At 63.6% G+C, this 57,533-nt stretch carries 51 protein-coding genes and 1 tRNA gene (1 of these 52 only partly in view); 16 read left to right on the top strand and 36 right to left on the bottom strand.

Annotation, left to right across the window (positions count from 1 at the left end; genetic code table 11):
• Positions 1-1,802, top strand: the 3' portion of a protein-coding gene (locus C7R54_RS14570) for a DotA/TraY family protein (protein ID WP_129151176.1). The gene continues 466 nt to the left of window position 1, outside the view; only the last 1,802 of its 2,268 coding nucleotides appear in the window; its start codon lies beyond the left edge, outside the window; the stop codon is at positions 1,800-1,802.
• Positions 1,803-1,807: 5 nt separating this feature from the next.
• Here the strand turns inward: C7R54_RS14570 and C7R54_RS14565 are convergent, their stop codons facing one another.
• A complete protein-coding gene (locus tag C7R54_RS14565) occupies positions 1,808-2,185 on the bottom strand; it encodes a hypothetical protein (RefSeq protein ID WP_129151175.1) in 378 nt (125 codons plus the stop codon).
• Between the two features lie 392 nt (positions 2,186-2,577).
• Between C7R54_RS14565 and C7R54_RS14560 the strand changes: the two genes are divergently transcribed.
• Positions 2,578-3,603: a site-specific integrase gene (locus C7R54_RS14560; RefSeq protein WP_129151174.1), complete on the top strand. Its 1,026-nt coding sequence runs from the start codon at positions 2,578-2,580 to the stop codon at positions 3,601-3,603.
• A 417-nt stretch (positions 3,604-4,020) separates the two neighbouring features.
• Here the strand turns inward: C7R54_RS14560 and C7R54_RS14555 are convergent, their stop codons facing one another.
• From C7R54_RS14555 to C7R54_RS14505, 11 genes are all read right to left on the bottom strand, one after another.
• Positions 4,021-5,013, bottom strand: coding sequence for a reverse transcriptase family protein (locus C7R54_RS14555; RefSeq protein ID WP_158021207.1), 993 nt, complete (start codon positions 5,011-5,013; stop codon positions 4,021-4,023).
• 62 nt (positions 5,014-5,075) lie between these two features.
• Positions 5,076-5,357: a helix-turn-helix domain-containing protein gene (locus tag C7R54_RS14550; RefSeq protein ID WP_129151172.1), complete on the bottom strand. Its 282-nt coding sequence runs from the start codon at positions 5,355-5,357 to the stop codon at positions 5,076-5,078.
• A gap of 44 nt (positions 5,358-5,401) precedes the next feature.
• The gene (locus C7R54_RS14545; protein WP_129151171.1) at positions 5,402-5,629 is read right to left on the bottom strand and encodes a hypothetical protein; all 228 of its coding nucleotides are present in this window, start codon (positions 5,627-5,629) and stop codon (positions 5,402-5,404) included.
• 507 nt (positions 5,630-6,136) lie between these two features.
• Entirely contained in the window at positions 6,137-6,640 is a 504-nt protein-coding gene (locus C7R54_RS14540) for a hypothetical protein (protein ID WP_129151170.1), read from the bottom strand.
• The gene (locus C7R54_RS14535; protein WP_129151169.1) at positions 6,640-7,689 is read right to left on the bottom strand and encodes an SMODS domain-containing nucleotidyltransferase; all 1,050 of its coding nucleotides are present in this window, start codon (positions 7,687-7,689) and stop codon (positions 6,640-6,642) included. The genes C7R54_RS14540 and C7R54_RS14535 overlap by 1 nt, the downstream gene beginning before the upstream one ends.
• 156 nt (positions 7,690-7,845) lie before the next feature.
• Positions 7,846-8,349, bottom strand: coding sequence for a 3'-5' exonuclease (locus C7R54_RS14530; protein WP_240039530.1), 504 nt, complete (start codon positions 8,347-8,349; stop codon positions 7,846-7,848).
• A 93-nt stretch (positions 8,350-8,442) separates the two neighbouring features.
• Positions 8,443-9,222 carry a metallophosphoesterase gene (locus C7R54_RS14525; RefSeq protein WP_129151168.1) on the bottom strand — a complete coding sequence of 260 codons (780 nt, stop codon included), beginning with the start codon at positions 9,220-9,222 and terminating at the stop codon, positions 8,443-8,445.
• An 11-nt stretch (positions 9,223-9,233) separates the two neighbouring features.
• The gene (locus C7R54_RS14520) at positions 9,234-9,659 is read right to left on the bottom strand and encodes a type II toxin-antitoxin system VapC family toxin (RefSeq protein WP_129151167.1); all 426 of its coding nucleotides are present in this window, start codon (positions 9,657-9,659) and stop codon (positions 9,234-9,236) included.
• A gap of 257 nt (positions 9,660-9,916) precedes the next feature.
• Positions 9,917-10,138, bottom strand: a complete 222-nt coding sequence (locus C7R54_RS14515) for a hypothetical protein (RefSeq protein ID WP_129151166.1) — start codon at positions 10,136-10,138, stop codon at positions 9,917-9,919.
• A 119-nt stretch (positions 10,139-10,257) separates the two neighbouring features.
• On the bottom strand, positions 10,258-11,265 hold the full coding sequence (locus C7R54_RS14510; protein WP_129151165.1) for a tyrosine-type recombinase/integrase: 1,008 nt from the start codon (positions 11,263-11,265) through the stop codon (positions 10,258-10,260).
• A 171-nt stretch (positions 11,266-11,436) separates the two neighbouring features.
• Positions 11,437-11,512, bottom strand: a tRNA-Lys gene (locus C7R54_RS14505).
• A 366-nt stretch (positions 11,513-11,878) separates the two neighbouring features.
• Here C7R54_RS14505 and C7R54_RS14500 point away from each other — a divergent pair.
• Complete coding sequence (locus C7R54_RS14500; RefSeq protein WP_129151164.1) at positions 11,879-13,477, top strand: sensor domain-containing diguanylate cyclase; 1,599 nt, start codon at positions 11,879-11,881, stop codon at positions 13,475-13,477.
• 98 nt (positions 13,478-13,575) lie between these two features.
• Here the strand turns inward: C7R54_RS14500 and C7R54_RS14495 are convergent, their stop codons facing one another.
• Positions 13,576-15,843: an AsmA family protein gene (locus tag C7R54_RS14495; RefSeq protein WP_129151163.1), complete on the bottom strand. Its 2,268-nt coding sequence runs from the start codon at positions 15,841-15,843 to the stop codon at positions 13,576-13,578.
• A gap of 313 nt (positions 15,844-16,156) precedes the next feature.
• Here C7R54_RS14495 and C7R54_RS14490 point away from each other — a divergent pair, with 313 nt between their 5' ends.
• From C7R54_RS14490 to C7R54_RS14475, 4 genes are all read left to right on the top strand, one after another.
• Complete coding sequence (locus C7R54_RS14490) at positions 16,157-18,136, top strand: LTA synthase family protein (RefSeq protein WP_129151162.1); 1,980 nt, start codon at positions 16,157-16,159, stop codon at positions 18,134-18,136.
• Between the two features lie 208 nt (positions 18,137-18,344).
• The gene (locus tag C7R54_RS14485; RefSeq protein ID WP_129151161.1) at positions 18,345-18,719 is read left to right on the top strand and encodes a response regulator; all 375 of its coding nucleotides are present in this window, start codon (positions 18,345-18,347) and stop codon (positions 18,717-18,719) included.
• On the top strand, positions 18,716-19,402 hold the full coding sequence (locus C7R54_RS14480; protein WP_129151160.1) for a hypothetical protein: 687 nt from the start codon (positions 18,716-18,718) through the stop codon (positions 19,400-19,402). Before C7R54_RS14485 ends, C7R54_RS14480 begins: the two co-directional genes overlap by 4 nt.
• Positions 19,403-19,497: 95 nt before the next feature.
• On the top strand, positions 19,498-21,615 hold the full coding sequence (locus C7R54_RS14475; RefSeq protein ID WP_129151159.1) for a putative bifunctional diguanylate cyclase/phosphodiesterase: 2,118 nt from the start codon (positions 19,498-19,500) through the stop codon (positions 21,613-21,615).
• Positions 21,616-21,626: 11 nt separating this feature from the next.
• Here C7R54_RS14475 and C7R54_RS14470 read toward each other — a convergent pair whose 3' ends face one another.
• On the bottom strand, positions 21,627-22,001 hold the full coding sequence (locus tag C7R54_RS14470; protein ID WP_129151158.1) for a hypothetical protein: 375 nt from the start codon (positions 21,999-22,001) through the stop codon (positions 21,627-21,629).
• A gap of 159 nt (positions 22,002-22,160) precedes the next feature.
• Positions 22,161-24,980: a hypothetical protein gene (locus C7R54_RS14465; RefSeq protein ID WP_129151157.1), complete on the bottom strand. Its 2,820-nt coding sequence runs from the start codon at positions 24,978-24,980 to the stop codon at positions 22,161-22,163.
• A 500-nt stretch (positions 24,981-25,480) separates the two neighbouring features.
• Here C7R54_RS14465 and C7R54_RS14460 point away from each other — a divergent pair, with 500 nt between their 5' ends.
• Positions 25,481-26,080, top strand: coding sequence for an RNA polymerase sigma factor (locus tag C7R54_RS14460; RefSeq protein ID WP_129151156.1), 600 nt, complete (start codon positions 25,481-25,483; stop codon positions 26,078-26,080).
• Positions 26,081-26,183: 103 nt separating this feature from the next.
• Here C7R54_RS14460 and sctC read toward each other — a convergent pair whose 3' ends face one another.
• The 17 genes from sctC to C7R54_RS14380 all read right to left on the bottom strand — a co-directional run bounded on the left by sctC (position 26,184) and on the right by C7R54_RS14380 (position 41,787).
• A complete protein-coding gene (gene sctC, locus C7R54_RS14455; protein WP_158021205.1) occupies positions 26,184-28,076 on the bottom strand; it encodes a type III secretion system outer membrane ring subunit SctC in 1,893 nt (630 codons plus the stop codon).
• A gap of 10 nt (positions 28,077-28,086) precedes the next feature.
• Positions 28,087-29,193 carry a type III secretion system export apparatus subunit SctU gene (gene sctU, locus C7R54_RS14450; protein WP_158021204.1) on the bottom strand — a complete coding sequence of 369 codons (1,107 nt, stop codon included), beginning with the start codon at positions 29,191-29,193 and terminating at the stop codon, positions 28,087-28,089.
• Positions 29,190-29,999 carry a type III secretion system export apparatus subunit SctT gene (sctT, locus tag C7R54_RS14445; protein ID WP_158021203.1) on the bottom strand — a complete coding sequence of 270 codons (810 nt, stop codon included), beginning with the start codon at positions 29,997-29,999 and terminating at the stop codon, positions 29,190-29,192. The genes sctU and sctT overlap by 4 nt, the downstream gene beginning before the upstream one ends.
• Positions 30,000-30,012: 13 nt before the next feature.
• A complete protein-coding gene (sctS, locus tag C7R54_RS14440; RefSeq protein WP_129151152.1) occupies positions 30,013-30,279 on the bottom strand; it encodes a type III secretion system export apparatus subunit SctS in 267 nt (88 codons plus the stop codon).
• Between the two features lie 26 nt (positions 30,280-30,305).
• A complete protein-coding gene (gene sctR, locus C7R54_RS14435) occupies positions 30,306-30,974 on the bottom strand; it encodes a type III secretion system export apparatus subunit SctR (RefSeq protein ID WP_129151151.1) in 669 nt (222 codons plus the stop codon).
• A complete protein-coding gene (gene sctQ, locus C7R54_RS14430) occupies positions 30,971-32,296 on the bottom strand; it encodes a type III secretion system cytoplasmic ring protein SctQ (protein ID WP_158021202.1) in 1,326 nt (441 codons plus the stop codon). Before sctQ ends, sctR begins: the two co-directional genes overlap by 4 nt.
• Entirely contained in the window at positions 32,293-32,832 is a 540-nt protein-coding gene (locus C7R54_RS28855; RefSeq protein WP_158021201.1) for a type III secretion HpaP family protein, read from the bottom strand. Before C7R54_RS28855 ends, sctQ begins: the two co-directional genes overlap by 4 nt.
• A 266-nt stretch (positions 32,833-33,098) precedes the next feature.
• The gene (gene sctO, locus C7R54_RS14425) at positions 33,099-33,572 is read right to left on the bottom strand and encodes a type III secretion system stalk subunit SctO (RefSeq protein WP_129151149.1); all 474 of its coding nucleotides are present in this window, start codon (positions 33,570-33,572) and stop codon (positions 33,099-33,101) included.
• A complete protein-coding gene (sctN, locus tag C7R54_RS14420) occupies positions 33,569-34,960 on the bottom strand; it encodes a type III secretion system ATPase SctN (RefSeq protein ID WP_129151148.1) in 1,392 nt (463 codons plus the stop codon). Before sctN ends, sctO begins: the two co-directional genes overlap by 4 nt.
• Positions 34,947-35,633: an HrpE/YscL family type III secretion apparatus protein gene (locus C7R54_RS14415; RefSeq protein ID WP_129151147.1), complete on the bottom strand. Its 687-nt coding sequence runs from the start codon at positions 35,631-35,633 to the stop codon at positions 34,947-34,949. The genes sctN and C7R54_RS14415 overlap by 14 nt, the downstream gene beginning before the upstream one ends.
• Positions 35,630-36,271 carry a hypothetical protein gene (locus C7R54_RS14410; protein ID WP_129151146.1) on the bottom strand — a complete coding sequence of 214 codons (642 nt, stop codon included), beginning with the start codon at positions 36,269-36,271 and terminating at the stop codon, positions 35,630-35,632. The genes C7R54_RS14415 and C7R54_RS14410 overlap by 4 nt, the downstream gene beginning before the upstream one ends.
• The gene (sctJ, locus tag C7R54_RS14405; RefSeq protein WP_158021200.1) at positions 36,268-37,068 is read right to left on the bottom strand and encodes a type III secretion system inner membrane ring lipoprotein SctJ; all 801 of its coding nucleotides are present in this window, start codon (positions 37,066-37,068) and stop codon (positions 36,268-36,270) included. Before sctJ ends, C7R54_RS14410 begins: the two co-directional genes overlap by 4 nt.
• 65 nt (positions 37,069-37,133) lie before the next feature.
• Positions 37,134-37,793 carry a hypothetical protein gene (locus tag C7R54_RS14400; protein WP_129151144.1) on the bottom strand — a complete coding sequence of 220 codons (660 nt, stop codon included), beginning with the start codon at positions 37,791-37,793 and terminating at the stop codon, positions 37,134-37,136.
• A 139-nt stretch (positions 37,794-37,932) separates the two neighbouring features.
• Positions 37,933-39,165, bottom strand: a complete 1,233-nt coding sequence (sctE, locus tag C7R54_RS14395; protein ID WP_129151143.1) for a type III secretion system translocon subunit SseC family protein — start codon at positions 39,163-39,165, stop codon at positions 37,933-37,935.
• Between the two features lie 56 nt (positions 39,166-39,221).
• Positions 39,222-40,223: a hypothetical protein gene (locus C7R54_RS14390; RefSeq protein ID WP_129151142.1), complete on the bottom strand. Its 1,002-nt coding sequence runs from the start codon at positions 40,221-40,223 to the stop codon at positions 39,222-39,224.
• Between the two features lie 32 nt (positions 40,224-40,255).
• Entirely contained in the window at positions 40,256-40,726 is a 471-nt protein-coding gene (locus C7R54_RS14385) for a tetratricopeptide repeat protein (protein ID WP_129151141.1), read from the bottom strand.
• The gene (locus C7R54_RS14380) at positions 40,723-41,787 is read right to left on the bottom strand and encodes a hypothetical protein (protein ID WP_129151140.1); all 1,065 of its coding nucleotides are present in this window, start codon (positions 41,785-41,787) and stop codon (positions 40,723-40,725) included. The genes C7R54_RS14385 and C7R54_RS14380 overlap by 4 nt, the downstream gene beginning before the upstream one ends.
• Before the next feature lie 450 nt (positions 41,788-42,237).
• Here C7R54_RS14380 and C7R54_RS14375 point away from each other — a divergent pair, with 450 nt between their 5' ends.
• The 8 genes from C7R54_RS14375 (at position 42,238) to C7R54_RS14340 (ending at position 49,834) form a co-directional block, all read left to right on the top strand.
• Complete coding sequence (locus tag C7R54_RS14375) at positions 42,238-42,705, top strand: hypothetical protein (protein WP_129151139.1); 468 nt, start codon at positions 42,238-42,240, stop codon at positions 42,703-42,705.
• A 6-nt stretch (positions 42,706-42,711) separates the two neighbouring features.
• Positions 42,712-43,071, top strand: a complete 360-nt coding sequence (sctY, locus tag C7R54_RS14370) for a type III secretion apparatus assembly chaperone SctY (RefSeq protein WP_129151138.1) — start codon at positions 42,712-42,714, stop codon at positions 43,069-43,071.
• Between the two features lie 3 nt (positions 43,072-43,074).
• Positions 43,075-45,177 carry a type III secretion system export apparatus subunit SctV gene (sctV, locus tag C7R54_RS14365; protein ID WP_129151137.1) on the top strand — a complete coding sequence of 701 codons (2,103 nt, stop codon included), beginning with the start codon at positions 43,075-43,077 and terminating at the stop codon, positions 45,175-45,177.
• A 25-nt stretch (positions 45,178-45,202) separates the two neighbouring features.
• The gene (gene sctD / locus C7R54_RS14360; protein WP_129151136.1) at positions 45,203-46,486 is read left to right on the top strand and encodes a type III secretion system inner membrane ring subunit SctD; all 1,284 of its coding nucleotides are present in this window, start codon (positions 45,203-45,205) and stop codon (positions 46,484-46,486) included.
• Between the two features lie 41 nt (positions 46,487-46,527).
• Complete coding sequence (locus tag C7R54_RS14355; protein WP_129151135.1) at positions 46,528-46,794, top strand: hypothetical protein; 267 nt, start codon at positions 46,528-46,530, stop codon at positions 46,792-46,794.
• 162 nt (positions 46,795-46,956) lie between these two features.
• Entirely contained in the window at positions 46,957-47,862 is a 906-nt protein-coding gene (locus C7R54_RS14350; protein ID WP_129151134.1) for a response regulator transcription factor, read from the top strand.
• Positions 47,863-47,969: 107 nt separating this feature from the next.
• On the top strand, positions 47,970-49,013 hold the full coding sequence (locus tag C7R54_RS14345) for a helix-turn-helix transcriptional regulator (protein WP_129151133.1): 1,044 nt from the start codon (positions 47,970-47,972) through the stop codon (positions 49,011-49,013).
• 182 nt (positions 49,014-49,195) lie between these two features.
• Entirely contained in the window at positions 49,196-49,834 is a 639-nt protein-coding gene (locus C7R54_RS14340) for a response regulator (protein WP_129151132.1), read from the top strand.
• A gap of 38 nt (positions 49,835-49,872) precedes the next feature.
• Here C7R54_RS14340 and C7R54_RS14335 read toward each other — a convergent pair whose 3' ends face one another.
• The 4 genes from C7R54_RS14335 to C7R54_RS14320 form a co-directional block, all read right to left on the bottom strand.
• The gene (locus C7R54_RS14335) at positions 49,873-52,224 is read right to left on the bottom strand and encodes a hypothetical protein (RefSeq protein ID WP_129151131.1); all 2,352 of its coding nucleotides are present in this window, start codon (positions 52,222-52,224) and stop codon (positions 49,873-49,875) included.
• A 536-nt stretch (positions 52,225-52,760) separates the two neighbouring features.
• Positions 52,761-53,264 carry a type III secretion system chaperone gene (locus tag C7R54_RS14330; protein ID WP_129151130.1) on the bottom strand — a complete coding sequence of 168 codons (504 nt, stop codon included), beginning with the start codon at positions 53,262-53,264 and terminating at the stop codon, positions 52,761-52,763.
• Between the two features lie 117 nt (positions 53,265-53,381).
• On the bottom strand, positions 53,382-55,556 hold the full coding sequence (locus tag C7R54_RS14325; RefSeq protein ID WP_129151129.1) for an AfsR/SARP family transcriptional regulator: 2,175 nt from the start codon (positions 55,554-55,556) through the stop codon (positions 53,382-53,384).
• A gap of 259 nt (positions 55,557-55,815) precedes the next feature.
• Positions 55,816-57,441 carry a hypothetical protein gene (locus C7R54_RS14320; protein ID WP_129151128.1) on the bottom strand — a complete coding sequence of 542 codons (1,626 nt, stop codon included), beginning with the start codon at positions 57,439-57,441 and terminating at the stop codon, positions 55,816-55,818.
• Positions 57,442-57,533 lie beyond the last annotated feature (92 nt).

Genomic DNA, 57,533 nt, shown 5'->3' with positions numbered 1-57,533 from the left:
CTGGCATCGCCGATGCCGTCTGGGCCGCGGGACTGAACCAGCTGGCCAGCTCGGGCATGATCGCGCAACCAATCATCCCGGACTCCCGCCCGCTAGCGGCCTCGATCTTACAGTCCGAAGTCTGCATGGCCGCGATGAATCAGCAGTATGCGCTTTCCGGCCGGTCTACCCGGATCGTGAGCGACAGCCCTCCCGTCTCGGTCAACACCGTGACGCCTCCGTCCCCGGCCTTAGGTGCCACGCCCGATTCGTCGAGCCCCATGGGGACTTACACGACCAAGGCCACCTACTGGCACGCGAACGACGACAGTTATCTAAACCCGAACGTGTGCGGCGGCCTGGAATGGAAAGACTCGTTCGCGTCGCCAGTCGGCGGCACGCAAAGCATCAAGAACACGCTATTGCAGGCGCATGTAGCGGCCGTGCAAACGATGATCACCACGCTGCGTCCCATCGCCCGGGCCATCGTCGCAGGGTCTAAGCCCGATGTGGGCGCGTTGGACAACGCGGCGAATGCCTACGAGTCATCACTTCGTGCAGCGGCTCAAGGCATCATCGGGCAGACGGGCGACAAATCCAAAGCAGACTTCATCGCGACCGCCAAAGATGCGGGCTGGATCTTCGCAGGGACCTGGTACAACCAGATCGCCAAGCTCAACGACGCGATGCAAACGACGTTGAATGCCTTGCCCACGGTGTCGCCGGTCACCATCATGGACAAGGAGACGACCCAGGTCCTGCAAACGTATGCCGACGCCACGACCACTGCGCGGGAGTACGCAAAAAATCACGTCAACAGCGTGCGCCAGGCGTATTACGCGGCCACGGACGTGAATTTCTCCAATGGCGACTGGACGGCGGCTTCCTGGTGGAAAAAACTCATCTCGGCGCCTTTCATGGGACTGATCAACCAGACCACGCAATGGATCGCAGGCTCGAACCTGAACCACATGAGCCAGATGAAAGGCTACGGCGACGTCATTGTCGGTACCGGCGAAGCCATCATGGCCGCGTCGGCCGTTGCCGCCGGGTTTTCCAACTCCTTAGTGGGGCAGGTGGCGTCCTCGGTCGCTACGATGGGATCCTTCAATATCGGGGCCGTCTTGCAGCTTTTTGGGCCCTTCATCATGGTAATCGTGCTCATGCTCTTAGCCTGCGGCGTGATGCTTTCGACATACATGCCAATGGTGCCCTTCATCACGTGGACCACTTCCGTGGTGAACTGGTTCGTACTGGTTGTCGAGGCCATGATCGCCGGTCCGCTATTCGCGGTCGCACACGTTCATCCCGACGGCGACGACGTATCTGGCAAGGCCGGCCCCGGGTGGATGCTCGTTCTCTCGCTGCTGATCCGTCCCACCCTGATGATCTTCGGCCTGATCACAGCGATGCTGCTCACCGAGCCAGTCGTTGGGTTCATCAACGCAGCCTACATGACCGTTGTCGCCGGCGTGCAAGCCGATTCCATGACGGGATTGGTCAGCGCCATCTGCTACATCGCGATCTACGTGGGCGTCATGACGACGGTGGTCCACCTTGTGTTCTCGCTCATTCACTGGATCCCCGACAACATCCTGCGCTGGCTCGGCGGCATTTCCAGTGGCCTACATTCGGCCCAGCAAGTGGGCGAATCCACGCAGGGCCGGATGGAGGGCAATGTCCAGAATGTTCGGCAGCATGCCGGCTTTGGTGGTGATGGGCCGTCTCCCACGAGTAGTGCAGGAATCAGTGGGGAAGGCAGTGCTGCTTCCACCGCTGCGAAAGACCCATTACCAGACAACAAAGACCTATTGGGGCAGTAATGGTGCTACCCACTCACCCGTGGCCCACTAGGGCTCGACACAAGAGTCCCCGTTTCGGGATCGTAGGTATAGCCCTTTTCCAGCAATAAGGCTCCGAGATGCTGCCGTCTGATAGCCTGCCGTGCAGCTGGATCAGCGAGAGCCGCGGTGGGCGCTACCCGCTCAACGATCGTCGCGAGCTCATTGCACATGAAGCCCGCGGCCTGGGTCGAGGCATAGCTAAGCGTCACCTTTTCACGCAACGCCCGATTCTCGGCTTCAAGCTCATTGATGCGAGCCTGCAATCGGTCGGCGTGCCGAATCCACGAGTTCAAGGTGGTCTTAACTCGTTTCGCGGCGGCGAAACCAGCGCCAAGCCCAGCCTGGTAGTCCAGCGTTGTCATCAAAGCTCCCCCATCACGGCGACGTCACCGCATGATACGCAAGGGGTGCTCGAAATAGAAGACATCCGTGCTCAAAACCACCTGCGTCACTTTGACTTCGCACCACATCATTTACGCAGCGATCAGGGGCACAGTGACGCCAAGCTGCGAATAAGGTGCCAACACCGTGGTCACTGTGACGCGAAGCGGCGTCACAGTGACCCGGAACAGAGTCACCGTGACGCAACTTCCGCACTTGGCTGCGTCACATAGACGCTGTTATGCGAAGTCAAATTGCCGCTTCCTCATTCTCTGTCTGGGTTACTCGGAGAGAAACCCATAGACAGAGAATGAGTAAGGCGCCCAAATGCCCATAAGAACTTGAGCACCCATCCCCCTTTTGAGCAAACGCTATGGAAACCGCAACCCAACAAGAACAACACGACGACCTGCTTTCCATCGTCCGCCAACGTCTTACCTTGAAGGCGCCGAGTGATTCTTCGACGGACACCAGACAAGGATACGTGCGCGAATTCAATCGGCTCGATGGCGAACATGGAAGAAGCGCTCACGACATTTGGAATCTTGCTCGCAAGACCACCTCGGCAGGCACCTATGGCCGCCGTGTCGCCGCGCTCAAATACGGCATTGTGAAAATGCTCGAAGACTACTTGGCGCGGGCGAACCACCAGAAACCTCAGCGTGACGACATGGATGCCATCCAGGAAGTCCTCGAGCTCGACCGACTCGTCTCCTCGGCCGCCAAACCATATCCAGCAAATCCGAAGTCACGCGTACGCCCTGGGTCCCAGGTCATGGGCCGCCGATCTCAACGCCAGAACCTGCGCAGGTTTCCCGACGACTGGCGCAACCAATTGGCCAGGAAATTCATCGGGATGCAGTACGAGAAGGCATATCTCATATCGGCCCTGTCAGGCCTTCGTCCACATGAGCTGCAAAGAGGAATAGAAGTGCAGTGGACCTCAGACGAATTCACTTTGAGCATTTGGGGGGCAAAGGTAAAGGGTGAAATTCAAGGTCAGCCGGTACGCAACATTGTTTATGACGTAAATCACCCCTTCGTCGCTCGGCTACTGCAACTTGTGGAATTGGGTGAAGGCGCCGTCGCATTGGTAAGCGTGCCCAGCAAGGTGGCTTGGACTTCGGCATTGCGGCGGGCGGGACGGACACTCTGGCCGAACGTGAAGAAGGATGTCGTCCCCTATCTGCTACGGCACGCTCTGATCAGCGACATGAAGCGTGCCGGCGGAGACCCGGACGAAATTTCCGCGGCGCTGGGCCATCGCAGCGCCAGAACGAAATCCAGGTACGGCTCCTGGGCTGCCGGCGGGAAAAATCCCCTACTTCCGAAGCGGGCCACAGCCGCAAAACCGATTCGACACCTCGATTCCAAGCCTAGTCCGATCAATGGGAGGTAGTATGAAGTTCCGACTCACGCCCGCCATGCTGGCGTTGGCCTTGGCAATTCCCGGTCTTGCCCACGGCCAGGCTGATACACCCGCCTCTCGGGCGGATCCGTGTGGCTATGAAAAAACCGTGCAAGAAGCTCGCCAATTGCCTAACCCCTGCCCCAACGACGCTGGATGTGCGGCACACACCAAAGAGGTGGTGGATAAGCTAACGGCTGCGGAAGAATGCGAGCTGCAGCGCCTGGCCCCTCCCGTCTATTACCTTCAACCTGAGTCCAAGAAGGGGCTCACCGCGGAATCACGACTAACTCCGTCAATTTCGCAGTAGCGGCAAAAGCACCCCAGGGCCGGGGGGCCTGCCCCCCCTGCCTGGCCCGTTGGGCCAACCCATCGCCCATCCGGTGGGCTTTCAGCCAGTGACCAAGATCACCAGGGTGGGTCAACGACCGCTGACTGCCGGCCGAACGATTCATTCGCGCTATAAGAATCGACCATATCACGCTGAAGCTTGTCGATGTTCGGCTGGGCCTCGCCTGCACGAGCGCGAAGTATTTTGGCCACTCGATCGATTTGCTCGATAAGCTGTTCACCCTTACGGCGATGGAATCGCTTGACCTTGTATGCTTGCCCTCGGATGCGGGGCAACAAGGATTGCAGCTCTTCGACTGAGTCTCCGGATTCCACTCGGCGGCAGAAGTTATTTACGAGGGCGCGGACTCTCGATCTCTCCTTAGGAGGCAGAGATGGTTTGGTATTTCCTATCAGCTTCAGAACTTCGATCTGGCCGCCGGCGTGCATGACCTCATGCTTACCAGCATGTACAAGCAGACCCTTCCGTGCCAAAGCTGCGGCGACTGTTCTGACGACCCAGTCAACGCGTGCCGCGCTAAGATGTTCCTGACTGGACAAGGTGATATCGTCTACGTGCCTCGAGTATCTCGTGACCCCGATTGAAGCGAGCTTCGCAATAAGCGATGACTCAACGTCCCACAACGCCAGATTGGCCAGGTATCCACTCGTGGGCGCACCCTGTTCCAGATGGCCATCTCGGGTCGTAAGGAGTGCCAAAAGGTCCGCGACCTCGTGAGAAAACCCAAAGAATCCAGACCAGATATCGCAGACAACGTCGAAAGTCACACTTGGATAAAATTTTGAGATATCTTCCTTGATGACTGACTTCGCTCCAATGTGAATCTTGACGCTATCGGTGTAGTCCTTCCCCGGCACACCGCCCGTCAGATAATGAGGGTAGATTACCCGCCGAAGGAAATTGTCATTGATACGCTGCAAAACCGGCTTAAGTGGCTTAGCAGTGTCATATAGAACGCGTTGTGTCCCATCATTTTTTGGAATGGTCTTCGCGACAAAATACAGTCGCGACGCTCGTTTCGCCAATGCAGTCAACTCCCTGGCGTCCATACCTAAGGGATGTCGCAGTGAGCCAATCGATTGAATCCTGTCGTGTGGATACCTCGGCGCGGTCATTTCTGACGCATCAAGCCGAGAGCGAGATCGGAAAAACGCTGTGCTGTCTCCTTGTCCATGTACTTCAATTCCTTGTCGTCTGATGCAAGAAAAATCACTACGGGAACCGGTACTTCTAGCGCTTCAGCAACCTTACCCACAAGTGCCAACGTAGGTTCCCGCTTGTCGTTCTCCAAGCGGGAAAGATAGGATGTGGAAATGCCAGCACGCGCAGCCACGACCTCTAAAGAGAGGTCTTTCGCTGAGCGGCAAAGCTTGAGAGTTCTTCCAATGTTCATTGGGATCGATACAAAAGTGTGGGCCTTGTGTGCTCCGCATCCACTCACTTCAAAAGCGTGATGACATTTGTAATCACGCTCAGCAGGGACGCCAGCAGACGCAAGGCCTCTGACGCGATTTTCCCTTGGGTTAGGGCGTCTGCTTGATCGGCCTGCCTCTTGAGCTCGGCGATCTTGAGTTTCATAGCTACTCGCACTTCGGTGTTGAGCTGACCGTGGGTCAGATCCAGGAGCTCATCGAGCTCCTGGATCTGGTTCTTTAAGTTCTGCATGTACTTTCTCCGTTCCAGGCATATGCCTGCCGCCCAAGAGCAATGACCGAAAAGGAGTCGCTCAACACCTCAAGACCCACCACCGACGAAAGAAGCTAAGCCGCCCTTACTGCGCGAGGACAGGCTTCAGGTTGCAATCAACTGCTCGGGGAGAGCGGTCGATCGCGACCAGCTGCCCGCTATAACGCGGGAAGTACGACGCTTCGTCCCGTGACTGCGGCTGCCCGCTCATCACGTGTTAGCCAGATGCTGGTCCATCTAGCGCCGGCTTGCGCCAGCGTGAAACGGTCCTATCTCAGACGAATTGGAGAAAAGATTAAAGAACACACGAGCGAAACGCTCGCCCTGGTTGAATTTAATCACAGCCATATTTCTTTGTCAATTTTTTTGCCTGTGCGGCAAACGGAAGGTCGGGCTGCGCAGGGGCCCACTGCACTGTCGGGGCCTGCGGGAACGACCGAAGCCCGCATATGGCGGCACCGAAGGAAGCCATGGGTAAGCCGCCGCCTAGCTGATCTTCGTGCGGTCGAACCTGTAGTCCCCTTTCTTGATCTTCGCTTGAGCTTTTACGAAATGCCGATCGGGAATCGTTGGACTCGAAGAACGAGTGTCATCCATGCGCTGCATCAGTGCTAGAAATTCCTCCTCCAGCTCTGCCGCGTTCCGCGTGGCTCCGATCAGAGAGGCTTGACGGAAACGATCCTGCAGGGTTTTGAAACGGTTCGCACTGTCCGCGATGGTTTTCAAACTCACGTCGAGGTCAAGCGCCTTAAACACGGCAGGAAACAAACCCGCGACCATCGCCGCGATGGCGATGGGCCAGTCGTAGCAAGGATCGCGCACGAAGATTCGGGCGCTAGCGAACGACCCGCATATGATTGGGATGACGATAAAGGCCACGCGGAATACGCGAACCTCCTTTTGCCAGCTGAACAACGCCGTGGACGTGTAGAGGCAGGACTCCTCCTGACGCTTAGCCTCTTCAACGATCTGGTCAATGCGCGGATCCATCACACCCACTTCGGCACATCGGCGCCAAAAATCTTCTGCCATTCGTCGCCAGCTTCGCCTTCTTTGTTAGTCTTCTCATATTCGCACGCTTTATGAGCCCGCATAGATGCCGTTTCGGCCTGAGACTTCCACGAATCACCGATCCACATGATTTCAAACGTTCCTGGCGCGAGCACATAGGAGTTTGCCTTAGATATCAACCATGCGAAAAAGTCGCGGCACATCCAGTCGTAATAAAAATAGCTCATGCTTTTATAGGCCCACTGATCTATAAATTCGGTCGCGAGTAGTTCCAAATAAAACGACCGGAGCGGCACTGAGCAGTTCGCCTGCCAGCACTTCAGCATCCGAACGAGACGACGAACATTACTGTTGTTACGCTGATCAGCGGCCTCGATTGCATCGACCTCGTGCAGTGGTTTTGTTTTTAAGTAGCTGCCGCCGTTCTTCGTACTTGGCACCCAGTACGCACGGTCTTCGGTCAAAGGAAACGCCGGTACGACTTCAACATTAAAGGTCCAAAAACCCGCGAGCACTACTGGCCCGTCGCCCTTGATGTTGCTAGTCGGGTAAGAGGCCAACAACTTGGCCTTGACCTCTTGCAACAACGCCGACTGCTTATTGCCACTGTACGTTTCAAAGCGATGATATACCTCTACCGGCAGTACAAAATACAAATCCACATCTCGCGGCGGACGAATGCGAGTCTTCTTGGCCCAAGAGCCGATATAGAACGCGTTATCCGTTTCCGAATTCGTGCCGTAGTACGCCGCGTTTAAGCAAGCGACCACGCCTTTGAACTTCGTCATTCCATCCGTGACCTGTGCATCGGTCAACATGATGTTTTCGAGGAATTTCTTGAAGCGTCTAACGACGAATGGCCAAGTTGGGCTCGCCGCCGCCTGAGAGTCAACAAGTCCTCCCAATGCCGTTTCGAGCGTCGGCCGTGTAGTGCCGAGCAGCGTAGATGCGACCGCCTGCGCTTTCGGCTGCGTACCATAAAGCAAATCCGCTAATGAAGTGATGTCGCTACCGGCATTTTTGGACACGATCGCTCCGATTAGAAAACCACGCACTGGGCAAATTTACTGCATTCCGCGCATCTGAGCTTACCCGCTCAAACCCGGATCGCGCGACACTTTGGTAGGGGAGGCATCGCGATCTTCGATAGATTCCAATCCGCCCGGATCACACTTGCCGAGATGTTAGGGTCGGCCCCTCCATGACCACGGTAGCAAACGAGCGATACTGAGCGCATCGTCCAACCCTCGATGGTGCACGCCCTCCAGCGGCAGACCGATAATCCGCAGTGCGGTGACCACACCCACCTGCTTGATTTTTCGACTCTTGGCAAAATTGGCCTTCAGGTTCTGATGGACCAAGCCCGCCAGGGGGTTAGGCACACCGTGCCGCGCACAGTCACGCTGGATCTGCAGCGCATCGTAGCTGCCCCAGCTTCCCCATACTCCGCCCGCCTGTTCGGGACGCGTGGCAAACTCGGCCAGCATGGCGGACACATGGCGCCAGGTTGGCGCTCCGTCAATATCGGATTGCTCGATATTGGTCAGCCCCTTGCAGAACGGGGTGAGGGTCGGTCGCTCGGTCGGCCGTACAAAGGACTGAAATCGGTCCAGCGCCCGACCATCTGGAGTCGCCCAGCACGCCCCGACCTCAATGATTTTCCATCGCTTCGGGCGGGATACTGCCATCGTCGGCGCACGTCGCCTCCAAGTCCAACACCAAAATCATCATTTTCCGAATCGGCACCTAAAGAATGTAACGGCGGTCCCATCCAATCTCGTTCAAAGCTCGATGATCAAATCAGGCCGAAACCCATTTCCTGCCTGCACCTCACCGCGATAGCCCCGTTGATTACTGACAACGCGGCACCCACCTTCGGCAATGAAATCGACGTTGTAATGGGTATGGCCGAAGCACCAGACATCGATCTGGTGCTTAGTCATTATTCCCGTCATATCGGTCACGAAGTATGGCGTGAGAGAATCGCCCTCATATCTCGGGGCAATACAGCGTCGGTGCGGCGCGAAATGGGTCACTACCACAGTCGTGCCTTCGAAAGGTGTGGTCAACTCGTAGTCCAGCCATCGCACAGATTTTTCGTGCAACTCCCAGGTATCGACAGGACTCAGCCGCTGGCCATTACGCGCCTTAATCATCCAGTAGTCACTCAGGTGTTGTCGCGCATCAGCCATTGCGCGATTCATCCCGTCCTTGCCGTAAAGGTCGAATGCACTCCATAGCGTACAACCCAGGATTCGCACGCCAGGCAGGATGAGGGTTTCACGTTCCAGGAAGTGAATGCCTTCTTCCTTCCAACCGGGAGTCTTTAGTTCAGACAAGAGCCCCAGGTGGGCATCATAGTACTCATGGTTGCCCGCGACGTAGACGACCTCCGGAGGGTTGGCCCGCTGCCGGAAGGTGTCTCGTCCCCATGCTAGGCCGTGGGTGTGCGAGGCAATATCACCCGCCAAAATCATCACATCGACGTCGAGCGCCGGCGGCTGCCAAGACCCATGTGGCATGAGCTCAAGATGAAGATCCGAATAGAGTCCGAGTCGCATAGGGCTGGCGATTAGATATTCCGCACCGTTATACCGTGACGCTCCGCCACGTCGGCCAACAGCCGATCGCTTGTGACAAGCCCGTAGCCGTACTTCAACGCGACACCGGCGATAAGCGCATCCTGCCAGTTATTGAGCTTTGATTTCACCTTTTCGAGATCATTCCGCACCGCTTGAATCCGGTCATCGTCCCCCCAATTCGCTTCATCAAACCCTGCTCCAGGGATATCGAAAGCAAGCGCCGTCGCCTCTAGATCAGGAGTCACGGAGTTGAAGATTTGCAATAGCTCGGTCCTACGCGTCTCGTCGGGCGTACTTCTCAGCTCGTACAACTGCACAGGGGAAGCGACAAGACCTGTCGCATCCTGTACGGACGAAAGATCGAATTGTTTATCGAGTACGCGATTGAACACGTTGGTATCCAGGACGTATTTCATGATTGCTTGAAAGGTGAAGGTTTATGGGGCGCAGCGCCCAGACGGCCCACACCGCGTCAAGGGCGGCCCCGGAAGCCGCACGCGGAGCGCAGCCGAAGGCGAGCACCGAACGGGTGAGGAGCCGGCGAAGCGGACCCTTGCCGCAAGATACCTCAAACAAGCCTAGCGGCGCGGGTGCAGGCTCGGCCTGCACCCCTGCCACGTGGCGAACGCGGGGTATGGGGCAGCGCCCCGCCCTACGTCCACCAGCAAGGCATTCAGTCGCCAGCCTGAGCCAAGCGCTCCACAAACCGTCGAAACGCGACTTCTGCACCAGCGTGCCTGCTTACCTGCTGATAGGCCTCGACGACAAGATCCAGAGCGGGCTGTAGGAGCGCAGATAGTGCCATGACATCGCTATCCGCTCCGCTTTCGAGTTCTGGCGTTGATTCAATCAGCAGGTCTTCGACCAGTGCGACCGATACAATATTTTCAGCCATTATTCACCCCCAGATGGTGGGAGTGGTTAGGCGGGTAGCCAGGTGGCCGCCTGGTTATTCGCCGCTTGCAAGCGGGGCGAGCGCCCCATAAATGTTCACCTTTGCGACATGCAGCGCTGCTAATCCAGCTTGGCCAAGATGGCTTCGGGCTTCAAGTGGGTATACCTTGCGAGCATTTGCATGCTCTTGTGGCCGGTGATACTGGCCACTTCCATCGGATTCAAACCCTTCTCGAATAAACGTGATGTGGCCTCATGGCGCAGGTCGTGCCACCGCAGGTTATGGATCTTCAGCGCCCTTGTAGCCCTCTTCCACAGGCAGACCACGGCGTTAGCGGTCGTATCGAGCACCCGGCCCTCGATACGGCCGTCACGGGCCTGCAATTGGGCCAGCACATTGCAAGCTCGCCGCGAGAGCGGCAGGATGGCCGGGACTCCCTTGTTCCCCGCTTGACGGAATATCGAGGGAATACGAACCAAACGTGCATCCAGGTCGATCCATTCCCATCTCAGCGCAAAGAGCTTTCCTTGACGCAACGACGTTTCGATTGCCAGGTCAAAAGCCGCTGCACCGTAGGGATTGCCGGAACCGATCAAGTAGGCTCTGATGGCCTCGTACTCCCCGGATTGCAGGCGCCGCTCTCGGGCCTTGCTGCCGCTGGGCTTGCGAATATTCTTCAAGGGGTTCATCAGCCCCTCCATCCCCCACTCTTTGCGAGCCATCTCGTACAGATGGTTAATCAACTGCAATTCGAGCCGGATCGTGTTCTCCGCTTTGCCGGCGGCGCGGCGCTCGTCCCGATAACGGGCGAAGTCCGCCCCGCGCAGGCTGGCCATCATCCGATACGCCAACGGGTGCTGTTTCCAGCGCAGCACACGGCTTTTTTCTTGATCAGGTGAGGTCTTCGTGGGAACGACCTCTCGAAGGTATCGGTCCAGGCCCTCGCTCAACGTCGTCCGCTCCCCTTCGGTGCGATCGACATAGACACTTGCGTCCATCTCGGATTCGATCCGCCGGGCCCACTGCTGGGCGGTTAGCTTGCTGTCGAAGGTGCGGTAAACCGGCTTGTATCCGCGCCGGCGGACTTCGGCGCGCCAGAAGGCGCCCCGCTGACTGATGTATGCCATTTAAGACTCCAGAACGAAACGTGACAACACGCTTGACCTGGATTTTCGAAATCCGGCAGATTTCCGGCAAAGGCCAGTTTTTGCAGCGCCACCCGATTGCACAGACGAAAAAAAAGCACCGCGATGACTCGCAAGTGCTTGATTTTCCCAACCTTTACTGCAAAGAATTCTTGGTGGGCTGTGAGTGGCTCGAACACTCGACCTACGGATTAAGAGTCCGCTGCTCTACCAACTGAGCTAACAGCCCGGCACGCTACACCGCTGGGTACTTCGTACCGCGCTGCAACTGCTGAGAAAAAAGATTATACATACTTTTTGGTGTTTGTCCAAACACCGGCCACTCGGCGAAGTACAACGACAGAAGAGCTCCGACCGCCCCCCGGGTCACCCCGGGTAGAATCGCGCCACGTGCCGTAACATTGCTGATACAGGCCGAGGATTACAACGTATCTAGCGTTCAAGTCTGGCTCACGGCGCCTGGTCGTTGGCAGACACTACGACCTTCGGATGAAAGCCGCGCCCAGGCGGACACCTCGGGCAGAAGAACAATGCTATTAGATGACAACCCCTCGGCGCCCTGCCTCGAACGGACGCCGGTCCCCTCGCCTCAGCCATGTTCCGCATAGACCTGCGCCGCCTGATCCTCTGGCTCTGTCTGCTCTCCGTGCTTGTCGCGCTCGGCAACAGCTTCTATGCCAGCTATCAGGTCCAGCGCGACATCCTGCTGACCAACACCCTGGAAGGCAACCGCGCCTACGCCGCCAAGCTGGCGGGCTCCGCCGACGGCTATATCGGCTCGATACATCGGGAGCTGGCCTATAGCGCGGGCATCCTGTCCGACATGGTCTTGCGGCCGGCCCTGATGGAACAGGAGGTCGAACGCCTGGCGCACCAGAGCGACCACTACAACTCCGTGGTGATCGTGCATGCCGACGGCACGGTCGCCGCCATGTCGCCCCAGCTTGCCAGCATGGTCGGATCGCAATTGAGCAGCAATGCGGTCCGGGAAGCCCTCACCCAGCGCAAGCCCTTGGTCAGCGAGCCTTTCATCGCCGCCACCGGCCGCTGGGTGATCATTTATTCCCAACCTATCTTCGACAAGGCCGGCAACTACCTCGGATTCGTGGGGGGCACCTTGTACCTGCACGCTTCCAACGGCCTGCACCGGCTGCTGGGCGACCACTACTATCGCGACGGCTCCTACCTCTTCGTCGTCGACCGCCACGGCACGCTGATCTATCACCCGGATGCCGCGCGCATCGGTGAAACAGTCACCAGCAACAAGGTGGTTGCCGCGATCATGCAGGGCGCGAGCGGGCAGGAACAGGTCGTCAACACCCACGGCGTGCCCATGCTGGCCGGTTTTGCCGTGGTCGCATCCACCGGCTGGGGCCTGGTGGCCCAGCGACCACTGGCCGGAACGCTCCAGCGCATGGATGAGTTGCTGTGGATGACCGTCCGCAATTCCCTGCCCCTGCTGATCATTCTCCTGTTCTGCATCGGCTGGCTGTCCAAGCTGATCGCGCGCCCGCTGTGGGAACTGGCCAGCGTCGCCAAGCAGATCGACGAGAACGAGGCCTCCGACCGCATCCGCAAAGTGCGGTCATGGTATTTCGAGTCGACCGAGTTGAAGCGCGCCCTGCTTACCGGCCTGGGCAGCATCAACCACAAGATGCGAAATCTGCGCCGGGAATCGACCACGGACGCATTGACCGCCCTGCTGAACCGGCGCGGCCTGATCAAGGCCATCGACGAATTCGCCTCCACCGGCATGCCAGTCGCCGTGCTTGCTGTCGACATCGACAACTTCAAGTCCGTCAACGACCGCTTCGGCCATGACGTGGGCGACGACGTCATCCGTTCCCTGGCGACGCTGATGCGCAATGGCTCGCGCAGCAACGACATCCTGGCGCGGCCAGGCGGCGAGGAATTCACGGTGCTGCTGCCGGGGACCTCACTGGAAGACGCCATCACCGCGGCCGAGCGCCTGCGGGGCGCCATGCACAAAACACCCAATGCCACCGGCGGCGCCGTGACCGTTTCCATCGGCGTCGCCCGCTACCCGGAACATGGCAAGAACCTGGAAGGGGCGCTCAAGGAAGCCGACAAGGCGCTCTATCATGCGAAGAACGCCGGCCGCAACCTGACCTGCGTGGCGCAGCCCGACGGCCCCGACGGCTACCTGGCGATCACCCGCCGCCAAGCGGCCTGACGCCGCGGCGCGGTGGCGCGGTGGCGCGGTGGCCCGGACCGCACCCTAACCGGTGTAGAGCCGGACCCCGACGGCGACGCCATCACACCGCAGCCAGCTCAACGTCCCGCGTTCGACGGCTTGGCCTTGGGCGCCGCTTGCGGCGCCGGCGCCTTCGGCGGCTGCCGGATCTCCCGCAGCATCGTGCCGCATTCGTTTTCCTTGTCGCTGCCCGCGCTGGGCACGATCAGGGCCAACAGGCCTGCCGCCGGCGTCAGCAACGCCCCCAGCGCCACGGCCCCCGCGCCGCGCGCCGCCAACGGCAGCGTCTTCACCCCCGGCTTGGGATTCTTCAACGTCCCGGCCACGTACAGGGGGGAGCGCAGGGAAATGATTCGCAGGCCCTTGCTATGCGGCGTGATGTCCAGGTCGATCGCCTCGGTCTTGAAGTTCACGTTGCCCTCGATCTCGACCAGCGTATTCTCGGTGTCGAACAGGAAGACGTTGGGTGTGGCGACGCCGTCCTTGATGCCGACATCGGCCGCCCCGCAATTGATCCTGACCTCCTCGTCGCCAAACAGCTTGCCGACCACGTAGTTACCGACATTCAGGCCCGCCAGCTCCATCAGGTTGCGGCTGATCACGCCGTCGTTCATCAGAAGCTTGGTCTCGCCGTTGGCCGTCCCCAACAAGGCGGCCACCGAGTTGCCGTTGCCGCTCAGGGCCGCGTCTCCATTGAGCTCGCCCAGGCTCTTCTGCATCGACTTCACCGCCGGGAACAACTGCTTGAGCTGAAGCTTGCGAGCGGTCAGCTTGACCTTCCCGGGCATGGGCCGCTTGCCGCCGTCCAGCTGGATGTCCGCGCTCAGGGAACCGCCGGCGAATCCGAAGCGCAGCGGCTGCAGGGTCAACACGCCGTCATCCAGCACCACATGCGTCTGCAGGTTCGTGATCGGCAGGTCCTCGGTCTGGATGATGCGCTTGGCCTCCAGCGTCACGTCGGCATCCATGTCGCGCCACCGCTCGGTGCGGAATTCCTGTACCGGCAAGGCCTTGTCGGCAGGCTGTTGCGCCGGGCTGGATCCCTGCGCCCGCCCTGTCGTCTGCTCCGCCGCCTTGTTGTGCGACGCGGCCTCGTCCGTCTTGGCCGCCGCCCGCGTCGCGTCGCCCGCGGCGGCCGCTTCCTTGGCCGCCTTGGCCGCGGCCGCCGCGCTGGCCCGTTCGGCCGCAGCCACCTTGGCGGCGTCGGTCGCGCCCTTCTTGCCGGTGTCCGCGCCAACCAAGGGGCCCAGGTCGGCGAAGCGCAGCAATTGCGACGTGAACTTGCCCGTCAACTTCGGCCGCGGCTTGCCGGCGACGTAGGTCACGTCGCCATGGATATCGCTATTGCCCACCTTGCCGTTGAACCCCTGGTATTCGAAAACGGAGCCTTGCGCATCGTTCAAGCGCGCCTTCAGGTGGCCATCGGTGCCATAGGGCGGCGTGTCCGGCAAGGTCACGCCGATCAAGGGATAGAGATCGGACATGCTGTTCCCCGCCAGCTTCAGCCGCAGGTCCAGCGCCCCCAGGTGCATGGGATTGGTCAGCGTACCGACCACCGAAGCCTTCGTATGCCCCAGGGCGACGTCGGCCTGCAAGGGGAAAGGATGGGCGGCGTCCTGCAAGGCCAGCATCCCGCCCGCCTTGCCTTGGCCGGCGAGATCGAGGCCCTTGTAGCGCCCCTTCACGCTCCAGCCGAAGACATAGTCGCCCGGCGCCGTCCCATCTGCCCCGGCCAGCGCGGGCCCCGCCAGCTGGGCGAAGGGTACGGGCTTGCCGAGGGGATCCACTGTAGCCTCGATATCGGCCTGCAAGGTCACGTCGTGATAGCCGAACCGGCCCTGGTCGAACCCGATCTCGTTGACATCCAGCGACCACGGCGACGAGGGCTCGTCCTGGGTGTCGTCCTTCTTCGCCGGCGTGAACACCCAATTGGCCCGCCCATCGGCCAGGCGCTCCAGGTCGGCCGACGGCTGCGTCAATTGAATGCGACGGATCACCACGCGATGCGTCAGCAGGCCCAGCGGCGAAATACTGAACTGCGCCTGCTTGAGCGACGCGAATTGCGGCGCCTTGCCCCAGTCCGTATTGCCGATGACGATGTCGTTGGCGGTGACGTGCGGCCATGGAACCCACGCCCGCCATCCCCCTTCGCCAGCCTCGCGCTGCCAGGCCACCGCCAGGTCGCCGTTGATGGCGAACGGCCGTCCCAGCGCGTCGGACGCCTTGCTATCGATATAGGGTTTGAGGCGATTCCAGTCGAACGTGGCGATTACGACGACCACCGCGACCAGGAATAAAATGAACACCGCAACGATGCCGGTCAGGATTTTGTACTTGCGTGCCATGCGTCCGTTCCCTGTTCTTGTCGCGCCGCCGGGTGCCGGGCGGCGCCGGGACCGTGTCTTTTTGTCGCGTCTTTTCAGTGACTTTGGTGACCGCGCCGCGCATTTTTCGTGCCTGATGCCTCCTCAGCCGTCCCGTGGACGGCGGCTGCGCCGTCAAACCGGCGTCCGACCGTGTAAGCTTTACCCCCCGCGCCCCGCCCCGCAAGGGCAGGCGCGAAATGGAATCGCCGGCCCGGCGTCCCGCGCCGGGCCGACTCGTGGATAGACAAGCAAGGGGACGTTCCGGCTGTGCGCCGGTCGTCCGGGAGAGCCCATGCGGCACCTGACTCTGATTTTCATCATCGCGGCCTTCGCAATGCTCAGCCTCAGCCGGCTGGCGCTGGCGACATGGCAGCGCCAACGCGTGCGCAACGCGGGCGGCCTGCGGCCCATCATGCTGGGTGGCCTGCGCATCGACGCGCATGAGGTCGCCGTACTGGCGGTAGCGCCGGCCGTCCTGTCGCCCTGGCTGGGCCATTATCCGCTGGCCACTAGCATCGCCTCGGTCTGGTTCCAGTTCGCATGGCTGTTGCTGGTCTTCATGGAAGTGGCGACGCCGCCTTTCATCCTGGAATACGATTCGCGCCCCAACCGGCTGTTCGTGGAATACCTCAAGCACCCGCGCGAAGTTACGGGCATGCTGTGGCGCGGCTTCAAGGTGCCGGTATTGGGTGGCACGGTCATCGTCATCCTGGCGGCCTGGCTGGGCCACGCGCTGTTCGCGCAGCCCGTGCCGGACGCCCCGCTCGCCTGGTGGCTGGCTCCCATCGTCAGCCTGCTGGCGCTGGCCATCGGCATCCTGGCCATCCGCGGCACGCTGCAGCACCGCCCCATCAATCCTTCCACGGTGGCCTATTGCGCGGACGGCATGCTCAACATGCTGCCCCTGAACTCCCTCTATAGCGTGCTGTACGCGATCTACAGCATGAAGAACGAAAAATCGGCATCGGCCGTCTACGGCAACATGCCTGAACAGGCCATGCATGCCCAGGTCCTGGCCAGCGCCGGCCTGCCCTACCCGCCGGCGGACCCCGAGTTCCCAAGCATGCACACCCAGGAGCCCGCGCGCCCCCGGCAGCGGCCGCTGAACCTGGTCATCATCCTGGAGGAAAGCCTGGGCGCGCAGTACGTCGCCAACCTGGGCGGCGCCGCACTGACGCCCAACCTCGACAAGCTGGCCGAACTGGGCTGGAACTTCACCCGCGCCTATGCCACGGGCACCCGTTCGGTGCGCGGCCTGGAGGCGGTGGTCACCGGCTTCATGCCGACGCCGGCGCAGGCGGTGGTGAAGCTGCCCGATGCCCAACGCGGCTTCTTCACGCTGGCCGACCTGCTGGGACGCCACGGCTACCGCTCCCGCTTCATTTATGGCGGCGAAGCCCACTTCGACAACATGAAGGGATTTTTCCTCGGCAACGGCTTCGACCACATCGTCGATCGCGGCGAGTTCGTCGACCCGCAATTCGTCGGCACCTGGGGCGCCTCCGACGAAGACATGTTCAACCAGTTGCACCGGCTGCTCAGCGCCGATGGCGACCAGCCCACCTTCACCCTGGCCTTCACCGTCTCCAACCATACGCCCTGGGAATACCCCAGCGGCCGCATCGAACCGGACGGCAACCCGGCCACCGTGGAAAACACGGTGCGTTACGCGGATTGGGCGCTGGGCCGTTTCTTCGATCAGGCGCGCCAGTCGCCCTATTGGGAAAACACCGTTTTCCTCATCGCCGCCGACCACGATTCGCGCGTGTCCGGCGCAAGCCTGGTGCCGGTGCGCCACTTCCAGATCCCGGCCCTGATGCTGGGCGCCGACATCGCGCCGCGCCGCGACGACCGCCTGATCAGCCAGATCGATTTCGGCCCCACCCTGCTTTCCCTGATGGGCGTGCAGACCCAGCACCCCATGCTGGGCCGCGACCTGACCCGCGCGCAGGCGAGCGCCGGCGACGACGGCCGCGCCATCATGCAGTACGGCGACAACTACGGCTACCTGAAGGGCGACCAGTTGCTGGTGCTGGGACCGCAAAAAGCGCCTGCCCAGTTCCACTACACGGCGCCGGAAAAATACGAACCCGTGCCCGTCGACGAAGCGCTGGCGCACGAAGCACTGGCCCATGCGCTGTGGCCCAGCTGGGCGTACCGCGAAGGTCGGTATGCGCTGCCGGCGCGGCACGGATCGGCCCAGCGCGCGGCCGCCGCCCGACCCGGCGCGGCCTCGGCCTCCGAGGGCGCGGCAAGCGGGAAACCGGCCTGAAGTTCCGGCCCTGTCTCCGTAGATAGCAATTATTTATTTGTTTTGTAACAGAAAATCGCGGCGCTCTCTGCGCCTTTCGGTAATCGTGTCACACTACGGCGCAGCAAGGCGGTAATTCAGCATCTGCCAGGATCAGGCGCCACCGACCATCGCGAACGCAGATATATAGACAGCGTCCTGCCTGGAGGCGCGAGGAGCGGATTTCCGTATGAGTGCCGAAGGCCTCCAGATTTTGATCGTCGATGACAACGACATGGCGTCGGAATTGCTCTCGGAGTTCGTCGGCCTGCTCGGCCACGATGCGAAGACGGCGGCGACGGGCGCCGAGGCGCTGACGCTATGCGAGAACGGCCGGCTGGACGTCATCCTTACCGACATCATGCTGCCCGATTGCGACGGCTATGAACTGGCCGCCCGCATGCGCAAGCAGCTCGGCAACGGCGTCCACATCATCGCCCTGAGCGGCCTGCCGAAGAACAGCCAGCGGCCGGAAGCCGTGGCCTTCGACCACTGGCTGGAAAAACCCGTCGACCTGTCCACGCTGGAAGAGCTGCTGGCCCGGGTCGAAAGGAAGTCGGCATGACTGCGCTGGAACCGCAACGCGCCCAGGCCTTGGCCGGCATTCAGTTCAAGGTCCTCGCGCAGGTCTTTCCCGTGTTGCGGCACGATGCGCTAAAGCCCCTGTCCAATGCCAAGCTGACCATCGTCCTGCTCGAAAAATCCATCGCCAAGGGCACCATCCTGGACCCGGCCGCGCCGCCCTTCGTCAGCGACCTCGACGGCATGCTGGACGAAAGCGTGGAAACGATCAGGCTGCTCAACACCTGGTTCCAGGACGAGGGCCTGCGCAGCGATGTGCACGACGTCATGCTCGAATGCCGCAAGCTGGCGTTCTCGCACTTGCTGTTGTCCGGAAAGAAAGTGCAGCTTGAAAAGTTTGGCCATGCCGCGTCGGTCGCCCAGCGCCCCGCCCGTTATGTCCTGATGGCCTGGATGCTGCACGCCATACAGACCCTGCCTCAACGCGGTATCCTGGACATCAGGCTGGCGGAGCCTGGCCGGATCGAAGCCGCCATCCTGTCGGCCCCCGCGGACGCCAGCGGACGCGAACCGCGCCCTGACACCTCCCCGCCCCTGCACATGGAGGAAGTCGACTTGGTGGCGCAGTGCTACGGCTGGCAGGTAAGGCGCAACAATGAAGGCTGGACCATCAGCCTGCCGGCGGAGGACTTGCCCAGTCCGGCGCCATCAGGAAATCATTCGTAAGAACGGTGCGCGTCGACGGCAAGCTGGCGCGGCTGATGGTTAAATTGGCGGACGCGGCCCATCGGCCGCGGCGATCCTATCGATAGCGGTCCAGCATGAGCGTTTTGCGCTTTCCTCCCTCGAAAAGCGAACCGAGAACCGCACGCCCGCGCGTGGCGGAGGGTCCGGCCGACACGATGCCGCCAGGCCTCGATCCCTTGTGCGCGTTGATCGCGGTTTTCTTCGGCGTTCCCACCGTGGTCATCACCGACCACGGCGATCCCGTCATGCCGCTGTGCGTCCATGGCGGCGCCGCGGAGCACGCTATGCTGTGCCAGCAACTGAGCCAGCCGACGCAGGAAGCGCAGGACGTCGTCCATCTGGACGCCGAAGCGCTGGCGACAGCGGGCGCCCCCGCGGATATGCGCTTCTTCGTCGCGGTGCCCCTGCTGCTGCACGCGGGCGAGCGCGCTGGCGCCCTATGCATCGCCGACAGCCAGACCCGTCCCTTCACGCCCGACGACCTGCGCCACCTGCGCGGCTACTCAGCCGTGGCTGCCGCCGTCGTGCAGGCCCGCCGCGCGCTCGACGATGCCCATGTGCGCGAACAACTGCTGGCGCGCGCATCCCGCCTGGCCCGCGTGGGCGGTTGGGAATACAACGTCGAGACTGGCGGCCTGACGCTCAGCGAACAGGCCATGGATATCTATGGACTGGAGCCGTCCACCAAGCCGACGCTGGACATGATGTTGCGCCGCTTCTATCCCGGCGATGCCCTGATCGATACCCGCGAGGATCTAGCCCGCATCCTGCGCGATGGCAAGGGCTACGACTCGCGCCGGCGCATCCAGCGCCTCGACGGCACCTCGCGCTGGATCCATGCCCTGGCCGAGCCGGAATTGCGCGACGGTCGGGTGGTGCGCGTGCACGGCTTGATCGAGGACATTACGGAAGAGGTCGAAGCCCAGCGCCGCTTCCACGAATTGGCCTACATCGACAAGCTGACCGGCCTGCCCAATCGGGGCGCCTTCCTGCTGGAATTGGGCCGTCGCTTCGTCCGCGCGGAACCGATCAGCCTGGTGGCCATCGATATCGACGGCTTCAAGGAAGTCAATGACACCCTGGGCCACCATGCCGGCGACCAATTGCTGACCGACGTCAGCCAGCGTATCGCCGGATTCTTCCCCGTCGGCACGTTTGCCGCGCGTATCGGCAGCAATGAATTCGCGGTCATCGCCAATGCGCAGGGCGACAGCGCCGATAGCGACATCCTCTCCGAGGTCGATCAGCTGCGCCTGGCGCTGAAAGCGCCCATGACGTATCCGGAATACACGCTGATGGTTTCGGTCAGCATCGGCGTTTCCGAGGCGCCGCGCCAGGCCGCCGACGCGGACCAGCTGATACGCAGTGCGGACATCGCGTTATACCAGGCGAAGAAGGCCGGTGGCGATTGCTCCGTAATGTTCGAACCCAAGATGCGCGACCACCTGGAAGAGCGGGTGCAACTGCTGCGCGACGTGCGCATTGGAATAGCGCGCGGCGAATTCATCCTGTACTACCAGCCTATCTACGATATGCGCAGCCAGACCCTGTCGGGTTTCGAGGCATTGATGCGCTGGTCGCGCCCGGAACGGGGCATACTGTCGCCGGCGGTCTTCTCTGCCGCCTTCGACGACCAGACGCTGGCGCCCGCGCTGGGTAACGTGGCGCTGCACGCGGCCTTCTCGCAAATGCAGCGCTGGAACGAAACCGGCTTCGACTTCGGCCGCGTGTCCGTGAACGTGGCCGCGGCGCAGTTCTATACCGGCGACCTGGCCGAGCAAATCCTGTCCCTGCTCAAGAAGTACGGGCTGAATCCGCGGCAACTGACGCTGGAAATCACCGAAAGCGTCTACCTCGGCCAGGGCAGCAACGCGGTCGAGAGCACCTTGCGCACGTTGCACGACGCCGGCATACACATCGCGCTGGACGATTTCGGCACCGGCTACGCCTCGCTATCGCAGCTGCAACGCTTTCCAATCGACTCGCTGAAAATCGACAAATCGTTCGTCCAGGAACCGGACGCCCAGTCCATCGTCGACGCCATCATTGCCCTAGGCACCAGCATGAACCTCGACATCGTCGCCGAAGGGGTCGAAACCCGGGCCCACCAGGAGCAGCTGCTGCAGAGCGGTTGCCGTTATGGCCAAGGTCATTTCTACGGCAAGCCCATGCCCGCCGAATTCTACGGTTGACGGGAGGCCCCTCAAGCCGCCGGCGCGGACAGATAGGCATCCGGCCTGGCGGCATGAAGGACGGAATCAACCGGTGCCGCCGCCTCGCGCACCTCGTCGAGCCCCGCTTCCGGCATTGCATCCGTGGCCGATGCGACGCCGTCATCAAGCAAGGTCTGCTCCATGATGCGCGCGGCCGCCTCGGTGGCCCGGCGCAATATCGATTGCTCGACGCTGCGCTTCGCGACGTCCAGGCTATAGGACATCCCATTGTCGTACGCCGTCTGCCACCAGTAGCCTATGTCGGCAATATCGTCGAACCAGTCGATACGGCCATGCTGCTTGTAGGCAGCGTCGATATAGGTCCATGTCCCGCCTATGCCCGACACCCAATAGAACGTTCTCATTTTTCATTCCACGCCCGCCACGGCGAGCTTCAGGGAGAGCAGCAACCGCGTCGCCGCCCCAAGGGCTCGCGAGCGGGACTTGCCTCGCTCCGGCGGCAAGCAGCGGCATTCTAGGGACCAGGGCGAAGGCAAAGAATAAGAAGAATCTGAAATAGACCCTCACAATGACGCCGCGCATGTGTCCGTGTCGGTATCCGCGTCCGTCTCCGCCCCGCCGGCAATCAATTGATAACGGAAGCCCGCCGACCCGATCAGGTATGAAAAGTTGGTGAAACCCGGATCCGCCTGCACGGCATACGTCGCGCAGACACGGCTGACATGGGGGTCGAGCGCCACGCGGCGCCGGCCGCGGTGCGGATCGTCCACGTCAATGCCGCGCAGCTGTTCGAAGCACACGGCGACGTCAAGGCGGTAGGCGCCGTCCGGCAGGCGCGCGGCATCGACGTGGATCTGGCTGCTGCTGTCCTGGGGCAGATAGGCACGGTCATCGCCCAGGCAGAGGGGTGCGTCCCGTCCCACCATGGCAAGCACCCGCCAGACCGGCTGCGCCAGCACGCGGTTGAGCAGGACCGTCAATCGCCGTGCATCGCGCGGCCCCGCCAGCAGCACCAGGGCCTGCAAGGCCTGCGTCACCGCGCTATCGCGGCCGCCCTCCACCCCGTCCCACGGCGACAACCCGAAGCGCAGGGCAGCACCCTGCGCATTGACGCCGCTGATACTGAAAGACAGGCAGATCCGCTCCAGCGCGTCCGCCATGAAATCACGGCATACCCGCAATGTCGTCTGCGCGCCATCGTCATCCTTGACGGCATGGCGGACAAATCGCGGCGCCCGTGGTCCCGTCTGGAAGAGACGCGCGGACAGCACCGAACACGCATACAGGAAGGCACGCTCGACGCCTTGGCCCAGTACGACCGGCGGCAGCGCCGGACGCACCGGCAACAGCACGCCGAACTCGCCCGCCAGGGCAGACCGCGCAAGCGCCGGCCAGTGATCCGGTGAGCTGCCGCTCCAACCCGGCGGCGCGGCCAACCGCGGCGCCGCCCATTCGGAAATACCCGCCAACCGCATCCATCGCTGCCAAAGCGCGGCATGCACGGCCTCCAGCCAGACGATGGCGGTGCGCAATCGCCAAACCCGCCCTCGCCCCGCGGACGGCCACTCGAATGCCGTCTCCCGGCCGCGCACCAGGCCCGCGTGCGCCGCGGCCAGCGCGCGCAGGGCCAGCCGTGCCGCGGGCCCCGTCATCGCGGCGACGGCATGATCCCAGGTCGTCCGTGCGGCGATCTGCGCCAGGATCGCATCGGCTTGGGAGCGCGTGGTTTCGTCACGCCATACCTCCGTGGCCAGCAGGCCCAGAGACTCGCTGCGCGTATTGCGCGCGTGTACGATTTCGGCCAGGTCCCGCAAGGCGCGCAGCAGCGCGTCCACGCCAACCTGGGGCAAGCGCAGCAGTTGCAACAGGCGCCGTGCGCCAGCGCGCAAGGCCTCGTCTGACATGGCGATGCGGCGCGCATAGCCTTCGTTCCAGGCTCGCGCCCGCGTCCTGTAGCCGAACAGCTCCAGGCCTATCGCGGCGGAATGAAAGCAGCCCAGTTCGTGGTCGCTCATCGCCAGCACCGCATCGAGGCTATCCAGTGGTACCGCACTGCGCGCCCGCCGCAAGGCGGCGCGCATCCGCGGCGACGCATGCATCCCGTCCGCCTCGTCCGACATATCGCGCAAGAATGCCAACTCCCGCAGCTGCGACCACGCCCGCGCCCGATCGCCATTGCGCGGATTAGGCAAGGGTGCCCCGCAGGCGACCTCCCGGGCCCGCTGCAAGGCCAGCAGCAACAGGCGCCGAGGCGCGACGTCATCGCGCGCGGCCAAGGCCTGCGGCAGCCCTTCGTAAATGCGGTACAGCAGGCCGGGTTCCAGGCTGTTCCCTCCCAGCCGCAGAAGGTCCGCCATCAACATGCCGATATCGGGCAAGACCACGCCCGCCGCGCCGATCACGCGCGCCTGCATCTGGTCCAGCGCATGGCGGCAGCGCCCCCATGCCAGGCGCAAGGCGGCCGCCGCGTCGCCGCCCGCATCGATCTCCGCGCGCATCGCGCCGGCAACGGTGATGACGCGCGCCTTCAAGCGGTCCCGCACCGTATCGGCGGCCGCCAGAAACAGCAGCTTGGGCAGATGCCGCGCCAAGCCGCCATCATCCCGTGCCGCGTACAGGAACGGTTGTAGCGTCGTCACCGCCTGCATATCGCACGCCTGCGCCGCCGCGCCCGCCAGCGCCCCCAATGCCGTGTCCGGCAGGCACTGCACCGCGCGGCCGATGAATTGCGCGATCGATTCGCGCGGCGCCTTGAGCACCTGCACATGCTCGGCCTGGACGCGAAGCACGGCCTGCAGGCGCGCATGCGACATCGGCAAGGGATCCATGCCCGGGTAGCCCGCCTCGGCCGCGAACAATTCCGCCATCTCGCAAACGGCGCGCGACATGGCGCGCGCCGCGCACTGCTCCAGACCGGCATCGAGCGCGCGCAGGAAAAGCGACAGCAACATCCCACCGTGAGCGGCGCCGTCCGCCCCCCAGCGCGCGGACAGCCCGCGACCCGCATCCTCCAGCAGCTTGCGATGCCTGGTGTACCCCAGCCGCAGCAGCGCCAGCCCATCCACTTCCTGCGCGGCCAGGCATGCCGTCACGCAGCGCTGGATGCGCGCCGCGATATCGCCTGCCTCCCGCGGATTGAGCGTGACGCGCAGCAAGGCGGTCATCAAGGGTCGCACATCGACGACGACGCCAGCCGCATCATGCGCCCGCGCGATCGACGGCAGCAGGCTCGCGACCACTTCCAGCAAACGGACTTCATGAACATAGGCGCGCAAGGGGACCCGCGTCGGCGGCCCCGCCTGGGCTGCCACCAAGCCCAATGCGTCCACCGCGCCATCGCCCATGCCGGACTTCCTGCGCGATCCGGACGCGCGGCGCGACATGCCCGTTCCGGCACGCAACCCCGCTCGAAACACCGCCCCTCCCAGAAGGCCAGACTCGCCCGCACCGAAGTCGTATGGCAGGGACCGCGGAACCGTATCCTGGCCAGCATCCACCGTTCTCTCCTAGTCATCGATCCAGCGGAGCACGTGCATTCGTATTCACCGATATGCGCAGCGACCGCCCGAGTCGTGCCGTGTTCCAGCCAGCTTTGTAACGCCGATGAATTTTCGTTCCTAAGTTTCGGAAAAATGAACGTGAAAAACGCTACGTCGACCAGTAATCATCAACTACTTCAAGCCCCATCAACGGGCATCAATAAATGCCATGGGAAAAGTCTCAAAACATATGAGGTTTCTGAGTTCTTTAACCGTTTTTATGTCTTTCGTTCGGCTTCGTAAAACCAGCGTCAAATGAGAATCTCGTGGAACAGGCGGTGAACGCGCCATGCCAGATTCGATGGGGCCATACTCGATCGCATCAAAACCTCGGTCGAGACATCATGACACATCTAGCCCCCCTCGTTGAGCGCGCCAAGAAACGTCTTCCTCACACCAGATCGATCACGGCGTTGAAGAATTGTCATGACGACATCTTCATCGACCTCGTCAAGAATCACTCCACCCGTCTTCATCGCTTCATCATCAGACAGATCGGCAACTGCCCGGACGCGGAGGATCTCGCGCAGCAGGCGTTTCTGGAGGCCGCGCGCTCCTACGACACCTTTCGCGGGGAGTCGCAGTTATCGACCTGGCTCTATGGCATCGCGCTGAATCTCGTTCGAAATTATCTTTCCCGCGCGCCGGAGTGCCGGTACTACTTCGTCAACGAAGAGGTGCTGGTCGACCGCGCATCGCACGACCCGGCGCCCGACTTCGTCGCCGAGCAGAACCAGACCATGACGCTGCTGCAGAAGACGCTGGAGGAACTACCGTCCCACATGCGCGAAATCCTGTTGATGATGGGGCTCAACGGCTACACGTATGAAGAAGCGGCGGACCGGGTCGGCGTACCCGTTGGCACCATACGCAGTCGGCTGTCCCGCGCCCGCGCGGAACTGCGGCGACGCCTCACCGACAAAGGATTCCATTTCGACGACTGAAGGCGTAAGCGCGGTGCCCCACTCCGCGCTTACGCCGTTCCGGCATGCAGTCTCCTGGACGCCGCAGGCCTTTGAATATTGGCAAGTGAGCATTGCGTATCGATTATTGGCGCAGCCGCGTCGACGCGCCACGATCCATCAATATCAACCCCAGCGCATCGCCCAGCGTCGACCCCGTCGTCCAGGTAGCATCCAGCGCACGGCCTCGCGGGATCAGATCCTCATCCTCCACGACCGCGCGCCCATTGATGGCGACGATGCGGGGCCGGATCATGAACAGCCGCTCGGTACGCGACCGGCTCTTCGACCGATTGGAAAACAGCGCGCCCAATATGGGGATGTCGCCCAACAGCGGAATCTTGGAAACCTCGTCGCGCAATTGGTTGCTGTTGTAGCCGCCGATCACCAGCGTCTGTCCGTCGCCCACCAAGGCCAGCGTGCTGATCGAGTTCGCCTTGGTAGTCGGATACTTGCCGGCCACCCTGCCCTCGATCACATTGCCATCCTCGATGTCGATGGTGAGTTCGACCTGGCGTCCCTGGGGCGCTTCGATGAAGCGCGGCACCACCCGCAGCGACGTTCCCACCGATACGGGCGTGACGTTGGTCACCCTTTCCCCGGTCTGCTCGATATAGAAGGTCTGCTTCAAGTCGAGGACCGCGCTGGTATTGTCTGTGGTGACTACCGACGGGCGGGCCAGGACGTCCGCCTGGCTGTTGGTCTCCAGCACATTCAACTGCGCATTCAGCACCTCCGACGAGTATCCGAGCCCAAGCGCTCCCGGCTTCAGTACCCCGGCCAGCGCGCCCTTCAATGTGTTTCCTCCCGGCGAGGTGCCATTGTCGAACTTGTAGTTGAACCGGCCTGCCTTGCCCTGCCAGTCGACACCCAGCTCATTGACCGCGCTGGCGTTGACGTCGACGATGATCGCCTCGATTTCGATGAGCGTGCTGGGAACGTCCAGCTGCGCGATCAGCGCGCGGTAGATGGGCATGCGCTCGGGCGTATCCTGGATGATCACCGCGTTCAGGCGCGGATCGGCCTGGATGGAACGCGCGGGCCGGCGTCTCGCCCCTGCCCCGCTCCAGGGCGCGCCCGGCGCTGCGCCGGCAGCCGCGCCCTGGCCCGGCCCCGGCCGGCCACCCATATAGGCCGCGGGACCGCTGCCCTCATCGGCCACGCCGGCCGTGGCGTCATTGGCTAGCGTGGGCGCTGGACGCAGGGGCTGCGCGATGACGCGCAAGGCGGCATCCGTACCGGCATCGGAAGTCCCCTCGATCAGGTTGCGCAACACGGTCGCCACCCCCGGCGTCGTGCTTGCCTGGTCTCGATACATGACCGTACGGTCGCTCACCGACGCGTATTTCAGGCGAAATACCTCGATCTCCTGCCGCGCGGAGGCGGTCGGCAAGGACTGCGACGTGCGCGCGACCAGGTCCACGTACGCCTTGGGTCCGGACACCAGCGCCATATCCTGGCCAGGCAGCTCGCCCCAGCCGAAGCGGGGATCCAGCACGCCCAGCTGCAGCAGGGCCTGGCGCATTCCGCCGATACCGTTCGGCCCCGCGTTGATGGTGCGTGTCTGCACCTCCGACGCGTCGCTGACGTATAGCGTGCCCGCGTAGACGAACCAGTTGAATCCATAGACGCCGCCCAGGCGGTCGAGAAAGTCGGTGGGCGTGTTCGTATTGAATTTGCCGCTTACGATGCCGCCCACCCCTGTACCCAGGCGCAGCGAAAGACTGAAGCCGGACGCGAAATGCTGCAGTACCTCCTGCAAGGTCTGTTGGTCGGCGAAATAGGTGTAAGGCACTTGCGGCCAGCGCGGGCCGGCGGCAGCCTGCCATGACACGCCGGCCAACAAGGCGGCCAGTATCAGCCTTGCGCCCAGCCCCGCGGCCCGGCGCCACGACGGCGAACCCGCGGCGGAGCAACCGCCAGCCGCGGCGTGGCGTTTGACCAGGCCTTGGGGGGCTCCCGGTATGAATCTGCTCATGATCGCTTCTTTATCCTTCCCTATCCATATAGGTGTCATAGGTCGTATGCTTGCCGCCCGCCCCGGAGTCGTCTTCCTGCTTGTCTTCCAGGCCGCGCGCCCAGCGCAATACCGCCGCGACGGGCTCGATGAACTCGGTCGGTATGTAGGCCTCCACCGGCGCGTCGGCGAACAACAGCCGCGCAAGCGGCACGTCACGCAGGATGGGCACGCCTTCCTCCCTGGCCGCCGCGATCATCTCCAGCGCCTCGTCGTCGCAACCCTTGGCCAGCAGCACCGGCAAGGGCGTGCGAGCCGCCTCGTAGTACAGGGCGATAGCGATATGGGTCGGATTCACCACGATCGCGGTGGCCTTCTTCGCCAACTGCGAGGACTCGTTGGCGCTCTCGTTGCGTAGCTGCTTGCGTTGTTGCTTGATTTCCGGCGAGCCTTCCTGCTCCTTGTGCTCGCGCTTGACCTCCTGCTTGGTCATGCGTAGGCGCCGCGTTCTTTCCCGGCGTTGCCAGTACATGTCGAAAGCCGCGATGACGACGCACAGCATCGCCACGCACAACAGCAGTTGCCTCGCCAATCGCGTCACCAGCGCGAAGAAGGGCTCGATGCCCGCATAACCCGCATAGGCCAAGGGCCGCACGGCATCGCGCACCAGGATGTAGATGAAATACGAGAATCCCGCTATCTTGACGATGGCCTTCAAGGTTTCCACGAGATTGCGTTTCGAAACGATATTCTTCGCGTTCTCCGCCACGTTCAAGCGCTTCCCCGATGGCTTTATTTTTTCGAAGGCCATCAGGAACCCGACCTGCAATACGTCGGCCATGAAGCCCACTCCCAGCAGGATGCCGATGAACGGAAGCAGGATGTACACCATCAACGTGAGGCAGCGCCCCCCCGCCAGGCTCAGCGCCTCGGGAAACGGTAGTCCATGAACACCCGCCGGCACCTGGATCAGCTGTATCAGCAGGGGCATGAAGGTGGAGCCGGAAAACAAGGCATAACTCAGCAGCGCGACCAGCAACAGGGCCTGGCTGGAGTCCTTGCTATACGAGACATCGCCCTTGTTGCGCGAATCGCGCAACTTCTTTTGCGACGGCGGCTCGGTCTTCGCCTGGGTCACGGCGCCCCCCAATAAGGCCGCAGCAGAGGCAGGACTTCCCCCACGCGGCTGGACAGCCCGATGGCATGGTCGGCCAGCACGTGCAGGTACAACGCCAGCATCAGGATGCCCAATGCGCTCTTGATCGGCATCGCCAGGAAGAACACCTGCAACTGCGGCGTGAACCGGCTGGCCAGCCCCAGGCCGGCCTCGGCCAGCAACATCACGATGATGGCCGGTCCCGAATACAGCACCATCAGGCGCAGCAGGGTGTCGACCTGCCCCAGCCATAACGGCAAGGCATCCAGGCGCAACGCCGGATACCAGTGCCAGGGATTCCACAGCAGATAGCTGTCGTACAGCACGGCGAGAAATAGCGTCCAGCCACCGGTGGTGAAGAACAGCACCGCGTAGGCACGCCCCAGGAAAGTCCCCAGGGGCGTGGTTTCACTGCCCAGTTCCGGGTTGAAGATGGAAGCGATGCCGGCGCCGCGCTGGTTGTCGATGAAGGTGCCGATGGATTCGAAAATCCAGAACGGCACGGCCAGCGCATAGCCCAGGCACAGGCCGATGAACACCTCCTTGAGCAGGATCACCATCAACAGCGCCATATTGAATTTTTCGGGCGCCTGCACCATCATCAGTGGCACCACGAAGGCCCCCAGGACAGCCGTCAACGTCACCCGCAGGCGTCCCGGCAATACGTTGCGGCCCAAGGGCGGGATCAACGCGCACATCGCGACGATCCGGGCCTGGGTCAGCACCAGGCAGACGAGGGCGCGCAACACGTATTCGTGTCCACCGGAAGCCGCCATGGAAAGCCCCATGCAATCCATCCGTTCAGCGTATCGCCGCGAAACGCGTCATCAACATGACGGTGAATTCATGGATTTCCACTCCCATCCAGCCGCCGGTCAGCAGCAGGGTGAGGAACACGGCGATCAGCTTGACGCCGAAGGACAGCGTCTGCTCCTGGATCTGGGTCAAGGCCTGGAACAGCGAGAACAGCGTACCCACCACCGACGCCACGGCGATGGGCGGAAGGGATAGCCAGAAGATCAGGTACAAGGCCTGCTTCATGAAATGGACGAACTCGGCACTGGACATAGGGGGATGGGCGGGTTTGCGCCGGGTCAGGTATAGGTCAGAACCAGGCTCTGCAACAGGCGTGTCCACCCGTCGACCATGACGAACAGGAACAGCTTCAGCGGCAAGGAAATGGTCATCGGCGACACCATCATCATGCCCATGGCCAGCAGGACGTTGGACACGATCAGGTCGATGATGACGAAGGGGAGGAACAGCAGGAATCCGATCTGGAACGCCGACGTCAGCTCCGACACCAGAAAGGCGGGCACCACGATGATCAGGTCTTCCTGCCGGGCATCCTTGGCAGCCTCTTCCCCCCACAAACGATGGGCGGTCTTGAGAAAGAACTCGCGATTCTCGGGCTTGCCGATGCGCAGCATGAACGCGCGCAGCGGCTGCACGCCCTCATGCAATGCCTCGCCGATCGCCGGCAGGCGGTCCGCCACGGGCCCCGGCTGCTCCAGGGCTACTACCACCGGCGTCAGGTTCTTGAACGACTGGGTGAACACCGGCGCCATGATGTAGACGGACAGGATCATCGCGAGACCGTACATCGCCGTATTGGGCGGTGCCTGCTGCAGGCCCAGCGCGTTGCGCAGCAGTACCATCACCACGGACAGCTTCACGAAGGACGTCGTCAGGACCACGATCATCGGCATGAGGGACAGCCCGACCGCGACGATCAGCAGCGCGATGGGATCGATGCCGGTCATGTCCGCTTGCGCCGCAGATCGATGATGCGCACGCCCAGCCGGCCGTCGATATCCACCAGCTCTCCGTGGCCGATGCAACGGCCATTGGCGCGGATGGCGACGGGCGCCGCGGCGACCTCGCGGTCCAGGACCAGGGTCTGGCCTGGGCGCAGGCGCCGCACTTCGCCCAAGGGCATGCCGCGCGCACCCAGGTCGAAGCCCAGCCGGACAGGAATGGCGTCCAGGGCCCCGGCGGCGAGGCCGGCGTCCATATCATCGGCCGTATTGCCCGTATTGGCCGCATCGTTCGCATCCGCCACATCCGCCAAAGCGCTCTCTCCAGCCGGACCGACCGGACCGGTCGACGGCAAGGCGTCGTGGTCGATGCCGACGGCGGCATCGGCCGGCGGCAAGACGTCGTCATCCGCGTCGATGTCGGGCATATCAAGATCCGGGACATCGTCTTCGGGGGTGTTTTCCTTCTCTTCGGGAGACATGATCGAAATCCAATCCGCAAGTATCAAATAGGCCGCGGGCAGTTCGGCGCCACTGTCCGCTCGATGCCGGACGACCGCCGCCAGCCGTAGCGCCCGTCCGTCCGGCGCAATCAGGCACGCGTGGCCATGGCCGTCGCCCAGGGCACGGTCCAGCAGCACCACGTCGCCCGGCGCCAGCCGGCGCAGGTCGCCGGACGTCAGGTCGGTGTAGCCCACCATGGCGCGCAGGGGGATAGGCACGTCTTCCAGCCACACGTCCTGTCCGGCGACATTCCGCCGGGACAGGCAACGCCCCAGCAGCGCCAGGCCACCGGTGTCGGCTTGCAATACCAGCGGCCACGCCTCGCCGGTGTGCGGCGCGGCGACATGCACCAGGCCACATCCGGCAAGCGCGATAGCCGTCGCCTGGATGCCCTCCCGATCCAGCTGCCAGCCCGGCGCCAGGCCCAGCGCGCGTAGCCGCGGCCGCAGAAAAGCCAGCAGGCAATCGATCGCTGCATCCATCGCCCAGCCCTCCAGGTCGACCCGACCCACCCCGGGAAAGGCCGCCGCCAGCCAAGCCGAAAGTGCCGCTCGCGGGACGACCAGGCGCAAGCTGGCGTCTTGCGTCCACAGCCGGAGGGCCACGCTTGCACTGTCCGAGACTCCCTGCGCCTGGAAGGCCGCCACCGTCGCACCCCGCGCTTGCCCAAGGTCGATGGACAAGCGCCAGCTTGTTCCCGCCCCATCCGCGTCCGGCCAGTCCAGCTCACCGCCATGGCGGGCCAGGGCATTGAGCGCGTCGATGCTGGCCGACGCGATGCGCGGCGGGACATAAGGCCTGATCACCGGCGCCACCTGGTTCATGCCATGCGCGGCCCAATCGCCAGCCCCTCCGTTTCCGCCTCGACCTTGGGCCTCTCGGCATCCGATCGGTACCGTGTCCGTGATCCAGGCGGCGCCGTATTGACCAGGACACTGCAATCGCATTGCCGGCGCTCCGCCAGGCTCGCCGCCAGATGAGGGATCTCCCTGGCCAACAGCGCCATCGCCTCGGGATCGGCGCTTTCGAAAGTCACCTGCAGGCGTCCAGGCAGGTTTTCCAGGGAAACCGACGTGCGCGGCAACTTGGCGTGCCGAAGGTCCATGCGGATAGCGGGCCTGCCATCCCTCTCGATCACGGCCAGCGCATGGACGATTTCAGTGCCCAGCACGGCAGCGAGCGGCGCCGCGGCGCCCGTGGCAGACGCGGCCTGCGCGGCGCCGCGCATATGCGCCGACGCGGCCTGGGCGGCGCCGGCGCCATACTCATCGGACGTACCTGGCAGGCTCTCATCCGCGACGCACCCCGCGCCATCCGGGTCCAGATAACGCGCGGAGAACACATGGGCGTCATCGTCCATACCTTCCCGTCCCCTCGATCGCAAATCGGCCCGCATCAGGATGTCCTGCATCAACGCGTCGGCCCTCCGATGCGCGCGGGCGCCATTTTCGATACTCCGGCTGTCCCGGCCCTCGGCGCCTTGCGCCCGTGACGGCCGCGCGGTGGAACCTTGGGCACGAGCACTCCCGGCGGCCGTTGGCCCATCGCCAGCCGTCCGCGATGTCCGCGCCATGTCCATGCCTATGCCGGGCGATGCGCCCGCGATATCCGTATTTCCCGTTGCCGTCATGTCGCGGTCCTTCGCGATGCGCCGATTTCTTCCATTTCCAGCTCTTCCTCGCGTTCTCCGCGCAGGCGCACGTCCTGTTCGCGCAGCCTGTTCATTTCCCGCGTCTTGTCCAGCTGCCTTCTGCTGCGCGCATGAACGCCGCGCGCGGACTCCAGCTCCGCCTGTCGCTGCCTGCGCCCATCCTCCGCCCCGGCGACGCCATCGCGTAGCGCCTCCGTCCGTTGTCGCAGGACATCAAGCCGGCCATGCATGTCCCGCACCGCCGACAACGTCCACAAGCCTCCACGCAGGCTATCGAACAACGCATCCCCTTCGCGCCTGGCGTTCTGCTCGCCCTGCTCCAGCATCCGCTCCGCTTGCGCCACGGCGTCGTCCGCCTGCGCGCGCGCATCCCGGGCCCGCCGCAAGGACTGTGCATCGCGCGCCTCACGCGACGCGCGCAACGCCAGGACTCGCGTCAACAGGATCATCGCGTCCCCTCCTCGTTGGCATAAGGATGGCCGGCCGCGGGCCGTACGCCCATGGAAGCGTGCCCGAAAGCCAGTTGCTCCAGTTGCGCGACCGTATCGGCATAGGGCTGCGATTCCGTCGTCCGCTGCCTCAGGAACGCATTGATCGCCGGCATCTTCCCGATCGCCTCGTCGGTATCGGGATCGGCGCCCGGCGTGTACTCGCCCATGCGCAGCAGCAGTTCCGTGTCCTGGTAGCGGGCCATCAATTCACGGATCCTGCCAGCCGCGGCCATGTGCCGATCTCCGGCCACGCGGCTCATCACGCGGCTCGCGGACGCGAGCACATCGATGGCCGGATAGTGATTGGCAGCGCCCAGCTTGCGCGACAGCACGACGTGTCCATCCAGGATCGACCGCACCTCATCGGCAATCGGTTCGCTCATGTCATCGCCCTCGACCAGCACGGTATAAAACGCCGTGATGGACCCGCGCGCGTTATTCCCCGTCCGCTCCAGCAGGCGGGGCAGGCTGGTGAATACCGACGGCGGGAAACCACGCCGGGTGGGCGGTTCGCCCGCCGCGAGGCCAATTTCGCGCTGCGCGCGCGCGAATCGCGTCACCGAGTCCATCAGGAAGAGGACGCGCTTGCCCTGGTCGCGAAAATACTCGGCGACAGCGGTCGCCACGAAAGCGGCCTTGCTGCGCTCCATCGGCGACTTGTCCCCCGTCGCGCACACGACGACGCTGCGCGCGAGCATGGCCGGACCCAGTTCGTCGTGCAGGAACTCGCCCACCTCGCGTCCCCGCTCGCCGATCAACGCAATGACGTTGACGTCGACCGCGGCGCCCTTGACGAGCATTCCCATCAACGTGGATTTTCCGCCGCCGGCCGCCGCGAACACACCCAGCCGCTGCCCTTCGCCACAGGTCAACAGACCGTCCATGGCCCGCACGCCCAGCGGCAGCGGATGCCGGATCACGCCGCGCGACAAGGGATGCGGCGCATCGGCCAGCACCGGATATCGATCCGTCGTGACCAATGGACCGCGCTCGGCCTCGTCCAGCGGACGGCCCAGGCCATCCAGCACGCGGCCCATCAACGCCAGCCCCACCGGCACCGTCATGGCCTTGCCGGAGGGGATGACCTCGGTGGTCGGCGCGATGCCGCACATATCGCCCAAGGGGGTCAGCACCGCCGCGCCGGCAGCGAAGCCCACGACTTCCGCCAGGATGGCCGTGCCGTCCTCCGGATTGCGCAATTCGCATATTTCACCGACGCGGGCCTGGGCCACCGCGGCCCGTATGATGGTGCCCACCGATTCGGTGACGCGGCCGGTGATGCGCACGGTCCTCGTGGCGCCCAGCGCCGCGCGCAGCCGGGGCAGGATGGTCTCAAGGCTGGCCATCGCCGCCCCCATCGCAACCCTCTGCGTCGCTCGCCTCCGTCGCGGCCGCCACGCCCCGGCGCAAGGCCTGCTCCAAGGAGGCCAACTGCTCCTCCACCCCGGCCTCGATGACGCCGATGGCGGTTTCGACCCGGCACGCGCCACGCGGCACCTGCGCGGTCGCCACGATGTCCAGGTCCTCGATGCCAGGGAACTCTGCCAGCAGGTCGTCGCGCCAGGCCAGCACGGCGGCGACATCGTCCGCATGCACGCGCAGCACCGCCTGCTTCTGCCGGCGCGCCCGCGCCAGCGCACCGCGCACGATACGCACGACGCGCTCACGCTCGTCCATCTCTCCGATGATTTCGCGCACGCAGTCCATCACCAGGTCGGCCATCTCCATCTCGATACCATCCAGGTAATCCCTCGCGCGCTGCAAGGTGTCCGCGATGGCGGCCTGCTGCGTGGCGCGTGCCTCCCGCAGGCCTTCGAGATAGCCTAGTTCCCGCTCGGACGCATGATCGCGCCGGGCCTGCTCCTGCATCGCCCGGGCCTGGGCGCCGGCCGCGCTCAGCAGGTCACTCGCCCGCACCCAACGCGAGTAGTCCGACGCGCGCAAGACCTTGCCTTCGACCGCGACCCGCGCGGCGTCCAGCGTCCGGGGACGCGATGCGCCGATGACGCGGAATCTCATCTTCGGTTCTCCGGCGTATCCAGGGCCTTGGCCAACGCCAGCGCGTCCGGGGCCGGCAGCCCTTCCGGCGCGGCCGCGTCCGCGGGCAGCCGCAAGGCCATGCGCAGGCGCAGGGCGTCGTCATCACAGTCGGTCGCCAGCCGCAAGGCTCCCCATCCCAGCGCCTCCATCCGCGCGACCGCGGTCTCGGGCGTGTCGAAGGCGACGCCATCCAGGCCGGGATGCGGCGCGGCCTCCCCCAGCAGGGTCAAGGCATAAAGGTCCTGGCCCAGGGTCGCGGCCAGCCGCCGTACCCATGCCCCCGACACGCAGCGGCGCACGCGCGGCGCGCACAACACCGCGCCCATGCGCTTCGCCAGCAGCAGCAATCCCGCGGCATCGTAGGAGACCAGCCAGCCCGTAGCCGCGGTTTCCAGCGCCGCGGGCCTGTCCCATATTCCCAAGCTGCGCAGGATATGCCGCGACCAGTGCCAGTGCCAGATATCCGCATAAGCCGTGCTGGCGTGGATGGCCGCCCAGGCGGGACCTGGGGGATAGTCCGGTCTATGGCTGGGATGCAAGGTCTTGCTCGGCAGCATATTGAATTGCCACCAAACTGGATCGAAGACCGGGCCCCGTGCCGACAGCGCCTTGCTCATGCGCGCACCGCCCTGTCCTGGTCGCCGCCGGCGAACGCCGCCCCCCCGCTGGCAGTCCCCCCGCCGCGGCGCTTACGCGCGCGACGCACATGACGCCACCAGAACAGGCCGCCCGCGCCCATGGACAGCAGGGCCGCGGCCATCAGTCCGGTGACGACGAACTCCATCTTGGCGACGGAGTCCGGCGCCACCATCACACCCCATACATCCTTCGTCTGGGGCCGCTTCACCGGTTCCTTGGCGGATGCCGCCGGCACAAGGGCGATGGACACATTTTCCGCATTCAACCCAGGGATCGCATGGGTGACCAGGGTACGCAACTGGGGCAGCACCGCATCCAGGGGCTGCTCGGCATGGTATTTGATGAACACGCCAGCCTTGGCCGGCGTCGCCACCCGGTCCACGCCCGCGGGTTCGGGCAGGACCACGTGCACGCGCGCCACCACCACACCGTCGATCTTGGATAATGTATTCGCCAGTTCCTGCGACAAGGCATGGACGTAGAGGGCGCGCTCCTCCACCGGCGAGGAGATCATCCCTTCCTTCTGGAAAGTGCGGCCCAGGCCCTGGAAGCTCTCCCGCGGCAGGCCGGCTTGGCGCAACACCTCCAGCGCGCCGCCCACCGACGCGCCGGGAACGGCAATCACGATCCCGGCCTTGGTTGCTGTCCTCGATGGCGCGATGCCGTTGTTCAGCAATGCCGACATCACTTCATTGGCCTCACCTTCGCTGGGGACGGTCAGGATATTCACGTCCGATCCGCAAGCCGCCAGCGATGTCAGGCAGGCGAAAACCATGGGCAACCACCGCGCCGACCACCGATGCCTGCCCGTGCGTGGAAGAAAGAGCAACCAACGAAACATCACGCACTACTCTTCATGAAGGTGTCCGCGTCGCGCACCACCTTGAGTACAGACTTGGATAGCGTTTCGAAGTAAATGGAATACATGCCGGTCATGCGTTGCAGGCCGAGCATGCCCGCGGTGCTCGCATACGACGCGGGGTCCATGAAGCGCTTTTCCAGGTCCGCGTGCATGGCCGATATCTTGCCGAACAGGGAAGAGATGCCGGCCTTGGCGCCGGCGGGCCCGGTGGCACCCGCAACGCTGTTGGAGGCGTTCTTGTCATCGTTGCGCTCCGCCGCTTCGGCCGCCTCGGCCGCGCTCATCGTGTCGATGAAGCGTTGCGTGACGGCCCCGGCATTACCGGCGGACCGGGAGGCCAATGCGACATGGCTCGCGGCGGCGCCATGGAACAGCGACGACACGCCCGCCGCCGGCATGCGGACCGCCTGGACGGCGGGCGTGTCCATCGCCGCTGCCTTGAGCCGCGTCGGCGGCGCGGCGTCCGCGGCATTCATCAAACCGGAGAAACGCTCGATAAGCGCGCCGTCCGCGCCACCGGCGCGCCCCGTCCCCGACAGGGGCGGTGTCGTCGCCGTCATGGCCGCGCTGGCCGCCGGCCGGGAATCCAGAAGCGCGATTCCCGGTATGGCGGCGCTGGAAAATGCTTGGGCGCTCATGATAGATATCCGGTTGAGAAATGTCCGGTTCGAACGGGTTAGAAAAGGGATGCGCATTTTGTTGACGCACGCGCGACTTCCATCAGGAAAGAACACCCCTCATCTGGTTCCATACTTAGATGTAAACAAGCGTGTGCGATTACGCAGTCGCGCCGAAGGAGGCCACGCGCGCAAGCGCATCGCCCTGCAATTGGGTGAACAAGGTCTGAAATTCCCGCCACTCGCTATAGTTGTCGCTGACACGCTTCAGGTTGTCGGCTTCCATCGAATTCCAGCCGTCCGCGATCTTGATTTCGCTCTGTAGTTGATAGCACTCGGCGCCGAGCTTCTCCCCCTGGTAGGTATCCCAGGCCGCCAAGCCATTGAGGATGCCGCCCACGCCGCTCGCCAGCCCATTGGCGAGATTGCCCCCTACGTCCGCGCCGACGGAAACGCTCTGGAGCGTCAGGCCGCCACCGAGCCGGGCTACCATTTCGCTCGCGCCACCGGCAGCGCGCATGGAACTTGCCGCATTGCCGAACGAGAACGCCATGACCCCCACCGTGGCGACGACGGTCATGGCCATCTCGATTTTCTCCGCGGCGGCTTTGGACACGCCGACCAACTGTGCGGCATTCCCCCACAAGCGCCCGGCCGTCGAGGGATCGTTGATCAGGCCCACCACCGTCGCCACCATGATGGCGGAACCGATGACATTGCCGACCTTTTCGGCCAGGTCGTCCCGCATGCCCATGGCCTTCAGGCCTGCCGTCACCGCGGAACAAAGCGCGCCCGTGATCGAGAAATCCTCCTTGCCGGCCAACTGCACGCTTTTCTCCACCACGCCCAGGGCCGACGCGGCGAACATGGCCAACAAGGCGGGAGATGCCAGCAGGCCGGCACCTGAAGCCACCGAGGCGGCAAGGGCGATCCCCAGGCCTATCGTCGTGATCACCTGTGCCACGAGCCCGAATATCCGCGCGAACAGCCCTTTTTTCCTGGCAGTCCCCTGATGCTCCCGCGCCTCCTTGCGCTTCGCATCCACGGTGTTCTGCAAGGTTTCCTTGGCCTCGATCCGGTTTTTCATGCTCGTCTTGGCGCTGTCCATCTGCGCAAGCGACGTCATTGTCTTCAGATTGTCGATGAGCGCGAGCAGGACCTGGAAATCGACGTTTGCCCACGGGCTGTCCTCCGGGCTGGAGTAATGCCGGGGAAGCGCGGGCGCCCCATTGGCATTGGACAGCGCATCGTGGTCCTGGAGAGCCGGATAATCCATGCGCGCCTGGTCGGCCAGCGCGCCCAGCCCGCCTTCCGGAGCGTCACGGAAGAGGGGCACCCCGGGAGCGGAGAAGAACAACGGCGACAGCGCCATTCCTGCTATGTGAGTCGACATGTTTGCTGCCCCTACCTCGTTCATGATTGACAATAGGCTTCAGCCACGCAGGCGAGTCAGCGCATCACGGCGAGCAGCCGCTGGTACTCGGCGTTGTTCAACGCCTTCTTGGCATTGACCATCTCGCTTTGCTGGGACAACGACGCTTGCTTGTTCGCGCTGGACAGGCCGCCGTACGCGTCTGCCTGGCTCTTGTCGGCGTCCGCGCGGATCCGAGCCGCATCGTTCCAGCCCGCCAACGCCGTGCCGGCACTGGCAAGACCGCTGAGACTGGACGCCAAGGTCGAATGATTGCGCGCCTTTTCCAGGTGACGCGTGCGGCCGCTGTTGGCGATCTGGCTGTCCATGCTCGCCTGCTCCCGCTGATACGCAGCCTCGGCCCTATCCTGCTTCGCGGCGTCCGCCTTCTTCATATAGCCGTCGGCCTTGGCCTTGTGCAGGGCCGCTGCCCGCTGGTTGTCAGCATCAAGCCTGGCTTGCCTGGCTGCGTCGTTACCCGACGCCGGCCCGCCGACGGCCTGGGTCAGTTCCTGCGATTTCGCTTGCGCCTGGTTCGCCTTCCGCGTCATCTCCTCCGCTTCAAGCCCCAACTCCCTTTCCGCTTTCATTTGTGTCTTCCGGAGGGTATTGGCGTCGATCTCCTTCTTTCCGTCCATCGCTGCCTTGCCCGTGGAGCGTATGGCGTAAAGGCCGCCGAGAACCGCGACACTGCTGGCGACCACACTGAACACCACCCGCTTCAACGCGGCACTTTCAGCCTCCGTCCCTCCCCGCCTCCCCGCCTCGGCGCCGTCCAGGATGCGGCGTCGCTGGTCGTCATTGCTGCTCGCCGCCGCCTGGCTGCAGATTTTCGCGGCGTCACTCAACGCCGAGTCGGCGTCCGTGTAGTTGACATACTTCGACGGCCCCAGCCCCGACTCGCCCTGCGCCGACTGGCACAGCCCCTTATAGGCCGTGTCATCCAGTCCAAGGCTGTCCGTCCCCAGGGCCGTGGCGCCCACGTACTGCCAGGACAAGTCCGGCATACCCGACGTAATACCAAGTTGTTGGCTTCCCATATATTCCTCCAGCTGTGGTTGAAACTCGAACTTCAGTGCCGGTCCGCCTGGCACTGAAGGGTGGCGCAGTACTCGCGCACGGCGCCATGTTCATCGCCCACGCATAGCGACCGCGCGATATCTATCGCTTCCTTGGCATGGTCCACCTTGCCAAGCTTGAGCAGGCACTCCGCGAAGCGCGCGGCATACAGCGGGTCCTCGGTCGACATCATCAGCGGCGCGTAAAGATCCAGGGCCAGTTCGTACTTGCCTTGTGCTTGCGCTGCCGACGCCGCGGCCTGCAAGGCCAGTGTGTCGGCCGGGTTGTCCGCGACCAGTTGCACGAACAACGCATAGGCTTGCTCATAGCGCTTCGACTCGTACAGGGCATGGCCGCGTTCATAGAGAGACTTGCGCGCGGCGGGCGCCAGCCTGCGGCCCCCCCCCTGCGCAAGCTCTCCGACGGCGCGCCGCAGGCGCTCCATCGCGGCGACCATGGCCCGTTCGTTGGGCGTGGTGTTCATCGGCCTATGCTCGTCGCGATGGCGTTCTTGGTCTGCCCCTCCTTGGTAGTAATGCTGTTCATGCCCATGAGATAAGCCTGTCCGGCCTGCCCTTCGCGCGTGAGATCATTCGTCTCGATGCTGTTCATGTTGTTATATGTCGTCAGCTTCGAATCCATGCTGGTGATCAGATCGTCCAGCTGCTGCTTCTGCGTCTTTTCCGTGATTGCGCCGCCGTAGGGGCTGAGGTCCCATCCAAGGTCCCGAAGATCCTGGGTAACTTTGCGCGCCTTCTCGTCTGAATAACCTGTCGTGCCCTTGAGCGTGTCGTCGGCTTTCGCGGCGGGCTTGAAGCCGCTCACAAGCTCCCGCAACTCTTGCTGAGTGCTGCGGACTTTCTCCTGCTCCAGGTTCTTTTGCTTGACCACCAGCCCCCGCCGGAGCGTGTTTTCCGCAGCCGTTCCGTACATCATCTTCATGATGGCGTAGATGACCTCGAAAAGATCGCCCGTCGCCAGCGCATTCTGTATTTCGGTATCGGAAGTTGGCGAGTAGGCGTTGCCCAAGGGCGCCGTGGGAGCAGCTTGGCTGTCGAAGAATGCAGTTTGGCTGTCCGGTGTGGCGGCGGATAGCGACCATGCCGCCGTCGGCACATCCCGCTTCGAGACCCGCTTGGACATGACATCCAGCATATCCACCAGGAATCGCATTCCTGGCAAAAGGTTCGCCAGCCTGGGATCCTTATCGGCGCCATGCGATACCTCGCCGTACAGTTTCTCCGCCACCGCCTTCAGCCGCGCGAAGCTGTCGGCCGTTCCGAAGCCTGGATCCCTGGCGATACTAATCGCTTCGAAGGCGATTCGCGCCAGTCGTTCGATCGCCGTCTCGCCATCCGCGTAATGCGTATGCATGCCAACCGGCGCATGCAGGCGTTGTGCGAACACCTCGCTCGCCGCCGAAGCCGCCAATCTCCCCAGCCCGTCGGTATCGTCCGACACGCCGTGGTCGCCAGCCTGGGGACTCACAGGCGCCAGCGCCTGTGAGTCCCCAAGGTTGTAAATGGAATTATTGATGCCTGCCATCTCGCCACCTATCGTCCATATTGAGAGTGAAGTCGAATGTTCCGTTCGAGAACGCCCGTCGGGCAGCGGAACTTGAGCGGTATGTTGCCAGCCCCCTTCTCGGGTTCCGAATGAGAAAAAACTGAGTTCCCAAAACGACACCTCGGAGACCAGGGAACCAACCCAAGCCGCTGCGTTACTACGGACGACGCCCGCTTTCGGCCGCACCGCCGCGACAGTCATCTCGCGCACCCGTGTGGACGCTGCCGGCGATGTCCGTACCAGGCATCCACGCGCGCCGCCATGGACGGGATTTTTCCGAACTTGGCCTGGGCGCGGCGAACGCCGGGCCCAGGCCCTTCGATAAGGTCCGCACAGCGCCATCCATCCCATAGACACTGGTGCTCCATGGAAAACCTCGAGGCGCCGGACATGCGGCTGGAGCACGGAGCGACGACTTAAGGCTTGAACATGGACAACAGAATTCCTACATCAGCACCCGATCCTTCCTACCTGGAACCGGTCGCCGCGCCTACGCCGCCTGACGCGCCCGCCGTCTCGGAAGGTCAACGTATCGCCGGGCTCCACCCCGCACTCGTGCGCACCCACGCACCGCGCAAGGGCGACCGCGACGCGGCCGCCTTGCAGCCCAGTCTCGACCTGGACATGCTGCAGCGACTTATCTCGCCGGCCGCATACCGGAACGTGACGCGGGACGGCGTCTCTTTCCTGGCCGCCATGCGGATGCTGCAGGCCTTCCTCGAAGACAACAAGGCCGCGGGGCCGCGGGCTTCCCAGGAAGGCGTCGCCCCCGGCGCACAGGCCGACCCGCCGGATGGCGTGCCGCCCATGGAGACCGCCGCGCGCCTGGTCAGCGAAATCTGCAAGCACGGCGACACGCTCGACATCTACATCCATTGCGCGCCCAAGCTGGGCTGATATTCGATGCGCCAGGATCCCAGACTGCCCACCGCCTGCAATGTGCTGCGCGTGCTGGCCTATGCCCAGCTGCAGAACAACCAGCCACATAACGCCCGCATCCTGCTGGCGGCGCTTGACCAGCTTGGCCACCTGGACGTCCGGTCCCGCGCCATGAAGGCGCTCGCCGAATTGCGCGATGGCGCACCGGGAGTCGCGCTGGCCACGTTGCGGGATGGCGCCGACAAGGGCGAGGAAATATCCCTGTTCCATCTCATCCGCGCCCAGGCCTATATGAAGCAGGGCCAGGCGACGCTGGCGCGCGCGGCGATGCAAAGGTACATCTCCTTGCGGAGCCAAGGCGCCGCCAACGCGACAGGAACCTGAACCATGCAACGGCTTTCCCGCCTGGTCACCGCCGCCACCAGCCGCAATGACGTCGTCCTGGCGGTCTTCGTGATCGCGATCATCTTCATGATGATCCTGCCGCTGCCGACCACACTGGTCGACGTGCTCATCGGCACCAACATCACGCTGACCTGCGTACTGCTGATGGTGGCCATCTACCTGCCATCGCCGCTGGCGTTTTCCTCGTTTCCCTCCGTGCTGCTGGTGGGCACGCTGTTCCGCCTCGGCATCTCCATCGCCACGACGCGCCTGATCCTGCTCGACGGCGATGCCGGACACATCATCGAGACCTTTGGCAACTTCGTCGTAGGCGGCAACCTGGTGGTGGGCCTGGTCGTCTTCCTGATCCTCACCGTCGTGCAGTTCATCGTGGTCACCAAGGGCGCGGAGCGCGTGGCCGAAGTCGCGGCCCGCTTCTCCCTGGACGCCATGCCGGGCAAGCAGATGTCCATCGACGCCGACGTGCGCGCCGGCACCATCGACAAGGACGAAGCGCGGCGCCGCCGGCGCCAGGTGGAAAAGGAAAGCCAGCTCTATGGCGCCATGGACGGCGCCATGAAATTCGTCAAGGGCGACGCCATCGCAGGCCTCATCATCGTCGCGGTCAACCTGCTGGGCGGCCTGGCGATCGGCGTCCTCCAGCACGGCATGAGCGCCGCCGATGCCGGCGCCACCTACTCCATCCTCAGCATCGGCGACGGCCTGATCTCGCAGATTCCCGCCCTGCTGACGGCCATCTCCGCAGGCATCATCGTCACCCGCGTGCCCGATGAACAACGTTCCAACGTAGGGAAGGACATCGGCAAGCAGGTGATGGCGCATCCTCGCGCCCTGTTGATCAGCGCTTCGGTCGCACTGTTCATGGCCCTGATCCCGGGCATGCCGGTCGTCGTATTCCTGGTACTCGCCGCGATCCTGGGACTGGTGGGATACACACTCGCGCGCACGGCCAGGGACGCCTCCGACAGTGAAGCTGCCGACGGCGCCGACCGCACGGGCGCCAAGGACAGGGAGTCGGATGACGATGCGGCGAAGCTGGCCTCGGCCCGCCCGCTGACGATAGAGATCTCCGCCGAACTGGATGCGGAGCTGGACCCGGAAGACCTGAAGCGCGACTATCTCGCGGCGCGCGGCGAGCTCTACCGTGAACTGGGCATCCCCCTGCCGGAGGTCCACGTGCATGTCGGCAACGCCGCGCGCGAGGCCGGCGAGGAGGATACCGAACTGGCACACGCCGGGCGATGCTACCGCGTCCACCTCTACGACGTGCCCGCCGACCAGGGCTATTGTCCGCCGGACGCCATCCTCGCGCGCGAGAGCCCGGCCAACATGCAGGCGCTGGGCATCGCCCGCCTAGGGGGCGAGACATGGCATGATCCGCGCGAATACTGGGTCGCCGACAGCCATGCGACCACATTGCGCGCCGCCGGCGTGCCCTATCTCTGGCCCGCTCAGGTCATCGCGGACCGCGCCACCCAGGCGCTCAGGCGCTACGCGGCCGACTTCCTGGGCATCCAGGAGGCTCGCCTGCTGCTGACCGCGCAGGAAACCCGCTATCCGGAGCTGGTCAAGGAAACCCAGCGCATCATGCCCATACAAAGAGTGGCGGAAATCCTGCAGCGCCTGGTTTCCGAACATATCTGCATACGCGACATGCGGGCCATCCTGGAGGCCCTGATCGAGTGGGCGCAAAAAGAGAAGGACACGGTACTGCTGACGGAGTACGCCCGCATCGGACTGAAGCGCTACATCAGCTACAAGTACGCGAACGAGCATGGCTTCCTGCCCGCCTACCTGCTCGCGCCGGCCACCGAACAGGCCGTACGGGATGCCATCCGTCAAACGTCGGGAGGCAGTTATCTCGCCATGGACCCGGAACAATCCGCGCGGCTTCTGGAACGCATAAAGCAGACCGTCGGTCCGCCGACCACCACCGCACAGCGTCCCGTCCTGCTCACGACCATGGACATCAGGCGCTATGTGCGAAAACTGATCGAGAACGACCTTTATCAACTCCCCGTCTTGTCGTACCAGGAATTGTCCGCGGAACTGAATATCCAACCGCTTTCCCGCATCGAACTTTGAACCCCAGCATTTGCCATTTCCCCGCATGATCAGCGCCGACCAACTTGAATTGAGGATCCTGACGGGCCTGCACCGGGGCGCCCGGGCACCCGTTATGGATGCGGCCTGGATCGGCAGCGACGCCGATTGCGACATCGTCCTGTCCGATCCCGGCCTGCCCACCAGGGCCGGGCGCATCCGTATCGCGGCTCGGTCCTGGCGTATTGATACCGAACCGGCGTACGGCTCGGCCGCCTCCCCGCCCACGTCCAGCGTCGCGCTGGGCGCAGCCTTGCGCGTAGGCCCGGTCTGGATCAGCGTCGCGCCTCTTGCCGCCCCGTGGCCCGACCCCGCCGCCCTCGCCGATGGCGTCTTGCCCGCTCCTGCCGGTGCGCGCAATGGGGCCGGCGCTGCCGCCCGGCGCCAGAAGCCCTACAAGCGAGCCGCCGCATGGGCCATGATGGCGGGCGCCGCGGTGGTGCTGGCGGCCGGCACCCGGATGTTCTGGACCAACGGCACCGCCAACGCCACGCCGGCATCCCCTTACAAGATGGAGCTCGACCGCGCGGCCCGCCAGGCCGCCGCGGCGCTCGACGCGCTGGCCCTGGCGTCGGACGCCCAGGTCCACCAGGACGATGACGATCCCGTCACCGTCACCGGTTGGGTACGCAACGACGTCGAGTACGAACAGCTGGCCGAGGCCCTCGCGCGCATCCAGCCCCGGCCGGCCATCAAGGTCGAGATCGCCACCGTCCAGATCCGCGCCGCGCAGGGCGTGCTGAAGGACTTCCTGCTCCGTTCCCATGTCCAGTATCTCGGCTCCGGCCGGCTCACCATACAGGGCATCGCGGCGAGCGCGGAGCGCCGCACGGCCGCCATCCAGACCTTGGAAGCGAAACTGGCGGGCGTCACCGTCGAAACGCACGACATCGTCCTGCTCTCGGACGTTACGGCCAGCCTGAAGCGCGGCATGAACGCCATCTTGCTGCCCAACCTGTCCGTAAGATGGGCGAACGATGGCCTGGAAATCGATACAGAACGCCTGGACACCCATCAGCTGCTGGCCCTGTCGCCGTTGGTCGCCCAGTTCAACAAGAACAACTTGAACAGCGTGCACCCCGTTCCGGAACCGCCACCGGCGCCACCGCCCGCGGCGTCCATTCCCTTTCGCATAACCAGCGTGGTCGGCGGCACACACCCATGGCTGCTATTGGAATGCGGAACCAAATTGATGGTCGGCGGCACGTATGCCAACTACCGGCTGGAGTCGATTGCGAAGGACAAGATCGTTTTCAAGGGTCCCGACGCCGTTGTCACCATTCAGCGGTGATGTGCCAGCGGGCATCGCCCACCTTCTTTTATGGACTGTTTATGGCTTCTTACGTGAATGGCGCAACGGACGACCTCAGTGCGCTCGCCAGCACCAGCGGCGGCGTGGATCCCCTCTCCCGTGTATTGAACGCCGCTCAGAGCAAGGTCATTCCCCCGGGCGGGCTGGCGAAGGACCTGAACACCGTGGACCTGATCAATATCCAGCGCAACGTCAATCGGTTCCAGTTGTTCGTTACCACCGTGAGCAGCTTGATGAAGGCTTTCTTCGATGTGCTGAAAGGGGTCGCGCGTAACCTTACCGCTTGATATCTCCTTTCCGCCACATCAATAACTCGTATAAGGGCCGCGTGCAGCCTTGCAGCACGTAACGTTACGTCGGAATACTCCGCAAGAAATCACGGCTATACTCCGGTGACATTTGATAGCTGTCTCTAGACCTGCCTATCGCAATGTTACTGGAGGTGCTTAATGCGCCCAGTCGATGACCGCGAAAATTCTGCCCATATCCTGTTGGTGGACGATAGTCCGGCGGATCTCAAGCTCCTGGTACAGGAGCTTGATAAGAAGGCATACCGACTTACTGTCGCGATGAATGGCCGCCAGGCCTATGCGCGCGCCCAAGCCCTGCCGCGCCCAGACCTGATTCTTCTCGATGTCTGCATGCCGCAACTGGACGGTTATGCGACCTGCACGCTGCTGAAGGAAAATCCGCAGACAGCCCATATCCCCATTATTTTCGTTACAGCGTCCAGCCATCTGGACGAACGCCTCAGGGGATTCCAATCCGGCGCCGCGGACTATGTGCTCAAGCCCTACAACCCGGTCGAGGTGCTGGCCCGCATTCGCGTTCACTTGAGCAAGCCTTCAAGCGCGGCAGCGGACGCCGCTTTTGCGCACGCAGGACGCACCGAGGCGGCCAACGCGCCCGCGTGTGCCCGGGAAAATCCCGGCTTGATGCCGGACATGGATATCCAGCTTCCGGCGCCCATGTCGAATGCCACCGACCAAGCGATCGTCGCCACGACGCGCCGCTATTTGCAGGAAAACCTGGCCAATCCGCCTTCCCTGAAATCGCTGGCGCGCCAGATAGGCGTCCACGAGCGCAGGCTGACTCAGGCATTCCGGATTTTGTTGGGGAAATCGGTCAAGGATTATCTGCGTGATGAACGCATGCATTCCGCGCAGAAGCTGCTGCACCTCAAGCAATTGAGCATTTCCGAGATTGCCGAAACGCTGGGTTTCTCCAGCCCGGCCAACTTTGCCGCGGCCTTCCGGCGCCACGCGGGATGCAGTCCCGTAATTTTTCGGCAACAACTCCAGGGCGAGCTACGGCCCCTGGATGAACAAAATAGATGCCCCCCCATGTCCCAATAGGGCGTGAATAAATAAAAACGTCAAAAATTTGTATAAACGTACAAAAATCAAAACGTTTTTTGCCTAATTCAAAAGTGTCTTTCGCGTTCCTTACTTAGGATAGCGACGTGATCTCATTTGTGCCGTCACTTTGCTGCGCGACTGACCGAATTAACGGAGACAACGCGGACCGGAGGCAGACACTTCCGGATTTATGGCCAGACGAGAAAGCCAAGGACCGCCCGTTGCATCGCAACGGCATGGATTTCGACGCCCCCCCATTCCAGGAGAGCCATATGACTGCCGCCGCATATCCTCTGACCGAGCCGACGCCCGGGCAAACCGCAGTCATGTTCGGCAATACCGTCGTAGGCAAGAAAGTGCTGCCCCGCCATAGAAAGCCCGCCCATGTGCTGATCATCACCGACAACGAAACACCGCTTGGCGGGGCGGTAGCGCTGCTGCGCAACCAGTTGTTCAAGGTGTCCTTTGCCTCGGGCTGGCACGGCTTCTACCAGGCGCAGGCATGGCACCCGGATATGGTCCTGCTCGATGGCGACATGCAGCAGATGGACGCCTTCATGATGGCGCGACTGCTGTCCCAGTCTCAGGACACTCATGCGATTCCCGTCATTTTCCTGGTCAAGCCGGGTGTCGGCGGCGCCACCACCGAGGCCTTTGCCGTGGGCGCCGTGGACTGCGTCCTCAAGCCGATCTATCCCGAAGAACTGCTCGCGCGCATTTCCGTGCACCTGCGGCCCGCCGCCAACGCGCCAGAGGCAGCCAGCGCGTCGCCACTACCCGACAATGCCTCGCAGGAAGACATCCTGCTGCGCAACGCGCTGGATGCCATCCAGGCCGATGTCGGTAGTATCCATACGGTTCGGCAACTGGCGCACAGCGTGGGAACGCACGAGAGAAAACTCTCATCGATCTTCAAGTCCCGAACTGGAAAATCCGCGCACAAATTCATTTTCGATAAGAAAATGGCCGCTGCCCGCCGCCTTCTCGCCCGTACGGGCATGCCGGTACACGCCATTGCGCGGCACGTGGGATTCCCCAGCGTATGCAATTTCACGGTAGCATTCCGACGCCACGCCGGTATCACGCCCACGACATACCGCAATCAAGCGAAAGAGGAAATGCGGGCGGGGACGTATACCGAGGCCTGATTCACCTCGCGCGTAAAAAGCGGGTTGTTTCCTGCGGGGAACGATTCGGGCGGACAGAAGGTCAAACTGCCCCTCGCCCGATTATCGATCCGACACCGCGCGTAGGTGAATATCCACAGTTCCTGCCGGGCGGTGTGGTCCGGGCCCGCGGACTGGCTTGATTCAAGGACGGAGTTTCCAACATGATCCGCGTCGTACTGGCCGATGATCACCCCATCGTATTGCTAGGGATAAAAAATGCACTCGCGACGGCGCCGGGCATCACCGTCGTCGGTTCCGCCGACAGTCCGGATGGCCTGTTCGCTTGCCTGGCGCAGACCCCCTGTGACGTAGTTGTCACCGATTTCTCCATGCCGGGCGGTACGCAGCCCGATGGCCTGGCCATGCTGCAACAACTGCGGGCGCAATATCCGCATGTCCATGTCGTGGTGCTGACGAAGATTGCAACGCCGACCATGATCAGCCCGGCCCTGCAGGCAGGTGCGCTCGCCCTCGTCGAAAAAAGCGCCGCGATCAAGGAAATCAGCACCGCCATCCAGCGCGCGGCATCCGGCTTGTCCTATTTCACGGAAAGCATACGCAACGAGTTTGCGTCATTGGGCGTGGCCCAATCGCAATTGACCGCGCGCGCGGCCTTGTCGCCCCGGGAAATGGAAGTCGTGCGTCTTTTCGCCAGCGGACATACCAATAATCAAATCGCGCAGATCCTGGGCCTGAGCGCCAAGACGACCAGCCGCCAGAAGCAGGACGCCATGCGTAAGCTCGCCGCGCGCAATGACGCCGAATTGATCACGTACGCGAAAGATCTGGGCTTGCTTTGACGCAATGGCGCCGTTGGCCAAGGCCCGTTGTCTCCGTGCTACTTATTTATTGCGCTATCGGGAAGGGGCGATGCCGGCACGAAGCGGTATCGATAGTCCGCGAGGCGCACGGGTTGTATAAGAAGGTCGTCTCCAGGCCGCACCCGCCAGGCATAGCGCACAGACTTGGCGCTGCGCACCGGATCGAGTTCGACGATGCCGGCGTGCAGGCCCGTCTTCGAATCCAGCAGGACCGCGGCATTCACGTGGGTCCATTCAATGTGCATGCCTATATCGAACGTGTCATCGAGATTCTGCTCGACCACCGCATGGGTATGCGCACGTCCACCGACGAGCACCGGATCGCCCGACGCCAGGCGCAAGGGCGTACCGGCGCCCGACCGCGTTTCCGCCAGGGAAATCGATGCATCGGCGAATTGCGACAGTAGCCGGGTTATCTGCCTGAACCCTCGCGCATCGACCACGCGCGCCAGGCACGCCAAGGCCTGCTCCACGTCGTTCACGCGGGCATGTTTACTCTCCTCCGGACCAGGTTCGTCCGCGGCCGCCAATATGCCCTGAATATGCGCTTCGAAAGACACCGCGACGCCAGCAGGCGTGCATCCGCGCACGGATAAGGAACATGAGCCACGCTTATAGTCCACCGCGTAGGCTTCGTCCACGACGGACCCATCCACGGCATAGCGTCCCGGCGCCCGCGCCAGTACATCGTTGGCGTGCTCATCGACAGACACGCCCTGGAACGAAAGCTCCTGTCCATAGATTTCCCGCACGGCTATCGATTGCCCTGTTTCCGGGTTCTCGACATGGCGCCCCATGGCATCGGCCACAAAGACCTTGTCCCGGGCCGCGTCGGACGTTGGGGTCGGCCCGGACATATCCAGCCCGAAATCGCCTTGGAGGGCCCAACGGATTCCAGGATCCGACAGGACGTCGCTGGCCTCATCCTCTCCTGGCCGGGTCGCGCTCGCATCGTCACCGGCGAGCGACGACGATGGCGCGGATGACACAAAAGCCGCGAGCTTGGTCCCGAATGCCACTCGGCGCACAAGCGTAAAAAACGCGCCGCCCATGGCGTCGGGAACATCTGATTGATCGACGAGACGTGCGGCGATGGCGCGCAGCGTCTCGTCCCGCGAGAGGCAAGCGCCTGCCCTGCCCTCCGCCAAGCTCGAAGCCAAATTGGCCTGCACGTCGCCCAGCGCGACGCAAAGACGGCCCAGCACCCGCGCCCGTGCCGGTGCGACACACAGGTCCGGTATCGCCAGCGTTGCCATTTTTCCGATGAAGGCAGCGGTCATGTCCGCGCCGTCCAGGCTGCCGCCGCAGGCGACGTACAAGGAGACGCAAGCCTGCACGATGTCGGTGGCGTCGCGCAATCGCGCACTGACATCGAACAGGTCATGCATGTCTGGCGCGATGTCGCCAGGCAATGGGGGAAGCGCCGCGGCCGGCGACGGCGTTTCGGCGAGACGCGCCAGGCAAGGCGCGAGCCTGGCTTGCGCGAACGCGGTCACTCTGCGGTCGCGCTCTGACGCCAGGGCTTGTTCATCGACGTGCAGGCCGTACGTGCGCAGCGCATGCTTGTCGCACGCGGACACGATGCAGGCAAGTTCGTCATCGGACATGGCGGCCAGCGCCGCCGCAGGATAGTCCGCCAGCCGCAACTTGATGGCGGCGGCCCGCACCGTGGCGGCGACGTCCACCTGGAGATCGGCAAGGCCTCCATCCTGCGTCTTGCTGCCTGCCTGCGTTGGGCCGGGCGCGCCCTGGTCGACCCGGACCAAGGCCGCCACGCGACTCAGTGCCAGCGACAGTTTTCGGACGCGGACCCTCTCCGGGGCGTCCGGCAACTCCGTCGCCGTCCGCAGCCTTGCCATGGCTACACCCATCGCGGTACGGCGTCTACGGTACTCGTCTTCCCACCCTTTGCAATAACTCCGCCACGCGGGCTCCGCAATGGCGACGGGCCGCGGCATCCGGTGAAGATGGACCGTTTGCCGGGCCTCGTCCACCACCGCCAGGGGCAAGCTGCGTTGGTACAGCAGCCATACGTCCTGAGGCAGCCTGGCTAGCGCCAGGTAGACCGCCAAGCGTTCGCCAAGGCGCTCGGATCGTTCCTCGGACAACGTCATGAACGCACCGCACAAGGTGTGCTCAAGGTCTTCCCGGTCGTGTTCCGGTCGCAGGCAGGCGGACCACCGTCCCAGCGCGCTCTCGATCCGCTCCTTCAACACGCGCTCCGCCTGCAGGATCCATGCGGGTCCTTGAAGAGCTCGCCGCAGGCTCAGGAGCAGGGTCTCCGCCGGCAAATCCCGGCACCGATGCAAGCGCATAAGCAAGGCGTCACGGAATTCAATGTCGGCGGGCGTCGGCTTGGACGACAGCAAGCGCTTTTGCAGCGCCGGAAACAACGCCGGCGATAGCTCTTCGTCCACGCAACGCGTGATCTCCTGTTCGAGGAGACTCAACACGGCAGGATGACTGTTCGCCGGCAATGCCGATGCCAGCGCCGCCAGCGGCTTGACGCTATGGAAGAGGCGTTCGATGGCAAGCGCTGTCCGCGGCAAGGCATCTCCGCGCCATTGCCCTGCAGGCGTGGACAATAGATGCGCCATCGTGTCGAACGCGCGGTTTATCTTTTCCCGATGATGCGCGCGCCTGGCGTCGATGCTGAAGGCGCGCGGCCTGCCCCCTCGACACCAGCAACGTATCCACGTGGCACCAGTCGCCCCTGACTTGGTCGATGCCGTCACGGAGGCGCGTCTTGACCCTGCCTTCGCCGACGCGCCAGCCACGCGATCCGTTGTTGTCATCGTGTCGTTGTCACAGCGCCCGACGGATTCGCCGCAGGCCAGTCCCGCAACCGTCACTCGCCCTCCCGCCTAAGCGATGGTACGAACGGCGTCCAACCCCGGCGGCGGGATCAGACGCGCAACCCGGCACGGGCATGATCGTCGTAAGCCTGCGATACGGCCTGGACGGCCTGCTGGGGCTTGTTATTCGACAATTTCGGCGCCTTGGCGTCCCCGCGGTCGACTGTACCCAGGTATTCGCGCCAGACCACTGCGACGTTGACCATCTTCTGCACGATATTGCGCAACAAGCTGACATTGGCATCCAGCAATTCGAGACGCCAGGAGAGGAGTACCTCGCCCGTGTGCTTGTCGACGCCCAGGGTGGCGCCGTCCGTCTCGTGGCCGAAAAGATTCGCCTCCAGCAGGTCACCATAGACCGACAGGCGCTTGTCATCTTCCGTGGGAATGCGGCCCAGCACCACATAGCAGTGCAGCAAGTCCTGGGGATCGTCATGCTCCAGCGTCAACGTGACGCCATTCTCGAAGACCAGGTCCACCGTGCCCGACTCGCCCAGGCTCAGGTTGATGCAGCTTTCCTTCCCAAACAATTCGATCAGGCTGTATGCGTCCATAGATTTAATCCGCGATGCGTTGGATGATGTCCAGGACGCAGCCACCCGCCGCAGTCCTTTCAGAAAGACGTGAGTAACTGGATAGGGTTTCGGGGTTCCCGATCCCGCGCAGGCCCGCTAGTCGAGATTCAAGCTGGGTACGGCGCGCGAGCGAAGTCCAGCGCCGCCCTCGGCCGGATCGCAGGTCCCCGAGGCCGACAGGTCCGCCTCGCTGCCGTCGAGGGGGAAATCACGGACCATCTGCTCCGCCCGCAAGGGAATGCCGCAAGCGCCCTCGACGATATGCCGCCGGATCTTGGGTGCAAGGCGCTTGCCGCGCGCACGGGCGTTGACCAGTTCGACCATGGCCGCCGAGGTCAAGGGCTCGACATGCACAGCGGTCGCGGTAGGCAGGTCCATTGAAGGCGCACGCGCCACCGCGATGAGCATGACGGGCGCGCCCTCCACCAGCCGTGCCAGGCGCGCCGTCAGCTCCCGCGTCGCGCGATCCGCCCATTGCAGATTGTCGATCACCAGCAGCATCGGCTGCCCCGCCCGCTCCCGCTGCAGCAGCAAGGCGGTCACGGCATGCAGCACGCCTTCGCTGGGTGCGGCGTCGGCGCCCTGGCCGCGCTGGCGCGGCGAGGCCGGACGCAGGACCTGTTCATGGATGCTGGCGCTGGTATGCCGGTCCAGCCCGGCGCGATACCCCAGGGACTCGACCAGGCGCGCCACCTCCTTGTCCGCCTCGGACAAGGCCAGCGTGGCCGTGCCGGCGGCATCCAGCACATGGCGCACGAGATAGTCGTACACGGGATGCAGGCCGCGCTGACTGTTCTCCTGCCGGCACTCCAGCATGCGGACCACGCCGCCGGCGCGCCGCGCATATTCGCTGAAGACCGTCATGAGCAAGGTCTTGCCGACGCCCCGTTCGCCATGCAGCAGCAAGGTGCGGCCACGGCCCGACGCGGTGATCTCCGACCAGCGCCGCACGAGTATGTCGAACTCCGCCGCGCGGCCGAACATGCGATGCACGGGTGGCGCCTCGGAAGTGCAATCCAGCACGCCCACCCGCAACCCATAGCGTTCTTCGGTGGTGATGACGTAGCGATCGTGCAATTGCGCGCCGGCGGTGTCGCTGACCAGCGTTTCGTCCACGCCCGCCAGATAGGCCAGGCGGATGGCGCGCTGCCCGATCAGCATGATCGCGCCATCCGCGCTGTCGCCGTCCAGCGTGGCCAGGTCCGCATGTATGCCCATGCCGAGAATGGCGTTGCGGGGCGGGGCGTAGCGGCGCAGGTCGCAGGCCAGGCGGGCCGCGGCATCCGCGGGCGATTCGCAGGTATCGGGATAGCCGAACGTGATCGAGATGCTGCCGTCGGCGCCGGCGCAGACCAGGCCGCCGCGCCCGCTGACCAATTGCAGGAGATGCTCGCGCGCATTCTGCAGGCGATCCACCGCGCCTGCGTTGCGCCGGTCGCCGTCATCGTCCTGCGACACCGCCAGGGCCAGGATGGCGACCGGCCCCGAGGCCCATCGCCCCTCCGTGTCGGGCGCTACCGCCGGCACGTCGCGCACCGCCGCGCCGGTTTGCAGCAATGCACGGGTTTCGGCCGACGGCTCGGTTTCATAATATTCGCCCATGACAGCCGCGCAATGCTCGTACGCGCGCAGGGCCGCTTCGCGACTGCCGGCGTCGCGCAGCAGGCGGATCAGGTTGCGGTGCGCCAGTTCATCGCCGGGATGCAGCGACACCCATTTGCGGGCGCCGGCGAGGGCTTCGTCGATGGCGCCGCGGCGCGTCAAGGACAGGATGTATTGCTGGCGGCAGCGCGAGATCTCCTGGGCGAGCCGGGACTGCCAGCTGATGCGCCACGCATTCAGGCCCGTACCGGCGACCGGAGGAAGATGCTCGAGCAGTTCGCCACGGTCGAAGACCAGCCTGTCCTTCAGGGGAAGGTCGCCATACTCGCCCATTCCCAACAGCACCATGGCGTCGACCTCGACGAGCCGGAAGTCGAGCGCCACCGCGCCGGACGTCGTCACCAGGGCCTGGCCGGCCGACGCCAGCAGGCGCCGCAATACGCACAGGGCCTGGCGCAGGTTCGCGCGACTGTCCCCATTGCCATGCGGCCAGAGCAATTCCGACAGCGCGGCGCGCGACCATGAGCGTTCGTGCGCCAGCGCCAGCACGGACAGCAGATGCTTGGGCTTGGAATAGCCTATCTCGCCGGTGCGATCCACGCCTTCGACGCGGACGCTGAAGCCCCCGAGCAATTGAATGACGATAGGTTTGGTTTGGAGTGAGGACATGGCTTCGGCTGCGCAACGACATCGCGGTGGATGCCATTGCGGTCGAAGTCAGACTTGCCGCGCGGGGACCCCTGCCCGGACAGCGCGGCCCAGGCGGGTGAGCGGTAGTCCGGACCAGTCCATTGCAAGGACGCACAGCAGGCAACGACGGCGAAACAGCATCCCGGATCGAGCAGCCGTAGCGAAACGGTTGCGCAAAACGTAAATAGAGACGTCCGCAGTCTAGTTGCCGGGCACAACGTCAAAAATAAGAAAAATCTTATTCTTGGGTCGTGATGCCGTGGCCGCGCCCCTGGTCCCGCAATACGGACGGCGTGTCCTGCAGCGTCAGCCGTTGCCGCAGCGCCGCCATGGTCTGTTGCCAACGCGCCAGGTCCAGCGCGCTGGGATCCGCCTCGTTGGAGGGATCCTGCTTGAGCGTGGCCAGCAGGTCTTCCACCTGGGTCGCGCTATCCGGCGTGATCGTATCCTCCACCACCTTGCCGCCGATGAACTTCTGCGTGTGCGTGGACTGGCTGGCCGAACGCTGCGACGTCGCGTTCACCAGCTTGCCGTCGCTGTAGCCGAGGTCGAGCTGGGTGCTCGCGCTGTCGTTGATCTGGGTGTAGTAATAGTTCTGCGTATTCGGGTCCAGCGTCATGTTCAGCGGAATGTCCGCGCTGATCTGCTGGTGGTAGCTGGCCGTCAAGTGCGAATATTGCGACTGGCTGATGGAGCGGTCACGCATGCGTGCGCCGGTGATTTCCGTCCTCTGGTTCGCTTCGTACGAGAACGTGTCCTGCTCCTCGGGGTGCAAGGGATTGGGCGACGTTGCGGTCTGCTTCACCGAGGCGGTGAAATCGGCCAGCCCGGACGTCAGGCTGTGGTCCGTATCGCTCAGGGCAATGCGGCGTTGGTCCAGCGTGTCGGGCTGGGCCACGCTGCCGTAGTTGCTGTTCATTTGCGCGAAAGCGTCCTTGAACAGGGACACCAGGCCGGTGTCGCCGCGGCCGCGGCTGCCGGCGCTGTCGATCTGGGCAAGGTAGTTCGCCACGGCCGCGGCGCGCTGGCTGTCGCTGCCGAAGATCCTGGCATCGGACAAATCGACATTGACCTTCACCGTTCCCACGGGCCCGTCGAATTCGACGCTGCGGCCCTTGCTGTCGGCGTGGAAGCTCAAGGTCTGGACGCCACCGGTCGCCTGCACGCTGGCCTGCAGGTCGACCGAGGACAGCACCGAACTGTCGAATTGCGTCAGGCCGCCCAGGGCCAGCTTCGGGGGAACGCCGGACAGGCCGTCCACGGCCTTCTGGAAGCTGTCCGCCAGCGCGCCCAGCGCCTTGCGCTCGGCGTCGCTCAGGGTCGCGCCATCGGCGACCTGGATGCTGGCGGCATAACCGTTCTGCTGGCTGCCCAGCGTCACCGTCACCTGCACGCCGCGCGCGGTCTTGATGGACAGGGTGATCTGGTTGTCCGCCTTCGTGTGCAATGCCGTCTGTCCGATGGCCGTGGCCGCCGCGGCCACGGCGCTGGACTGGCCGGCGGTATTCGTCTGCAGCACGGACTGCGAATAAGCGCCGCCGCCATCGGCCAGGCTGTTCAACAGGGCGGCGCCGAGGCCGTCGAAACGGCCGGAGAGGGACGAATTGATGCTGTTGGCCACCATCAGCTTGCTGACGGCGTCGGTCGTATCGCTCTCCCACACCGTGCTGACGGTCGAGGTCACGCCGCGCGACGTATAAAGCGGGTCCGTGTCGCTGCCCTGGCCCAGCGCGACCGAGGTCGATGCGGGCGCGGTGCTTTGTTGCGTTGCCGCACGCGATGCCAGGGAGGTATCTGCGTTCAGGCGCACAATCGCATCGAGCGTGGAGGAATCCAGCGGGGACAGCGACGACAGTGTGGTCATTGGCGAAAAACAGCTCGGTTCCGCGGAAGCACGGTACTCCCGCCCTGCCGGTCGTTACGGCAGGAAGGCGCCAAAACTTAAATCCGGGGATG

Origin of the sequence: Achromobacter aloeverae (genome assembly GCF_004121055.1) — a bacterium.
In the GTDB taxonomy this organism is placed as follows: domain Bacteria; phylum Pseudomonadota; class Gammaproteobacteria; order Burkholderiales; family Burkholderiaceae_B; genus Bordetella_C; species Bordetella_C aloeverae.
The sequence above is the reverse complement of the archived record's forward strand: the minus strand, read 5'-3'. Positions and strand labels throughout refer to the sequence as shown.

Excerpts from the sequence above, each read along its gene's own strand:
- C7R54_RS14565 (WP_129151175.1), bottom strand. The coding sequence starts at position 2,185 with ATGACAACGCTGGACTACCAGGCTGGGCTTGGCGCTGGTTTCGCCGCC.
- C7R54_RS14560 (WP_129151174.1), top strand. The coding sequence starts at position 2,578 with ATGGAAACCGCAACCCAACAAGAACAACACGACGACCTGCTTTCCATC.
- C7R54_RS14555 (WP_158021207.1), bottom strand. The coding sequence starts at position 5,013 with ATGGACGCCAGGGAGTTGACTGCATTGGCGAAACGAGCGTCGCGACTG.
- C7R54_RS14550 (WP_129151172.1), bottom strand. The coding sequence starts at position 5,357 with ATGAACATTGGAAGAACTCTCAAGCTTTGCCGCTCAGCGAAAGACCTC.
- C7R54_RS14545 (WP_129151171.1), bottom strand. The coding sequence starts at position 5,629 with ATGCAGAACTTAAAGAACCAGATCCAGGAGCTCGATGAGCTCCTGGAT.
- C7R54_RS14540 (WP_129151170.1), bottom strand. The coding sequence starts at position 6,640 with ATGGATCCGCGCATTGACCAGATCGTTGAAGAGGCTAAGCGTCAGGAG.
- C7R54_RS14530 (WP_240039530.1), bottom strand. The coding sequence starts at position 8,349 with ATGGCAGTATCCCGCCCGAAGCGATGGAAAATCATTGAGGTCGGGGCG.
- C7R54_RS14525 (WP_129151168.1), bottom strand. The coding sequence starts at position 9,222 with ATGCGACTCGGACTCTATTCGGATCTTCATCTTGAGCTCATGCCACAT.
- C7R54_RS14520 (WP_129151167.1), bottom strand. The coding sequence starts at position 9,659 with ATGAAATACGTCCTGGATACCAACGTGTTCAATCGCGTACTCGATAAA.
- C7R54_RS14515 (WP_129151166.1), bottom strand. The coding sequence starts at position 10,138 with ATGGCTGAAAATATTGTATCGGTCGCACTGGTCGAAGACCTGCTGATT.
- C7R54_RS14510 (WP_129151165.1), bottom strand. The coding sequence starts at position 11,265 with ATGGCATACATCAGTCAGCGGGGCGCCTTCTGGCGCGCCGAAGTCCGC.
- C7R54_RS14500 (WP_129151164.1), top strand. The coding sequence starts at position 11,879 with ATGTTCCGCATAGACCTGCGCCGCCTGATCCTCTGGCTCTGTCTGCTC.
- C7R54_RS14495 (WP_129151163.1), bottom strand. The coding sequence starts at position 15,843 with ATGGCACGCAAGTACAAAATCCTGACCGGCATCGTTGCGGTGTTCATT.
- C7R54_RS14490 (WP_129151162.1), top strand. The coding sequence starts at position 16,157 with ATGCGGCACCTGACTCTGATTTTCATCATCGCGGCCTTCGCAATGCTC.
- C7R54_RS14485 (WP_129151161.1), top strand. The coding sequence starts at position 18,345 with ATGAGTGCCGAAGGCCTCCAGATTTTGATCGTCGATGACAACGACATG.
- C7R54_RS14480 (WP_129151160.1), top strand. The coding sequence starts at position 18,716 with ATGACTGCGCTGGAACCGCAACGCGCCCAGGCCTTGGCCGGCATTCAG.
- C7R54_RS14475 (WP_129151159.1), top strand. The coding sequence starts at position 19,498 with ATGAGCGTTTTGCGCTTTCCTCCCTCGAAAAGCGAACCGAGAACCGCA.
- C7R54_RS14470 (WP_129151158.1), bottom strand. The coding sequence starts at position 22,001 with ATGAGAACGTTCTATTGGGTGTCGGGCATAGGCGGGACATGGACCTAT.
- C7R54_RS14465 (WP_129151157.1), bottom strand. The coding sequence starts at position 24,980 with ATGTCGCGCCGCGCGTCCGGATCGCGCAGGAAGTCCGGCATGGGCGAT.
- C7R54_RS14460 (WP_129151156.1), top strand. The coding sequence starts at position 25,481 with ATGACACATCTAGCCCCCCTCGTTGAGCGCGCCAAGAAACGTCTTCCT.
- sctC (WP_158021205.1), bottom strand. The coding sequence starts at position 28,076 with ATGAGCAGATTCATACCGGGAGCCCCCCAAGGCCTGGTCAAACGCCAC.
- sctT (WP_158021203.1), bottom strand. The coding sequence starts at position 29,999 with ATGGGGCTTTCCATGGCGGCTTCCGGTGGACACGAATACGTGTTGCGC.
- sctS (WP_129151152.1), bottom strand. The coding sequence starts at position 30,279 with ATGTCCAGTGCCGAGTTCGTCCATTTCATGAAGCAGGCCTTGTACCTG.
- sctR (WP_129151151.1), bottom strand. The coding sequence starts at position 30,974 with ATGACCGGCATCGATCCCATCGCGCTGCTGATCGTCGCGGTCGGGCTG.
- sctQ (WP_158021202.1), bottom strand. The coding sequence starts at position 32,296 with ATGAACCAGGTGGCGCCGGTGATCAGGCCTTATGTCCCGCCGCGCATC.
- C7R54_RS28855 (WP_158021201.1), bottom strand. The coding sequence starts at position 32,832 with ATGGACGATGACGCCCATGTGTTCTCCGCGCGTTATCTGGACCCGGAT.
- sctO (WP_129151149.1), bottom strand. The coding sequence starts at position 33,572 with ATGATCCTGTTGACGCGAGTCCTGGCGTTGCGCGCGTCGCGTGAGGCG.
- sctN (WP_129151148.1), bottom strand. The coding sequence starts at position 34,960 with ATGGCCAGCCTTGAGACCATCCTGCCCCGGCTGCGCGCGGCGCTGGGC.
- C7R54_RS14415 (WP_129151147.1), bottom strand. The coding sequence starts at position 35,633 with ATGAGATTCCGCGTCATCGGCGCATCGCGTCCCCGGACGCTGGACGCC.
- C7R54_RS14410 (WP_129151146.1), bottom strand. The coding sequence starts at position 36,271 with ATGAGCAAGGCGCTGTCGGCACGGGGCCCGGTCTTCGATCCAGTTTGG.
- sctJ (WP_158021200.1), bottom strand. The coding sequence starts at position 37,068 with ATGGTTTTCGCCTGCCTGACATCGCTGGCGGCTTGCGGATCGGACGTG.
- C7R54_RS14400 (WP_129151144.1), bottom strand. The coding sequence starts at position 37,793 with ATGAGCGCCCAAGCATTTTCCAGCGCCGCCATACCGGGAATCGCGCTT.
- sctE (WP_129151143.1), bottom strand. The coding sequence starts at position 39,165 with ATGTCGACTCACATAGCAGGAATGGCGCTGTCGCCGTTGTTCTTCTCC.
- C7R54_RS14390 (WP_129151142.1), bottom strand. The coding sequence starts at position 40,223 with ATGGGAAGCCAACAACTTGGTATTACGTCGGGTATGCCGGACTTGTCC.
- C7R54_RS14385 (WP_129151141.1), bottom strand. The coding sequence starts at position 40,726 with ATGAACACCACGCCCAACGAACGGGCCATGGTCGCCGCGATGGAGCGC.
- C7R54_RS14380 (WP_129151140.1), bottom strand. The coding sequence starts at position 41,787 with ATGGCAGGCATCAATAATTCCATTTACAACCTTGGGGACTCACAGGCG.
- C7R54_RS14375 (WP_129151139.1), top strand. The coding sequence starts at position 42,238 with ATGGACAACAGAATTCCTACATCAGCACCCGATCCTTCCTACCTGGAA.
- sctY (WP_129151138.1), top strand. The coding sequence starts at position 42,712 with ATGCGCCAGGATCCCAGACTGCCCACCGCCTGCAATGTGCTGCGCGTG.
- sctV (WP_129151137.1), top strand. The coding sequence starts at position 43,075 with ATGCAACGGCTTTCCCGCCTGGTCACCGCCGCCACCAGCCGCAATGAC.
- sctD (WP_129151136.1), top strand. The coding sequence starts at position 45,203 with ATGATCAGCGCCGACCAACTTGAATTGAGGATCCTGACGGGCCTGCAC.
- C7R54_RS14355 (WP_129151135.1), top strand. The coding sequence starts at position 46,528 with ATGGCTTCTTACGTGAATGGCGCAACGGACGACCTCAGTGCGCTCGCC.
- C7R54_RS14350 (WP_129151134.1), top strand. The coding sequence starts at position 46,957 with ATGCGCCCAGTCGATGACCGCGAAAATTCTGCCCATATCCTGTTGGTG.
- C7R54_RS14340 (WP_129151132.1), top strand. The coding sequence starts at position 49,196 with ATGATCCGCGTCGTACTGGCCGATGATCACCCCATCGTATTGCTAGGG.
- C7R54_RS14330 (WP_129151130.1), bottom strand. The coding sequence starts at position 53,264 with ATGGACGCATACAGCCTGATCGAATTGTTTGGGAAGGAAAGCTGCATC.
- C7R54_RS14325 (WP_129151129.1), bottom strand. The coding sequence starts at position 55,556 with ATGTCCTCACTCCAAACCAAACCTATCGTCATTCAATTGCTCGGGGGC.
- C7R54_RS14320 (WP_129151128.1), bottom strand. The coding sequence starts at position 57,441 with ATGACCACACTGTCGTCGCTGTCCCCGCTGGATTCCTCCACGCTCGAT.